Raw genomic sequence first — 56,282 nt, 5'->3', positions numbered from 1 at the left:
GTGTACTGAACATCGACAAAATTTATTTGGATGTCGCTAGTAATTATCAAACGAGTCGGTGGAATTTCTTCTTTAAAATCGCTCTTCCCGGAGCACTTCCTGTCATGCTCGAAGGAATTCAGATGGGGCAGGCGATTGCGTTATTGACAATTGTGGCGGCAGAGATGATGGGAGCAACTTCTGGGATCGGTTATTTGATATGGACGTCCTATAAAGCCTTCTTATTGCCTGAAATGTATGTGGGATTAATACTCATCTCCTTTTTCGGTTATTTATTCTCGCTTATACTGCGTGCGCTTCAAAATAAATTATTGCCATGGAGGTGAAAGAAATGGAGGGGAAGCCTAAGATTACGGTGGATGGACTAATGAAAGCATTTTATAAGAAACAGGGAAGTGTCATTGCGCTCGAAGATATTTCCCTAACGGTAGCGGAAGGTGAATTTGTTTGTCTCGTTGGGCCGAGCGGATGTGGCAAGACGACACTGTTGCGTATCTTGGCGGGACTTGAACAGCCGAGTGTCGGCAGCTTTACAATTGCGTCTGAAACGAATAACCGGCCGTTACAATCGATGGTGTTTCAAGAACGTGGTGTCATTCCGTGGCTTACGGTTCGTGAAAATGTAGCCTTCGGGTTGAAGATGCGCAACTTGCCAAAAGCATTTATAAATGAACGAACGGACTTTTATTTGAAGAAGACTGGGTTGGAACGGTTTGCTTCGCTGTACCCAAAAGAGTTGTCTGGCGGTATGAAGCAGCGCGTAAGTATTGCGAGGGCTTTTGCGAATGATCCCGAGATTTTATTGATGGATGAACCGTTCGGTGCGCTCGATGAACAGAATCGTTTTATTTTGCAGGAAGAGTTATTGAGTATTTGGGCAGAGACGAAGAAGACCGTATTGTTCATTACCCATAGTATTGATGAAGCGTTGTTGCTGAGTGACCGAATTCTGTTGATGGGCGCTCAACCGGGGAAAATCATTGAAGAAATCATTATTGATGTGCCAAGGCCGAGAAAGATGGAAGATGTTCGGAAAGATCCGGAAATGGCGACGAAATTCATCGAGATATGGCGTCACTTGCAGGAGGAAGTACAGAAATCGAGAGAATAAGGGATAAAAGGAGAGATGATGTGGGGAAATGGGTGAAGAAGGCGGGTTTGTTTGGCGTATTGTCGGTCGTATTAATGATGGGGGCATGTTCTCCGAAAGAAGTTACGAAGCCTGTAACGAATGACGAAAAGCCGGCATCGGGTGATTTGGCTCCGCTTGAGAAACAGGCGAAAGTATTTATAGCGGAAGATGGTGCTGCTTCCGGCGCCGGTTTCTACATTGCGAAAGAAAAGGGGTATTTTGAAGACTATAATATACGTGTAGATTTTGCGGATTTTGCAAACAGCGATGATATGTTGCCCGCACTAGCCGCTGGAGAAGTGGATATCGCGGGTGGTGTTTCCACTGCATCATTCTTTAATGCGATCGCTCAAGGCATTGATGTACGAATCATCGCGGATAAAGGTCATAATATGCCCGGCAAATCGTACTTCAGTTTTGTCATCGGTAATCATATGGTCGATGAAATCAAAGAGTACAGCGACTTTAAAGGAAAGAAAATCGCGGTATCGTCCCGCAACTCCATTGATGGCTATATCTATGAAGAGATGTTAAAGCATGCAGGTTTGACGGAAGACGATGTAGAGTATGTGCACATCGCAGACTTCGGTGCAATGCTTGGAGCAATTGATTCAGGAACGATTGATGCCGCATTGAATATCGAACCGCTTATCGCGCAAGGTATCAATAAAGGTTTTCACGTTCGCTTTGGAGATGCCACCGATTATGCGCCTGAATCACAAATCGCCATGGTATTGGCTTCACCGAAGTTCATGGCCAATGAAGATTTGTCGCTACGCTTCATGGCAGCCTATTTAAAAGGAGTGCGTGACTATAACGACGCATTCTTTAAAGATCAAGGTAAAGAAGAGATCATAGACATTATGGTCAAACATACGGCATTGAAAGATCCTGAGTTATGGGAGAGGGTATTCGTAACGGGGCTCGATCCGAACGGCAAGATGTTTGTAGACGATATTAAGAAACAGTATGAGATGTATAAGGCGAATGGGGCTATACGTGGTGAGATCGACTTCGATAAGTCTGTTGATCCGTCACTTGTTGAGCGTGCTATTAAGGAAATAGGGGTGTACGAAGATTGATAGGTAGTGGAGTTGTCCTAGAAGTCATGACGTTGGTGACTTCTGGTGATGGCTCTTTTTTTTGCTATGTAGGGGATGCTAGGATAGGTATTTGCTTTCCGGAAGCTGTCCCCGGCTGGAGCTTTAATCCATTGTGGATGCTATTTCATTTACAGAGTCAACATGTATTACGAACGCTTTTCTGCTAATAGAAAAAGGGAGTATCCGTTATAAATTCAGCTATAATCAGACCGGAAATCATGCTAGAATAATAGGACTGACTATTCGGAAGTTTGGTGAAGGACATGAGGAAATACATAGGTGAGATCGGGTTGACGATCACTGCTATTATCTGGGGAAGCGGCTTTGTGATGAGTGCGCTCGCTTTGGAATATTATACACCGTATCAAATTTTGGCCGTACGTTTTGTCATAGGAGCGCTGCTTCTTAGTATCGTCTTCCATAAACGTCTGCTTCGGATGGAGCAGTCGATTTTATGGAAAGGTGCATTGCTTGGTGTTTTGCTGTATGGGGCATTTGCTTTGCAGACGGTAGGTTTACAGTTTACAACGCCTTCAAAGAATGCATTTTTAACCGGTGTAAATGTCGTGCTGGTCCCGTTGATCGCATTCATTTTGTATAAGCGGAAGCTCGATACATTTGAATGGGTTGGTGCAGTACTGGCACTAATCGGAGTGGCGGTTTTATCGTTGCAGTGGTCTACTACTATTAACATTGGCGATGTACTGACACTTGGTTGTGCTGTGATGTTCGCTTTTCATATTTTGTACACGGCACGATTTGTCCGCACGGAAGACGCCATTTTGCTCACGCTATTACAAATGGTTGTCGCGGCCGTGATCAGCTCCGTGACCGTTATCGCAATGGGCGAAACGTCATTCTCCGTGGAACCAAAGGGTGTAAGTTCGGTGCTGTACTTAGCTGTGTTCTCCACGACTCTTGCATTCTTGATGCAAACAGTTGGACAGAAACACTTATCAGAGACAAAAGCAGCCATTATATTATCGACAGAATCAGTTTGGGGCATGATTTTCTCAGTGGCCCTCGCCTATGAATTGTTGACGTTCCGCATGTTCCTAGGTGCACTGATTATCTTCATTGCGATTTTATTGTCAGAAGTTAGACCGCAACTATTGAAAAAACGAATCCCGACGCAAGTAGAAGAGCGTAACATTTGAAAAAGGGTTGTCCAGCAAGTCATCAACCGACTCTGGGACAACCCTTTTCTATATTTTCTTTGCTGCCAATGAAGTTTGATAACTATGCAACGACATGCCCCCGATAATCACGAGCACGCCGACCAATGAAAGGGCACCCGGTAAGGGCATGCTTAGCAATAGCATCTCGCCAAGCATGGCAAAAATTAATCCGACAGACTGTGTAGCTTCGACAGCAGCCAGTTTCCCTTGATCATGTTGTACCATATCCGTCGCCATGAAGAATAGTGAAGTAGCGATCACACCTGAACTGACTGCAACAATCAATGACTGCACAACTTGACCCATAGAAGGCAAGCCGACAGTTGCTGTTGCATAAACCGCTAGCAGTAACCAAATCGGTATCGTCATCCATGTCATAGCCAGTACACGCTGGAACGTATCAAGCCTTCCACCTACTAGATTCATCATTTTTCGGTTGCCAAGTGGGTAAGAGACCGCAGCAATGACAAGTGGCAATGTACCAAGCAGAATCGTTTTCGTCGATACGCTCGCTGCATGTGGAATCTGGATTAGCACAACACCTACTAAGATGACCAATGAAATTACCAATGAGACCGCTGGAATTCGGTGACGGATTGTGCGTATTTCACCAGTTTCCGTCTTGGATTGAAACGTAAAGAAAGGGGCTAGCAACACGCCGGCGACGATTGTCATCTGCCATGTTCCAGCAACGAGCCATCCCGGACTATAGCCGGCTGAAAATGTTAGTGGACCATAAAACAGAACGAAAGCTACGAAACTCCAGATGAAAAAAGGCCAAGGTGCCGCGGCCATCTCCCGTTTTACACCTGGTAGACCACCGCGCATAGCCACGATGATCATTAGGAAGGGCACCATGAAGAAATAACGCAAAGACGCACTCCACATCCAACTACCGCCATCTAGTTCCATCGATCGGTTCAACACAAAAGTCACCGCAAAAAACAGGGCGGATAGTATACCAATTCCAATTGCCCTCATACACTTACCCCCGCTGTTCCAGAAGTTGTAGCGCTTCAATAATGACTTGTGTAGCTTTCACCATATTATCTGCTGAGATGTATTCATATTTACCGTGGTAATTTTCACCGCCTGTGAAGATGTTTGGCGTTGGCATGCCCATATAAGATAGTTGTGACCCATCCGTACCACCACGAATGGGTGCGATGTTGGGTTCGATATCGAGACTACGATAGACGTCCGCCATTACGTCGACAATTTCCATGACAGGTGCAATTTTCTCCCCCATATTGAAGTACTGATCGGTTACTGTCAGCTCTATCGCATGTTCACCGTGCTTCTCTTGAAGACGTGTAGCGGTATCTTGCAAGAGCTGTTTGCGAGCTTCAAAAGAATTCCTGTCAAAGTCACGAATAATATATTGATAGGTTGTTTTTTCTACAGAACCATCTACGTGCATCAGGTGAATGAAGCCTTCATAGTTTTCTGTTTCTTGCGGGATTTCATGTTCCGGCATGGCTTGATGGAACTCTGCCGCGATCAATAGGGAATTGACCATTTTACCTTTTGCAGTTCCCGGATGGACATTCGTTCCGTGAAATGTTACGTCCGCGCCTGCAGCATTGAAGCTTTCATACTGAAGTTCTCCAAGTGGTCCGCCATCCATTGTATAGGCGAAATCTGCACCGAATCGTTCTACGTCAAACTTAAGCGGGCCACGCCCGATTTCTTCGTCAGGTGTGAAGCCAACGCGAACTTTGCCATGTTTAATTTCCGGATGTTCCACTAAATACTGCATAGCTGTCATAATTTCTGCGATACCGGCTTTATCGTCAGCACCTAGTAAAGTCGTGCCATCCGTTGTGATCAGTGTATGACCGACATAGTTGTGGAGTTCGGGAAATGCTTGTACGGACATGACTGTTGTTTCATTCAATGAAATATCTTTGCCGTCATAGTTGTCGATGCGCTGAGGGTTGACGTTTGTCCCCGTGTAGTCCGTTGCTGTATCGACATGTGCTAGAAAGCCGACTGTAGGCAGTTGTTTGTCGGTGTTAGCCGGTAGTGTACCGAAGAGATAGCCGTTTTCGTCCACCGAGATTTCGTCGAGACCGATGTCGGCCATTTCTTTTTCAAGCACACGTAGCAAATCCCATTGTTTTGCGGTAGACGGTGTCGTGTCCGAAGTAGCATCGGATTGAGTGTCAATTTTAGCGTAGCGGATGAGTCGTTCAATCAGTTCTTCTTTCATGTAGCAAGCTCCTCTCCAAGATACGAATTAATGTTTTCATTCTAACAGAGGTGTGTGAATATTTCGCTTAAAATGAAAAAAGAACCGAGAGTTTCGGTTCATGGGAAAAGGTGTAGGGTTAATTGGTGTTGGGGTTGGGATTGGCGCTGCGGAGGGGACGCTTTCTTAGAGGGCTCGCGGTGAGCCAACCAGTCGCAAGCTCCCTTGGTTGTCTCGCCTGTCGAGCTGATCCTCTTGGAGTCGCCCCTCCTACGCACCAATCCCCACGCACACACTAATTAGCATTCATGTTTTAAGCATTTGGCTTACGAAAATCAAGCAAATATATTAATCGTCGTAATGATGATCGGCATCGAGACGACGTCTATGAGGAAGGCGCCTACGATAGGGACGATCAAGAAGGCTTTACGTGACGGGCCGTAGCGTCCCGTAACAGCTGCCATGTTTGCCATTGCGTTTGGTGTCGCACCTAGACTATGACCCGCGAAACCAGCGATCATAACTGCTGCGTCGTAATCCTTACCAAGCAAACGGAACAGGATGAAGATTGCAAACAATATGACGAAGATCACTTGTACAAAGACAATCAGTAACAATGGAAGCGCCAAGTCTGCGATTTCCCACAGCTTGATGCTCATTAACGCCATCGATAGAAATATACCGAGTGATACGTCGCCGATCAAGTTGATGCTCGTCATATGCACCGCGTCTTCTTTCACGCGATCCACAATGTTTCGTACGATAACCGCGACGAACATTGCACCTACGTAGCCAGGCATTACGAAGCCAGTAGCGTTTGAGAAAAGATCTCCTATTAGCGTACCGCCAGCAATACAAAGTGTAATCAATAGAGTCTGTGTTAGGAAGTTGTCGGTATTGATTGGTTTTTCCAATGACTCCACGGAGTATGCTTCTCCATGCTCGACTTCTGTAGATTTCAAATCATGTTTATTGATCAAGTATTTAACGATTGGACCACCGACTAGACCACCTGCTACGAGGCCAAAAGTAGCCGCTGCGATACCAATGGATAGTGCTGAATCAATGCCGAGACTTTCTAATGTTTCACCGTAAGCAGTAGCGCCACCGTGCCCGCCTTCCATGGAGACAGCGCCAGCCATCATACCGATCAACGGATGTAGACCAAATATATAGGACATGGAGACACCTATAACGTTTTGAGCTAGGGCTAAGAAGCCACAAGCTGCCCAGTAGATCAGCAATAATTTTCCGCCAAGACGGATAAGACGAAAACTAGCACCGAGACCGACTGTGGTGAAAAATGTCAGCATGAATAAACTTTGTAGTGATGTGTCCAATGAAAAACTTAGTAAATCGAAGTACTTCAAAATAGTCGCTACAAACGCGAATAGTAAACCACCGACAACAGGGGCAGGGATACAGAACTTCTGTAAAAAGCCGATTTTACGGACTAACACCGTACCCAGTGTGAGGAGGGCTAACGCTAAAAATAGCGTAGTGATTTGATTTAGCTCAATTGTCATGTGATTCGACCTCCCAGCAATGCAAAGATTGCTTCATTTGTTAGATAAGCTCCCAGCTTAACCGTTTGATTAGTATGATCAAGTGACGGATTTATTTCGGAAATGTCGAATGAAAGGGTTTTCTCATGCGATGCAATGGTCTGAATGAAAGAGCGTACAATCAACGGATTCAATCCGAAGGGAGAGGGCGCACTTACACCTGGAGCAAATGCAGAGTTCAGGACATCCGAGCACAATGTTAACAAAACAGCGTCCTGTTTTTCAATGAATAACTGTACTTTTTGCAATATCTTGTCTAAAGGACTCGTTATTATCTCTTGTTCCATGACATATGTCACGCCTTTTGCATCGGCTTCTGCAAACAATGCTTCCGTGTTGCCGAACTCCTGTATACCTAGCACAAGGTAGTCAACATGCGGATCAGCATCTAGCATCTGCTTGAACATCGTGCCTGAAGATGGTTGTTCTTCGTAGCTGCGAAGATCGAAATGGGCATCAATATTGATGACACCAAGTTTTGCATCTGGACCAAGAAAGTTTCGAACTCCTGTATAATGACCGTAAGCGGTTTCATGTCCACCGCCTAAAATGACAGGCTTTGTATGATTTTGAAGGCTCTTTTGAACGACTGCCCCTAGTTCGGCTTGCGCTTTTTCTAACTGATCATCTTCACATACTACGGTACCTACATCAATTAGCTGACAGTCGGCCGGTAAGCGCCAAGGTAGTTTTGCTAGTTCGCTTCGGAGTGCATTCGGTCCTTCTGCAGCACCAAGTCTGCCATTATTTCGACGTACGCCTTCTTCAGAAGAAAATCCGATTAGGGTACAAGTTTTGTTGGTAGCGCTTTCTTTTAATTCGGAAAATTGGATGATTTGGTGCACTCGGAATGCAGCTCTGTCGGTCTCGCTATCGGTGCGACCTGACCAGTATTTTTCATTTGATGGGATTAACAATATACTTCACCCTTTCCAACGTGATATTCTTACTATACTGGCTTGTACTTATTAATTCTAATACATGTTTTTCATATATTCATGCATACAGGCTATAAGTGGAGGCGAGATGAATGGAATTGAAGCAATTGCAGTATTTTGTCATGGTGGTGCAGCAATCGAGTTTTTCCGAGGCGGCAAAAAAACTTCATCTAACGCAGCCTTCGCTCAGTAAGACGATCAAGAACTTGGAATTTGAAGTAGGCTTTCAGTTACTTGAACGTACGACCAAACGTGTCCAACTGACAGAATCGGGCAATGTGGTTTACGAGCGTGCATTGAAGATTCTGCATGAAACAGACATTCTACAGCAAGAAATTAAAGAAGTGAAGTGGATAGGTAGTGGAAGTGTAAAAATCGGTATGATTGAATCAGTAAAAAACTGGATTCCTTCTATATTACATGCGTATCGTCAGGAGTTTCCATCCATGCATGTGAAGTTAATTGAGGTATTAGGCCGTGGAGATGTTGAGCGAGCGCTTCGTCAATATGCGGTCCACGTCTGTTTGACAAATCAATTTATAGAGGAATCGGATATCGCAACAATTCCTTTGTATCAAGAGCAATTAGCAGTTGTCATGCATCCTGAACATCGACTGGCTAGCAAGGAATCCATTACGCTAGCTGACCTAGAAGATGAGGCATTCATTGTCACGAGTGTTGGATTGCAAACTAGACAGGATATTTTTGCTGCATTTGCTGAAGAAGGAGTACGAATGAATATATGTTATGAAGTAGAGCGTTTTGAAACGATTGTGGAGCTGGTACGAATGAATATTGGCATCTCAATTATTCCACAAGAATATTTTGCACATGAACCCGATCCAACACTTGTAATTAAAACAACCAATTCGAAGACGCTGACACGTACAGTCTATCTCACGTATTTGAAAAAACGGTATATGCCACCAGCTATTGAGATGTTGGTGAGTAGGATGCAAATGCAGCGTGACTCCTATGTGAAGTGGAAAGAAGGGGGAGGGCTGGGTGAATAAGTTATTATTCGGTGTTTTAGTTGTCATTACGACTGCTTTAATGGGGTCGTCGTTTGCTATTGGAAAAATCGGATTGGAATACTCTTCACCGTTGTTGCTAGTAGCATTACGCTTTACGATTGCAGGAGCGATCATGGCGGTAATTGTGAAAGTAATGAAAAAACCCCATCCTAAAACAGTTGGAGAGTGGAAGTGGCTTGTACTGATCGGTTCATTGCAGACCGCTGCAGTCATGGGTTGTATTTTTATAGCACTTCGCACCATTACATCAGGTGAAACATCTATTTTAACGTTTACGAACCCATTGCTTGTCGTGGTTCTCGGGACGTTAGTATTGAAGATTCATTACCGCTTGCAACAGTGGATTGGTGTCATTTGCGGATTGTTTGGGGTATTTATTACAATGGGCGGTCATTTGAATTTGAAGATTGGTACGGTATTAGGATTTTTATCTGCAGTAGCATGGGCTTGCGCAACTTTGCTCGTCAAAGTACATGGTCACCGTTTTGATACGTGGGTGATGACAGCATATCAAATGTTATTTGGTGGATTGATCCTATTCGTGGCAAGTTATCTACTTGAAGAACCATTTTTCCTAGCGAATCCATTATCATTGGCAATTTTAGGGTGGCTTGCGATTGCCGCATCTATTGTGCAATTTTCCATTTGGTTTTATTTATTGCAGACAGGAAATCCCGAAAGAACGAGTGCGTTTCTGTTCTTGGCACCGTTCTTTGGGACGTTGTCGGGATGGGTTCTGTTGGATGAGAAGTTGTCTATGTCATTGGTTTTAGGAGGAATGCTCATTAATTTGGGAATATTCCTCGTGAATTGGCGCAGCAAACGAGAGTTGAGTAGTGACTTATTGCCATAGACGGCAATAGGCTTGGAGTTCGCTGAGGAATGCTTGTACTTCCTTCGTGTTGGAATGGGTTCCTGTATAAAGAGTACGTTTGATTGGAGCTACTTTATAATCGAGTACTGTTAGTTCACCTTTTGCAAGTTCGTGTTTGCAACTATGACGCGACAAAATAGCGATGCCTAGTCCACTTAGAACAGCTTGTTTGATGCTTTCTGGCGAGCCCATGATAGTGGGCTGTACTTGTACTCCATATTGTTGAAGCGATTGATCAATTAATGGACGGCTAGGATCTTTCGTGTCAGGCAGGATCCAATGTGTATTTTGCAAATCTAGGATGGATGGGCTTTTTTTATGTGCAAGCGGATGATGAATGGAAGCAAAGAGCAATAGTTCGTCTTGCATAAATGCTTTAGACGTTGGTAAATTGTCTAGTTCACTACAACCGATATCGGCTTTCTTGCTTTTTAGTAATTGCATAATTTCAGAGGAAGGTGCGGTCGTCAGTTCCAGTCGCATGTCGGGATATTTTGCGTGTAGCCGAGTAAGGACGTCCGGTAAAATGGCTTGTGAAATAACCGGCGAAGCGGCAATACGTAAGATTCCTTTACGTGCCGTTGATTGCGTTAAATCTACATTTGTACGATCAGTCAAATCAATCATCTCCCATGTGCGTTTATATAGTAATCATCCTGCGGGTTTCACGATATCCAATAAAAGGGCTAATTTTGTATGAAAAAATAGCCTTGCATTATTCTGCAAGGCATCGAGCGTACAATTATTGAACTGTGTAATTTTTGTGTGCGACGACAGTCATGTTGGAAGCTGCTCCAATGTTTTCCGCGTCTTCTTCAGAAATTTTCACAATGACGGAGTTTTCGAGAATCTTGTGTATAGTTCCGGAAACTTCATGTTCATTACGGTTGAAAGATATGACTTCGTCTACATACCGTGATGCTACAAAATCAGAAACTGGACGATCTTTTCGTGGGAATGCCAATCGAATCAACTCCTTCAGTAGTATGGATTCTAGTTTGTCGTAATTTGTCATGAAAATCAGACAAAAAGTACATACAATAGCTTACTAGAACTAGTATAACACATTTTGAGAAATTATTCATCATACTAGAATTATGTCGAATGGGCAAGTTTTGCGTAGAATCATTTCTTGAATGTGACTAGTTCCACTGCCAAAGGTAGAGAGTATGGATTACGTACAAATTAATTCGTTGACATTATACCTCCGGGGGTATAATATAAAATTAACAGTAAGGAGGTCGAGCGATATGGAATACGATGATAAAGTCAAAAATCGGTTAAAGCGTCTAGAGGGTCAAATCAAAGGTGTCTTGCGTATGATGGAAGAAGGCAAGGACTGTAAAGAAGTAATTACGCAATTATCAGCCAGTCGTTCTGCTATTGATCGTACAATTGGCGTAATTGTCAGTTCGAATTTGATTGCCTGTATAGAGAATCTAGATGAAGCAGATGAACGCACGCATGAATCCATCATTAATGAAGCGGTGGATCTTCTAGTAAAGAGTCGATAAGCAACATCGCTTGACTCTTTTTTTTACAACGTATAATATACCCCTATAGGTATTTAATAAAGTGATTTTAAAATAGAAGGGAACGAGAACATGACGGAGCAAAAGAAAACGACGATCGTATTATTTAGTGGAGATTATGATAAAGCGATGGCGGCTTATATTATCGCGAACGGCGCAGCGGCGTATGATCATGAGGTAACCATTTTTCATACATTCTGGGGATTGAACGCCTTGCGAAAAGATGAACCTATTAAAAATACTAAAAATTTTATTGAAAAGGCGTTTGGGAAAATGATGCCACGTGGAGCGGATAAACTGGGATTATCTCAAATGAACTTTGCAGGAATGGGTCCAAAGATGATTAAGCACGTGATGAAAAAGCATAACGCGATGACATTACCACAACTAATCGATATGGCAGTGGAGCAAGACGTGAAGTTGATCGCATGTACGATGACAATGGATTTACTAGGCCTAGGTGAGAAAGAACTCTTGGAAGAAGTTGAGTATGGCGGTGTAGCGGCTTACTTAGGAGAAGCACAAGACGGTCACGTGAACTTATTTATTTAATTTTTTTGCGAAAATAAATACCCTAGGGTGTATAGGAGGAATACAATGATTCAGTCAGATAACGTGTTGGATGCAAAAGGTCTTGCCTGTCCGATGCCCATTGTGAAGACAAGAAAGATGATGAAAGATATGGAAGATGGTCAAGTGCTCGAAGTACAATCTACAGATTCAGGTACAACAGCAGATTTGCAGGCATGGACGGAAAGTGTGGGACATCAATACGTTGGTCATGTGAAGGAGGCAGATGTCTGGCGCCACTTCGTACGAAAATCGGGCCAGGAAGATCAGTCACAAAAAGAATATCCGGTTACAGTTGACAACAGCCAGTTGATGGACCGACTGCAACAACCTGACGCGGTGTTACTAGATGTCCGAGAAGAAGCCGAATATGCATTTGCTCATATTCCCGGCGCCCTATCTATACCGCTTGGTCAGTTGGAGGAACGTATGGCGTACTGGGATAAGGACAAGAAGTTTTACGTTGTATGCCGAACAGGCAACCGCAGTGATATGGCGTGTCAAAAACTAGTCGCAAATGGATTTGAAAGTGTCACGAATGTCATTCCTGGCATGTCGGAGTGGAATGGCGAGACGGAAAATACAGTAGGGGGTATTAATCAATGAGAATCATTCAATCAAGTGAAGTAGCAAAGAGTGTAATTACGAAAGAATCATTATTTATTTTAGATGTACGAAATACAGATGCATTCGAGGATTGGAAAATCGAAGGAGAGCGAGTACGCCATTTAAACGTGCCATACTTTGATTTATTGGATGGCATTGAAGAAATTGAAGATCAATTGCCAAAAGATGAAGAAATCTTGGTTGTCTGTGCAAAAGAAGGTTCGTCCATCATGGTGGCAGAAATTCTTGAAGAAGCAGGTTTCTCAGTAGGTTATCTTTCAGGTGGAATGAAAGCATGGAGCGAGTATCTTGAGCCTGTAAAAATTGCCGATTTGAAATCGGGCGGCGAGCTATATCAATTCGTTCGTCTTGGTAAAGGATGTCTTTCCTACATGGTCATGTCGGGTGGAGAAGCAGCAATCATTGATGCTACACGTATGACAAATGTGTTCACGGACTTTGCTGAGCAACGCGGTGTGAAGATTACAAACGTATTCGATACTCACTTGCATGCGGATCATATTTCAGGTGGTCGGCAGATCGCAAAAACTACGGGTGCAACGTATTGGCTGCCACCGAAAGATGCCGAAGAGGTAGTATTTGAATATGCTGCATTAGAAGGCGATATGTCCATTCAGATAGGTGATACGAGAATCGATATTCAAGCGCTTTATTCGCCAGGACACACCATTGGTTCGACTTCATTTATCGTAGACGACAGTTATTTGATGACAGGTGATATTTTGTTCATTGATTCGATTGGACGTCCTGATTTAGCAGGTTTAGCAGAAGATTGGGTAGGCGACTTGCGTGAGTCATTGTATAGCCGCTATAAAGAATTGTCGAAGGATTTAACTGTCTTACCAGCTCACTTCATGATTATAGACGAGTTGAATGAAGACGGTAGCGTGTCGGAGAAGCTCGGCGTATTGTATGAGCAAAATCACGGCTTGAACATTGAGGATGAAAAAGAGTTTAGAGAGTTAGTCACGGGGAACTTGCCTCCACAGCCTAACGCGTATCAGGAAATCCGCGAGACGAACATGGGGAAAATCCAGCCTGACGAGGAAACGCAACGCGAGATGGAGATTGGCCCGAATCGCTGTGCGGTACGGTAAATAGGTATTTTAATTTATATAAAAAAACTAAAGGAGAAGATATATATGAATACAACAACATTTTTAGATGCAAAAGGCCTGGCATGTCCAATGCCAATCGTACGGGCAAAGAAAGCAATGAAGGATATGCAAACAGGAGAAGTTCTTGAGATTCATACGACAGATAAAGGATCAGTATCCGACCTGACAGCATGGGCTGCTTCTGGCAATCATGAAATAAAAGAGCAGCAACAAGAGTCTGATGTCTTTAAATTCTGGATCCAAAAAGGTTAAACTAAGGATAGAGGGAATGGCTGTCTCCCTCTTAAGTCGGGAAGAAGGGAGGACATCATGACAATTCCATTTATTATCACAATCTTCCTCATTGGATTCGTCGGCTCATTCCTTTCCGGTATGATTGGAATCGGTGGCGCAATTGTCAAATATCCAATGTTGCTATTTATTCCTGCATTACTTGGTTTTGCTGCATTTACACCACATGAAGTAGCCGGAATTACTGCAATGGAAGTTTTCTTTGCATCACTTTCAGGCGTTATAGCGTATAGAAAGAGTAATCTGATCTTGAAGCCACTCGTTCTTTATATGGGAATCAGTGTATTAGTCGGCAGTGTACTTGGCGGTGCTGGGTCTAGTATGCTTTCAGAAGCTACCGTCAACGTAATCTACGGTATTCTAGCCGTCATGGCGGCTATTATGATGTTTATACCAAAAAAAGGACTCGACAATCAGCCGATCGATGAGATTACATTCAATCGCTTCATTGCTTCAAGTGCAGCCTTTATCGTCGGCTTGGCGGCTGGAATCGTCGGAGCTGGCGGCGCATTTATCGTGGTACCGATTATGCTCGTGATACTAAAAATCCCCACACGCGTCACGATTGCTACTTCCCTAGCAATTACGCTGTTGTCATCGGTGGGCTCGGCATCAGGCAAGCTCTTAACAGGCCAAGTACCCTATGGACCAGCTGTTGTTCTGATTATCGCTAGCATCATTGCCGCTCCGATCGGTGTAAAAGTGAGCCGGAAAGTAAACACCAAAGTACTACAAAGCATTCTAGCCGTACTCATCATGGCTTCCGCTGTGAAAATATGGTGGGACATATTCTAACCAATCAAAATCGCCAGCACATCGTTCAATGAACTTGTGCTGGCGGTTTTTTTGGTGAAGTCATAAGTGGAACATCATTAAACGCACTTCGCCTCTTGCAGGTAGCTCCCGTTTAGTAAATGTGTAAGTCATTATAAGTCAAAATAATCAAGGACGTAAACTAGTTGATCGTAAGTGGAAGGCGGCGAGTGCAAAAGCCGTTCTTCGTTACGGCTCTTCCCGCAGGATCAGCGTGCGTCTTGAGATCCCGCAGAAGCGAAGCGCACGAGGAAGTTCAAGCCACGCCCTCGGGAAAGCGTCCGCCTGGAACGTCGATCAACGGTGCTTTCACGTTTATTACTTTCATTGCAAGGTATTAAAATTAATATTGACTTCAAAACATTCAATTAAATTACCTTGCAATAGACTAGGAATAGCCGTATACTATTTTTCAACGATGGAAAACGAATAGACATACTCTTATCAAGAGAGGCGGAGGGATTAGGCCCTGTGATGCCCGGCAACCGGCGAAAGCAAAGGTGCTACTTCCTACAAACTTTCAATAGTTTGGAAGATAAGGGAGGAATGAGCGAAAGCAGAGCCCTCTTCTTATTATGGAAGATGGCTTTTTCTGTACTTAGCGAACCGTCCTCTTATGCTTTTCTTGTCTAGTTCTAGGAGGAAGTTGTCCGAGGAGTTTCGGTGTTCCATCAATACATAAAAAAGGGGAATGGTTATGACGAATTTACAGCCAGAAACGATATTATTACACGGAGGGCAAAAGCCGGATCCAGAAACAGGCTCACGTGCCTTACCGATTCATCGTACGACTTCTTATGTATTCAGAGACACGGAGCACGCACAAAACTTATTTGCCTTGAAAGAAGCCGGCAATATTTATACAAGAATTACGAACCCGACAGTAGCTGTCTTTGAAGAGCGTGTCGCGCAGTTAGAAGGTGGAACAGCTGCAGTGGCATTGTCTTCTGGAATGGCGGCGATTGCTTTTTCTATTATGAACATCGCTGAAGCGGGCGATGAAATCGTTGCAGCCAGCAATCTCTACGGTGGCACATATAACTTATTCGCCGTGACATTACCACGCTATGGCATCAACGTGAAGTTTGTTGACGCGTCCAATCCAAAGAACTTTGAAGCAGCTATTACGGATAAAACGAAAGCATTGTTTGCAGAAACAATCGGTAACCCGAGTTTGCAAGTTCTTGACGTGGAAGCTGTTGCGAACATCGCACATGACAATGGAATTCCATTGCTAATAGATAATACATTCCCGTCTCCTTATGGATCAAATCCTATCGAGTACGGTGCAGATGTAGTGATCCACTCAGCGACGAAATGGATTGGCGGACACGGTACGACCATCGGTGGTGTAGCCGTGGATGCAGGGAGATTCGATTGGACGCAAGGGAGATTCCCAGGCTTTACAGAGCCGGACGAATCCTATCATGGCTTACGTTACGGAATCGATACAGCCGCTGCAGCTTTTGCAACGAAACTGCGCGTACAATTGTTGAGAGACTTCGGCCCTTGTCTATCACCGGATAGTGCATTCAACTTGTTACAAGGTTTGGAAACCCTTCATTTACGCGTACCACGCCACAATGAAAATGCACAAAAAGTCGCGGCATTCTTGCAAGAACACCCAGCAGTAGAATGGGTGACCTATACTGGCCTAGAAGATCATCCAACAGCGGAACTAGCAAATAAATATTTGAAAAACGGCTATGGTTCAATTATCGTATTCGGTATCAAAGGTGGACGCGATGCAGGAAGACAAGTAATCGACAATGTAGAAATTTGGTCTCACGTTGCGAATGTGGGGGATGCAAAGTCATTAATCATTCATCCGGCATCCACAACTCATCAGCAGTTGTCTGTGGAAGATTTGAAAGACTCTGGCGTTAGCGAAGAACTAATCCGCTTATCTGTAGGGTTGGAGTCTGCAGAGGATATTATTGCAGATTTGAAACAAGCCATCGAAAAAGTGGTAAACTAATATATATAAAGAACACCGTCGCATTTGCGACGGTGTTCTTTTCTTTACTATCGTTGTATTCGATTTTTCTCGTCTTTAAGTGATTTGAACAGCGAAACGACCATCATAATGAGTATGATTGAGAATGGCAAAGCGGCAATAATGATGACGTTTTGCAGTGCATCCAATCCTCCAACATATAATAGAATAATGGCGATGGCAGATTGAATGACACCCCATATCACTTTCAAATTATTCGGTGGAGTCAATGAACCGTATGACGACTGCATGCCGAGTACAAATGTAGCCGAATCTGCTGATGTGATAAAGAACGATGTAATCAATAAGATTGCAATGATCGATATGATGAATGATAAAGGTAACTCGCTGAACATTTCAAAGATCGTCAATTCAGTTGCACTCGCAGCCAAGTCGATGATGCCAGCTTTTTGCGTTTCGATTGCTGTCGTCCCAAATGCTGTGAACCAGATCATACTGAGCACAGTAGGAACAACTAGTACGCCAATCATAAACTCGCGAATCGTTCTACCTTTTGATACGCGGGCAATGAACATCCCGACAAATGGTGCCCAAGCTATCCACCAAGACCAGTAGAATAGAGTCCACCCATTGAGCCAAGCACGATTTTCCGGGGTAAGTGGTGCGGTTCGGAAACTCATACGAATGAGATTCTCCAAATAGCCACCGATGGAATCAGTGAACATGTTGAAAATCAATAATGTGGGTCCGAGCGCAATAATGAAAACTAACAATGCCAATGCCAAAACCATATTGGCATTAGATAAAATTTTAATCCCTTTACCAAGTCCACTCCATGCGGATGCAAGGAATAAAACCGTTACCACTGCAATGATAAAGAACTGGGACCAGAAGCCGATTGATATACCAAATAAGTAGTTGAGTCCGGCGTTGATTTGGACAGCTCCAAATCCAAGTGATGTCGCCACACCGAAAACAGTGGCAAAAATAGCGAAGACGTCAATGACTGTCCCGAGCTTTCCGTCTACGCGATCACCAAAAATTGGACGAAGTGTAACGGAGATTAATCCGGGTTGTCTTTTGCGGAACTGGAAATATGCCAATACTAAAGCGGTCATGCCATATACAGACCAAGCATGGAAACCCCAGTGGAAGAAGGTCGACTGCATTGCTTCTTTATAAGCAGCTTTTGTTTCAGGAGCCTCTGTTGCAGGACTTACTGCGTAATGCGAAAGAGGTTCGGCCGCACCGTAGAACACGAGTCCAATTCCCATACCAGCGGAAAATAGCATCGCCAGCCAGGAAAACATGGAAAACTGCGGTCTGTCATTATCTTTTCCTAATCGGATTTTACCGGTCGGACTGAATATCAAGTATACCGAAATGAAGAATAACATGGAGACGGTTAGTAAGTAATACCAGCCGAATGAATCCGAAATATAGACTTGGATAGTGGACGTGATTTCTTCAAAGTGCTTGGGGGCAATGACGCCGTATCCCACAGCCAATATGACAGCCGCTAATGTAATGTAAAATGTTGTAGATATTTTTTTCATAGGTCCTCCTATTTAGAATGTAGTCTGAGAAAAGAGCATAGTACATAACCGAAACAGTAAAATAAAATTGCATATATACAGTTGATAGTACCCGTTTAACCGCCCAGATAAACGTTAAATAAACGACAGTCTATTGCCAAATGCATCACAAATACAAATAAAATTGACGAAAAAATTTGCTTCTCGTCGCATATGTAAGTTGTTTCCGTAGTACCATTCATGTGCTTGCTCAAAAAAGTCGCCTTGCGCTTGTGACAGTATACATGAAACGCATGGGTGATTTCTACCTTAACAAACAATCTCCTTTCACACAACAGGAACAGTGGCCATGTTATACTATTGAAACAAAGGTAATGAGGAGGAAATTTTCATGCAATATTCACAGCCTAAGATGCTTCAGCTCGTAAAGCGTAGCCCAGAGCTAAACAGAAAATTGAAAGCGATTATGAAAGAGCATGAGCTAGAGAAAAGCTTTGCATTGAAAGCACTTTATCATGCAGAAGTTAAAGACGGCGGAGTCTATCAGCGGGATTATCAGGAGCTGTAAGTAGACGCACGCGTATATAGCGGGCGTTGTACTAGATATTATTCACAAAAAGACCGATGAGAGATTCTTTTCATCGGCTCTTTACACTACGGGTTGCTGTATGAGTAGCCACGTTAACTGATGTACATACTACAAAAAAGAGCAGCCAGAATTGGCTGCTCTTTTTTGTGATGAATGAAAAGCGAATGATTATATTCGATCACGATGCTTTCTCCTTTAAAAATCATGAAGGATTAAACGGTTGATTACCTTCCGTCTGCTTGTTCTTCTTCGAGTTCGCATTTTTATTCTTAGCCGCATCGTTCTGTCCAATGACATCAAAATCGTCAGGACTCAAATCATATCCAAAACCATATTCCTCGCGCATGTTCTCATTTTTCTTCTTATTGTTCTTTTTGTTAGACATGTTCGTCACCTCCATTATAGAAGTGTGGCATTCTTATTGGAGATTATACATCTGCTAGGAGCGGTTGTGACGTTGTATAGAGCGGTTGAAGCGATTTAAATAAACGCAAAAGAATTCATTCGAAACGATCTTAAGATTTTCTTCATATTTATCCTCAGTCTTTGTTAAGAGTGGGGTGGTAGAATGAAGGTATTAGTGAGACGGGGTGATGTACATGGCAGAGTTTACAGTGCTTGTAGCAGATGACGATAAAGAAATTCGTGAGGGAATTGAGATTTATTTGAAAAATGAAGGATATCGTGTACTGAAAGCGAAAGATGGGCAAGAAGCGTTAGAGTTGCTTTCATTGAATGAAATCCATTTATTGATTTTAGATATTATGATGCCGAATATGGATGGGATCACAGCAACGTTCAAGATACGAGAAGCACAGAATATCCCGATTATTATGTTGAGTGCGAAAGTGGAAGACTCGGATAAAATCCACGGGTTATCAGTAGGTGCAGATGATTATGTCACAAAGCCATTCCATCCGCTTGAATTGATGGCTCGTGTGAAATCGCAACTTCGCCGGTATGTACAGTTAGGGACGTATGAAGGACAAAAAGTCATTGAAGTAAACGGACTGGTCCTGAACGAAGAGGAGAAGGAGCTGACGGTGGACGGGACACACGTTCGGCTGACTCCGATTGAATTCAAAATTACGGAACTACTGATGAAACACCCAGGACGCGTATTTTCAATTAATGAAATATATGAACGTGTGTGGAATGAGCAAGCGTATAATGCAGAAAATATCGTAGCGGTGCATATCCGAAAGATTCGGGAGAAAATCGAAGCGGATCCTAAAAATCCGCGGTATGTGAAGGTGGTGTGGGGCGTTGGCTATAAGATCGAAAAATAGAAATGGCTTGGTTGGGTCACTCATTGCGATTACGCTAGCTCTAGGAAGCCTAATGTACTGCGCCTCATTTACGGTTGATCTTTTCCTCGACGGATGGGAACGATTAAACCTGGCAGCCAATTACTTTGGCCGAATTATTAGAGGAGGAACCGTGTGATGAACAATAGTATAAAATTGGCTATCTGGTCTGCACTCGTGACACTAGTATTGATCGCATTGCCGTCCATCATTCATTATGCACCGCAGCTTGTTGGCAAATCGTTTACCGATCAAGAAGACTTTACCTATAGAATGGAACAAGTATACGATAATTTGTCGGCTACTGTACTCAATCCAATCGACTTGAAAAAAGCGGAGAAGGAATTAACGGTTTCACAGGATGAAATTGAAGAATACCGACAGCGATACGGTACACTTTCTGAACAGCTTGATACTATCCAGCAACAATATACAGAACGAATTGCGGAAGCGAAAAGCGAGAAAAATGAAACGTTGCTATTGGCTCTAGTTAAAGAGCGAAATACGAAACTAGAAGAGATCCAAAAGAATTTTGATAGCGATAGTTATGTAGAAGACAAAATCCGTTCGGAAAAGGTAAAAGCTTTAGCTAGTCAAATTAGGGAGACAGAAAATAATCGAGAAATGAATATTCCCATTTCCTATGATCTCGTGAATGTTGAAACGGGTGAGCGATTTACGCGTGGAGATGTCGAGGTCACGTCACTCTTCCAACAACAATTTATTGAAGCAACAGGATATTTCAGAGCGAACTCAGCTGTGTATGACAATGGCTACTCTGATTATTCAATGGAACAAGGGTCGACGTTCACAGATGACAATGCGTTGGAAATTAGTAATCCCGCGCAATATTTCAAAGGAACAGTGATTATTCCATTAGATGCTACAGTGTCGGGGCAATTGGCTAAGGAAAACGATCAATTCATCCGTGGAAAATATATGATGTATGCCTTGTGGGTTCTCGGTGTGCTTGCGCTCGTGGCATTGTGTACAGTGATGAAGTTTCAGAAAGAATGGGTGCGGCATTCAAGATTGGCCGCAACGTATTCACGCTGGAAAATAGATGTGAAAGTAGTTCTTTTGCTACTGACCGCATTTATTCTGGCTCTTTATTTCGAATCGACTATATTCAATATCTTTAATCAGTTTATGTACCTAGACTTGGGTATCATTGGTAATGCGGCGGTCAGTTTCTTGCTGATTGGCGTACTATTTACCGCATTATTGGCGTTTCAGGCTGTTCATGTATTTATGCTATACCGCGAGCCTGGGCGGCTGATAAAAGATTGGCAAGAAAGCTTCACGATGCAATTTGCGAAAGATAGTAGAGACACATTCAACAATCGTACGATGGGTGTACAGTTCTCGTTGGTACTGATGATCTTTTTCCTCGCCGGCGTAGGCTTGGTTGGGGGAGTTATGCACCCATCGCTTCTGATCATTTACGTTTTCTGTGTACTGTTTGTCGCACTGCCGGCATTATACATTTTCGTGAAAAAAGCAGCCTATTTGAATCGTATAGTGGCAGCAACGAATGATATGGCGGCGGGTCATCTGACGCAGGCGATACCGGTCAAAGGTACATCACAGCTTGCGAAACATGCAGCAAATTTGAATAATCTCCGCGAAGGTGTTCGCGTATCGATCAATGAACAAGCGAAAAGTGAGCGGTTAAAAACGGAGTTAATTACAAATGTCAGCCATGATTTGCGGACACCGCTTACTTCTATTATAACGTATACGGATTTACTGAAAGATGAGACGTTAACTGCAGAAGAACGTGCAAAATACATTGGCATTCTAGATCAGAAGTCACAGCGCTTGAAAACACTTATAGAAGATTTATTCGAAGTATCCAAAATGGCAAGCGGTAATTTAGAAATGGTGAAGCAACGTGTGGATTTGAATCAGCTAATCCAACAAGCATTGGCAGAGCATGCGGAAGAATTCATTGAGCAAGATTTGCATATTCGAACTACTTTACCTGAAGAACCCGTCTTTGCGATGGTAGACGGACAAAAGTGGTGGAGAGTACTTGATAATCTGTTCATCAATGTATGGAAGTACTCGTTGCCAGGTACGAGGGTGTATGTCAATCTTCAACAAGTGGGATCGAATGCGCGTATCGTGTTGAAAAACGTTGCACAATATGAACTTGGTGACACGACAGATGAATTATTCGAACGCTTTAAGCGGGGGGACACGTCTAGGCAAACGGAAGGTTCGGGTCTAGGATTGGCTATTGCACAATCTATTGTCGAGCTGCATGGCGGCCGGATGGAAGTGGAGGTCGATGGAGATTTATTTAAAGTGACGATTGATGTCATAGGGGGGTAAATTGGCGTGGAGTGGGGTGGGAGAAAACTCCCATCTTACTCTTTTTTTTAATGTTAAGAGGAATCAGTTTAGTTTATGGCGAATACGGGTATGTATAGAGAGTGCGGTCTATTGATTAGGGGCAGCATGAAAGGGAGGAATGGTTATATGACAATCGTTGACGGAAAGTATCCAAACAAAAAAGATCTTACGCCGAGAGTGGAAGAGATCAATGAGGAGAAGTGTGTGGTAGAAGGCGTAGTAGTACCAGATGAACTACCTCTTGCCGATCCAGCAGATTCTGATTCAAGTGTAGCATTTAGAGAAAATGCACAGGATGAAACGGGAGAACATAAACCTTCCGCTTATAGTCAAAATAAATCCCCAAGCCAAAACTATCATGATCTGACACCCGGTGAAAAATTCCCGTATGGAGATCAGGAAGAATATAATCGTGAATACAACCATGAAGCGCATGACCAGTGGAATGAGCATAAGAACATTAAAAAGCAAGAAGAGAATCCTTCATAATGTCAGCCTGCCTACGTGCAAGGCTGTTTTTTAGATTACAAGAGAGGGTGGAATGAATGGGTGCATTGCAACAATTCTCCATGGCGAGAGGTTATACATTAAGTCTTTGTAAACGAACGGACGAATCCGCGTGGGATTTTCAACCTAAGGGTTTTTCAAATACTGTGCGGTGGAATGTAGGACATATCTATTCATTGACTGAAGACTTTCTTCACCGCGCAATGAATGACTATCCAGTCGATAAGTTGGAATGGGCAGAATTCTTCGCGACGGGAACGAGTCCATCTACTTGGCCGAGTAGCGCTCCAACTGAAGAGGAATTGATCGCAGCGATGAAAGACCAAGGTAAGCGTATTTCGAAACTAACTGAACAACAGCTGACGCATCGATTGAGTACACCCCTTTCTATTGGTACGTTTATTACGATGGAAACTGTCGATGAAGTTCTGCAGTTTCTTACTTGGCACGAAGGTTTGCATGCCGGTGTGATTGATGGGCTACTTAGAGCGAATAAATAATATCGGATATAGCCGTTTGGGAGATCGTAATTGATTTCTTGAGCGGCTTTTTTGTGTTACTGGCCTCCGTTGGTAAGGGAGTAAGCCTTTTAGATTTTTATACTGAAGAACACAGATCAACGGCACCTTCTAAATCGAGATTTACTCACACTCAGCCTTAAGTCTGAGTCAGAAATCCGCTATGGGACCGTCGGAGAAAGCGGGGATTCATTATAAACTAAGGGTACAAATGAAGGGAGGACATCCACATGAAGACACTTGGATTAGTTTTATTAGGCATTGTAGCAGGTTTGGCATTTGTGCTAAACGTAGGTCCAATCATTGCTTTAGCCATAACAGGAGCGATCGCGCTTGTTAGTTATCACTATTGGAGAAAGAGCCAGTCGATGTTCGCGAAAGTATTCTGGATGGCGATTTTGATCGTCAGTGTAATCGGTTCAATTTCTAATATTGGTGCATTCATCGGGATCATCGCATTGATTGGAGTCTATTACGTATACCGCAAATGGAAAGAACGCAAGGCAAACCCGAACGTTCTATCCAATGACCCGTTCACAAACTTTGAACGTCAATGGAATGAACTGACAAAATAAAAGGAGAGATGTAATATGAACGCATTTTGGCATAAACTAAAATATACGCTACAAGAAGATTTGAATAGTTTGATGGATAAGTCGCAAAAGAAAGAAAATCCACTTGAATTACTGAATCAGTATTTCTTAGAAGCACAAAAGCAAACAGCGGAAATCGGGAAGTTGCTTGAACGCCAAGGAAGATTGAAGGAAGAATTGGAAGCCGAATGTCAAGAAGCGAATTCGATGGCGATAAAACGTCGTCGTCAACTGGAACTTGCTGAAATAACAGGAGACGCAGAGTTGATTGCGTTCGCGCAAGAGGAAGTAGAGGCATATGAAGGACGAGTTGCCCGTTTGTCTGCGAGCATCCAAGACGCTACGCAAGAATTGCTGTCATTGGAACGGAAATTTGAAGAGATGAAGCATCGTGTGAAAGATATGCGTGTTCGTCAGTTGCAATTGATGGGCAAAGAGAATGTAACGCGTGCGCAGGAAAAAATGAATCGATTCGTCAAGCCTGATAGTTCGTTTTCAACACTGGACGACTTGCATTCGTACATCGAAAATCTTGGCGGTGGAACGAGATCGACGCAATCACACTCGTCAATGGAGCAACGTTTGGATTCATTGGAGAAATCTAACGCAAAATCTCAAGATATTGTGTAAACTATAAGAGGGAGCATCACGCTTCCTCTATCGAGAAGGGAGAGAATGAAATGGGTAAGAGGGATTCCACTAAAGTTTCAGTATATTTACTTGCTCTTTTGGCGATTGCTTTCGTCGAATCCATAGTGTTTTCAAACGGCAATTTCATCTTCCTCCTTCTCGGTTGGGGATTCCTCGATTATGGTTATCGAAAACGTGGAAAATGGACAGCGATCACAGGAATCGTCTTTATAGTGATTGCGCTTCTGACATTATGGAGTGTACGTCTGCTGATTTTAGCCATTGTTTTGTATATTATCATGAAATTATGGAAAGGTACGCCGGCCAATGAAGTCTTTGGCGATTTGCAAAAGCCTCGTGTTAGACGATCGCAAGGTATGTGGAGGAACCGCTTGTTTTCGGTCCAATCTACTCCATTCTCGACGTATGAGTGGGAAGATATTCATATGCAAGGGTTTTTCGGTGACGTGCATGTCGATGTGACGGATACGGTATTACCTAAAGGTGCTTCCTTTATTTCGATTCGGCAAATCTTCGGTAAAGTGCGTATTGAACTGCCGTACGATATTCCGGTACGCATTCATTATGCCACGTTATATGGCGAAGCGAATATGTTAGGCAAAGTTCCACAGCAACTATTTAATGAAACTATACAAGAACATGACGGCTATGAAACGAAACGACCGAATGATCCTGAATTGATTATTTCAGTATTTACTTGGATCGGCGATGTGGAGGTGCGTAGAAAATGAAGGTAATCATTGGTCGCACCATTCTGTTGACGTTGACGTTTAGTATGATCGTCGCGGTCTTTTTCTATTTGTTCATTGATGTATCTATCGCTGACTATCAGAGGTTGCTACTCGATACGGAAGCTGCGGATATGCCGTTGTTGGTCTGGTTGTTCACGACGATTTTCGTCATGAGTTTAGGAATTGCTAGCTGGATCAGCCTACACAGTAGGATGAAAGAGAATATCATTATCGGAAAACTACAGGATTTGTATGCTAAACAGCAGTTTACAAGCTCGAATAAAATGAAAAAACAAACGAATCGTTCCATTGAACAGTTATATGAAGTACTTGAAGCACAAAGAAACAGTTTGCGTAAAATTACCGACGAGCGTGTCGAGACACAAGATAAAATCATTCAGGAACGTATCGTTCAAGAACGCCAAAGGTTGGCGAGAGAACTGCATGATTCTGTGTCCCAACAATTGTTCGCGGCCTCCATGCTGTTGTCAGCACTAGCGGAACAAGCGGAAGAAGGACCAATCCGTAAGCCGTTACTGCAAGTGGAACGAATGGTTCAGCAGGCGCAATTAGAAATGCGGGCATTGCTTCTTCATTTACGTCCGGCGGCACTGCATAACCAGACGCTTGCCAAAGGCCTTGAAGAATTATTGAGTGAATTACAGGAAAAAGTGATGTTCGATATTACGCATCGTTTGGAAGATATCGAGCTATCTAAAGGTGCGGAAGATCATTTATTCCGGATTGCGCAAGAAACGTTGTCAAATACACTGCGTCACGCAAAGGCAACAGAAGTGGAAATTTTATTAATCGAACGGGATGGATTGGCGATTTTACGTGTGCAAGACAATGGCGTTGGATTTAAGCAGCATGACGGCAAAGGCGGTTCGTATGGTCTGCAGAATGTGAAGGAACGGGCGATTGAGATCGGTGGCAGTTGCAAGATTGTCTCGGTACCGTCTCAAGGAACGATCGTAGAAGTGAAATTACCGATTTTGAAAGGGGAGCTGGGGGATGATTCGAGTGCTGTTGGTAGATGATCATGAAATGGTGCGCATTGGCGTATCGACATATTTGCAGATGCAACCCGATATCGAAGTAATTGCGGAGGCGGAAAATGGTCAGATGGGCGTCGTGAAAGCACTGGATTTACGTCCGGATATTATTCTCATGGACATGGTCATGCCTGTTATGAATGGTGCCGAGGCGACGGCTGCGATTATCGCCAAATGGCCGGAAGCGAAGGTAATTATCGTCACTAGTTTCCTCGATGATGATAAATTATACCCTGCACTTGAAGCGGGAGCTGTCAGTTATATTTTGAAAACGTCCAACGCAAAGCGCGTGGCGGATGCGATTAGAGAAACTATGCAGGGACAAACCGTGCTTGAGCCGGAAGTGACATCTAAAATGATGATAAAAATGCGCAGTGGCCAGACGCATGCCTTGCATGAAGACTTAACCGATCGCGAGCTCGAAGTCTTATTACTATTGGCTAAGGGTAAATCTAATCAGGAAATTGCGGATGAACTATTCATTGCGTTAAAAACTGTGAAAACTCACGTCAGTAATCTATTATCCAAATTAGAAGTCCAAGACCGCACTCAAGCGGTTATTTATGCGTTTCAAAATAAATTAACGGATTACTAGTCTACAAGTATAAGCCGCGGCATATCAATAGATCAATGATAAAACTGTGGATAAACAACGATAAAAATTAGAATAGTCTGAAGTTATGAACTTCTCCACAATCTATCCACGTACTATGTGCATAAGTATTCCGTTATATGTGAAAACAAAATGTATGCACATGTGGATAAAAATATTCTGCCAGAAACTTATCCACTGTTTGTTACGTCATGGTAGACTGGATAAAAGAAAATAGAATAGCAGAAGGGGAGCCTTCGCGGAAAGAGAGTCATATGGAATTATTTGATTTAATTAAAGCGCTAATTTTAGGATTCGTAGAAGGAATGACGGAATTCGCACCCGTTTCTTCGACAGGTCATTTGATTATTGTCGATGATATGTGGCTGAAGACGGAAGAATTCCTTGGGAAATATCCTGCGATTACATTTAAGATAGTGATTCAACTCGGTTCAATTTTGGCTGTTGTCGTAGTATTTTGGAAGCGGTTATTTAGTTTAGTCGGTTTGTATAAAGTAGATAGCGGAGTCAAGATGAGCGAGCGTTTCAATTTATTACACGTAATCGTTGGGATGTTACCCGCTGTTATTTTCGGTTTTGCATTTAAAGACTTGATTGATGATTACTTATTCGGCGTGGAAACCGTTATTTTTGCGTTAGTTGCAGGAGCGGTGTTGATGATTGCTGCGGATAAGTTTGGGCCAAAAAATCCACGTGTACAGACGCTGGATCAAATTACATATAAACAGGCGTTTACAGTTGGACTGGTTCAGTGTTTGTCGTTGTGGCCTGGATTTTCACGATCGGGTGCGACGATTTCAGGTGGTGTATTGTTCGGGATGAATCACCGGACGGCTGCTGATTTTACGTTCATCATGGCGGTTCCGATTATGATGGGTGCGAGTCTGGTGTCGGTGTTGAAGAACTGGGAGTACATGTCGATGGATGACTTAGGATTTTACGTGGTTGGTTTCTTGAGTGCGTTTGTGTTTGCGCTGATTTCAATTCGTTTCTTTTTGACGTTGATTTCGAAAGTCAAGTTGATGCCATTTGCGATTTATCGTCTCGTGTTGGCAGCGATCTTGGCCATAATTGTGTTTTTATAAGAAGTGAGACGACCTTTGCAAGATGTGCAGAGGTCGTTTTTTACGTGAAATAAAATGGAAAGACTGGCAGTGGTTACGGTAGGGGATTTGCGCTACAGAGGGGACGCTTTCTGAGGGCCCGCGGTGAGCCAACCAGTTCGCAAGCTCTCTTTGGTTGTCTCACCTGTCGAGCTGATCCTCTGGGAGTCGCCCCTCCTACACTCCAATCCAATCCCTTGCAATCCCTTGCAATCCCTTCATACTCACCAGTCTACTGTTCCGGCTTTAAATTACTGTATACCTTTTTCCTACTTCTGCAATTTCCACCAAACCACTGAACGTTTTCCTCGCTTCATTCAATATCTCATTAATATCACCATGGTGTGGCAGATGGGTGAGGACGAGTTGACCCACTTCTGCTTGCTGCGCAAGTGTTCCTGCTTGGCTACCTGCCATGTGACCCGGAGACTTGCCGAGGTGCTCTTCGTATAGATTGGCCTCGCAAAATACGATATCTGCGTGTTGCGAGAACGTAACAAGCTTGTCCGACCATTCCGTATCGGCAGTGAAAACCACGGACGTGCCTTCTACCGTAAACTTCATTGCAAGGCAGTAGACGGGATGGATCGTTGGACAAAATGTTACGGTAAATGGACCGATTTGAACGGATTGGTCTTCCTGAATTTCGATACCTTGTGTTTGATTTTTATACGACAGTTTCTCAAATTGTTCTTTGTCTTGTGCGTGGCTGTAAATCGGCAAGACAGGTGACGGTTGATCGAGGTAATACTGAATCAAGCGGCTGTATTGCAGACTGCCGATGTCCGCGATGTGATCTGCGTGATAGTGGCTGATGACGACTGCGTCGAGCTGGTCAAGTGTAATGTAATTTTGCAAGGAAGATAGAACGCCACTGCCACAGTCGAACAGGCAATGGAATCCTTCGTGCTCAATGAGAAATGAAGAGGTGGCGCTGTTCGCTTTCGGGTAGCCTCCCCAGATGCCTAAAGGGATGATGTTCATTTGAATTCCTCCTGTTTGGGTATTTTAGTACTTTCATTGTAAGTGAAAGGTTAGTAAAAGTCGTAAAAAAAGATTTTTTGAGTTGCCGACTCTAAGCGCCACCTTTCACTTTTGGTTCATCTAGTTCAAGCGGCTAGGATCTCGGGTCATAAGCCGTGCTGGTCGTGAGGCAAAGAGCGCCTCAAGTCCAGCCCGTCTTATGCCTGTCGATCCTGACGAGCCACTTTCACTTTTGGTTCATCCAGTTGCAGGTGGCAGAGTCTCGGGTCATAAGTCAAAGCTGCTATGCGGCAAAGAGCGCCGCTTCGCATCTTCGTCTTATGCCTGCCGACTCTAAACGCCACCTTTCACTTTTGGTTCATCCATGCGATAATAGAGAAAATACACTTTGAGGATGACGATATGAGTAAATTAGTTGAAATACAGTTAAATGCACAGGGCACGGTGGCTTTGAAGAAGGGATATCCTTTGATTTTGAAGGATGCTGTGATGACTAGCGAGATTCAGGCGAAGGAAGGTAGTTTGATTCGTTTGACGGATCGCTACCATAAATATTTGGCTACGGGTTATTATGGAATACAAAATAAAGGAATCGGCTGGGTGCTGACTTCGAATGAAAAAGAAGAGATTGACTTTGATTTCTTCGATCAAAAAATGGCGACTGCCTTTGAGCGTCGTGCGTCGTATGCTAATGATCCAGATACAACGGCTTACCGTTTATTTAATGGGGAAGGCGATGGAATCGGTGGGTTGACGATCGATTATTTCGATGGCTATTATATGGTCAGCTGGTACAGTGAAGGTATTTATGCGTTCCGTCACCACGTCTATAATGTTCTGGATAAGCGTGGGGAATATAAAGCGGTGTATGAAAAGAAACGTTTTGATTCGAAGGGGCAGTATGTCGAGCAGGATGATTTTGTCAAAGGAACGCCTGGTGATTTTCCGATTATTGTTAAGGAGAACGGCATGAACTTTGCAATTGATTTGAATGATGGCGCGATGACTGGAGTTTTCCTTGATCAGCGCGATGTACGTGAGGCGATTCGGGACAAGTATTCAGAAGGTCGCGAAGTGTTGAATACGTTTTCGTATACAGGAGCGTTTTCGGTTGCAGCTGTTTTAGGTGGAGCGAAGAAAACGACGAATGTGGATTTGGCGAAGCGTAGTGTCGCAAAGACAATCGAGCAATTCAGTGTCAACGGTATCGATTATGAGCAACAAGATATTAAAGTGATGGATGTCTTTGACTATTTCCGTTACGCGAAGCGTCATGACATGAAATTCGGACTAGTCGTGCTGGATCCACCGAGCTTTGCGCGTTCGAAGAAGTATACATTTAGTACAGCGAAGGATTATCCTATGTTGATGAAAGAAGCGATTGCGGTTACGGAGAAAAACGGCATTATCGTCGCTTCTACAAATAATGCGAGCTTCAGTATGAAGAAGTTCAAAGGCTTTATTGAGCAAGCTTTCAAAGAGACAGATATGCGTTATAAAGTACTGGAAGAATCCACATTACCTAGGGACTTCCGTACGCCACGGGACTATCCTGAATTTAACTATTTAAAAGTAGTGATTGTGCAGAAGTTACGTTAATTCGTCACAAAAAGTAGGGTGACAATGTCAATATTTCCTAGTACGATGGATTCAATTAAGTCGTGAAACGGGAGGTAAACATATGAAGCAAGTACTTGCTTTGATGGCCGTGGTGTCTGCTTTGGTACTAACTGGATGTTCCAATGCATATAGTCAAGAAGACGGCTACCGCATGGCCATCATCAATCAAGGATTCCCTGTTCCGAAAGAAGCGTATGAAGTAAAAGCAGAAGATTGCATAGGGGAGATTTCTAAATCAGCGAAATATAAGTTGAAGGGAATCGGTGACTCGGAAGGCAATCCGCCAGATCATTATTTGCGTACTATTGAAGAATGGGGCTGGACGGAAATGGTGGAAGACCGCAGAGGATCTATCCATTTCTATGAGAAGCAAGGCAAGATCATGTCGCTCAATATTCAAGAGAACGTTTTTGATGTATTTGAAATAACGAGTGCAACGGAATCATAAATAAGGTGGCGAGAGTATGGAGACGAAAAAACCGAAGCTAGACATTGAGAAGCCTGCTGTTGCAAAAGCGTTCGATGTGTTGGTGATCGCTTTATTCGCTGCTGCTCTCGTCTATTTACTATTGCAGTGGAATCAATTGCCTGATCGTATTCCTGCGCATTTTGGAGCGAATGGGGAAGTGGACCGTTATGGTTCGAAAATAGAATTACTGCTGTTGTCAGTCATTGGCGCCGTTATGTGGGTAGGTTTATGGATAGTGGAGAAGTATCCGTATATGTTTAACTACATGAATTTGCGTCCTGACAACGTAGAAATCCAGTACCGATATGGCGTGCTATTCATGAATGTCATCAAAAACCTTTCTACATTAGTAGTGATCTTTCTACTATGGCAGTCTGTCGATATCGCTTTGGCTCGAATCGGTTCATTGAATGCGCCTATCCTCATCACGCTACTTGTACTACTCTTCAGTGCGATAGGTGTTTATTTTTATAAAGTACTGAAATTATAGCCATGCCTGAATTGTATTTCTAAAATTCTGCCAATAAATGAATCTATTGATCACCTCCTATCGTATACTCATGATAAGAGGTGATTTTTTGTGAAATGGAAACTGTTACTTGTCACTTTACTAGCTTTCCTTGTTCTGCCGACGACAGTAGGGGCTGTAGATTTCAGCATTTCGGATGTAAAAATCAAAGCACAATTGGAAACGGATGGCACCGTCCGGGTAACGGAACAGCATACCTATAATTTTGACAGCGAATTTAACGGGATTATTCGAGAAATTCAACCGAAACGAGGAGCTTCGATTGAGGAGTTTAAAGCCTCTGAAAAGGGTAAAGAGTTAAGGATTGAGAAGCGTAACTCGGAATATCGTGTACATCGCAAAGGAGACAGCGAGGTCATTGTCTTCGATTTGCAGTACACCATTAGAAATGGAATGGAAAAGTATGCAGATGGCGCGCAGTTTTACTGGCCATTTTTCGATCGCCGTAATGAAACCGATTATGGCAATATGACGATTACGATCGTGCCTCCTAGTATAGAGTCCTGAACTGGACGCGTATTATAAGGATTTCGCCAGTGTCCAGAAGCAGCTTGATCAAAATCGCACTCGTTATGATGAAAGACATCGACAGGATACGGCAGACGCACAGTACGGAAATTCCTATTATGGCGGCGTTGTCTACAATCCTATATTCCTCGCCGGTTCTTCCAATCAAGCGTCGACCAATGTATCGAACAACGCTCCAAGAGTGACAGTAGCAGTAGCAGTGGAGGCGGTGGATCAGGTGCGTTTTAAGATAAGTAAAAGGAGTGAATAGAGTGGGTAAGACAATAGTTTGGTTCCGAAAAGATTTGCGTTTGCATGATCATCCAGCATTGGTGGAGGCGGCAGCACATGGTGAAGTATTGCCCGTCTTCATTTTGCCGGAAGCACGCCACGCAGCATCTGATTGGTGGTTGCATCACAGTTTGCTGGAAATAATCGAGCGCTTTGCGGAGCAGCAAATTCAGTTCGTGATCAGACAAGGACATTCTGTTGAACAGCTGATGAAGTTGCTAGATGAAAGCGGAGCCGATCAACTTGTGTTCAATGAATTATATGATCCGAAAAGTCGGGAAGTGGAACGTGGAGTAGCAGAGGCTTGTGAGAAAAGGCGTGTTCAAATGCGTTCATTCCAAGGGTCGCTACTCGTTGCACCGGATGCGATTTTCAATAAAACCAATCAGCCATATAAAGTATTTACGCCGTTTTGGAAGCGGCTCCGCCAAGAACGAATTGCGACACCACTCGCAACTCCTGAACTCGTACCGTCTACTGGTAAACTACAATCATTGTCTTCAGAAGAATGGGGACTATTATCGGATGAACCTTGGTATAACAAGTTTGCAACTTATTGGCGACCTGGGGAAAAAGCTGCGATGGACTGTTGGGAAACGTTTCGTGACGGTGGGTTGTGCGATTATTTAGTGGGACGAGATCTCCCTGCGCAATCTAGTGTTTCGCGCATGTCGCCTTACTTGGCTTGGGGGAATGTTAGCGTACGTTCGCTATGGCATGGTGCATTAGCTGCGGCGGAAGACGTCGGTGATCGGCAAGTGGAAGCTTTTATTCGGCAATTGGCGTGGCGGGATTTCGATAATTACCAGCTACTGTACTTTCCAGAAATGTTGACGAAACCCGTGCGACCGGAGTTTGAAAAGTTCCCGTGGCAACCTGCCGACGCTCAGCTGGAAGCTTGGAAAACAGGGCGTACCGGTTATCCGTTAGTCGATGCCGGAATGCGTGAATTATGGGAAACAGGCTATATGCATAACCGTGTGCGAATGGTCGTAGCTTCTTTTTTGATTAAACATTTATTGATTGACTGGCGAGAGGGCATGGCGTGGTTTGAAGAGACGTTGCTCGACTTGGATCTAGCGAACAATGCGATGGGATGGCAATGGGTGGCGGGCAGTGGTTTTGATGCGTCGCCGTACTTTAGAGTGTTTAATCCCATTCTTCAGGCAAAAAAATTCGATGAAGATGCTCGCTATATAAAAAAATGGCTGCCCGAGTTGGCGGACATGCCAGTAAACTATGTATTTCAACCAGCAGACGCACCGGTTGATGTGCTGGAATCAGCAGGCGTTACGATTGGTACATCCTATCCGGCTCCGATTGTTGACCATCAAGCTGCCCGTGCACGCGCATTGGCAGCGTATGATACATGCAAAAATTCTTAAATGTCATCAATAGATTCAAGTAGATGAATATGTTGTAGCTGTAACCGATCCGCCCAAATGAACGATCCGTATCCACCTAGATAAAATTCGGTATGAGGGTGTTGGCCTGCAAACTCGTCCAATTCTTGTATCATCTGTGGACTCTCTTCAAACGGAAACGTAGTCGACGCCGACAATAACACTTTGCCCGGCTTGATTTTTTCTATAAGAGACTGAATAGCGCCAGGAGCAGGTAATGATCCAATCATCGCCGTACGCCAGCCTTTTAGCATCAGTTGCAGTAAAAAAATATGCACCGGAATTTCATGTGATTCATTCGGGAGACATGCGCCGAGCAATAGGGGCGAGTCTTCCCGGTATTGGAAGTTGCGCCGTAGTTGGACAAGTTGATCTCGTACGACCAGACTTGACAAGGCTTCCTGATATTCATCCCACTCTCCAGTTGCCCAGTGATCACCTATTTCCTTCAAAAATGGAATGACGATTTGCTGGAGATAGTGTTCAAGTCCTAACCGATGATAGGCGGCTTGCAAGGAAAAGTTTAATTCTAATTCATCACAATTTTTACCGTGGCGCAATAAGTCGCTCAATATATCTTCTATATAGGTATTTTCGGGATTCGATGGGAAAATGGAGTTTTTCTGGGATTTCGCCATCTCGGCTGCTTGTAAGAGCGCAAAACCATCCTCTGCATAACGTTTCATCAGCAAAAATAACCGAATATCTTCATCGTGATATACCCGATAGCCATTATCTAGTCGCTGTGGAATCACGATATCATAGCGTTCTTCCCACTTCCTCAAGACTTGCCTCGACAAACCTGTTTGCTCCGCAACTTGTTTAATTGTATACGTAGGGGTTTCAGATGACGGCTTCAAAATAATCAACCTTTCATTTTACTATAATTAGCGATCATACTTCGCCCAGTTCTATATGTTTAACATTATACATAGGTTTGACAATGTAAGTCAAACCTGCTATTTTTACATAGTAGGAAGGTGTCTAAATGAAAACGACATATATAGTACAAGGTACATGGATTGGTATCATAACGGGTGTTTTTCTCGCTATTTTCTTCAAAATCATACAGTCGATTACAGGTCACAAGGTCTATACTTTGTTATTGAATGTGGATTACATACCCATCGTAAGAGAATATGTATTTCCAGAAGTAATAGAAGTGTTTTTCCATCTGATTGTTTCAGTTATTCTTTGTATCATACTGGTGATTCTGTATGACAAGAGTAGTGGTTTCATTCGTCATCATGCGGTATTGTTCCCCTTTCTAGTGAATAGTATTATCGGGTTATTACTGTATCCGACGACTTCATTTTCTGATCGTACGCCAAGTGTCACAAATATCATTTCTTTGTCCTGGTGGCTCGTCGGACACGCTGTATATGGTTTCTTCGTAGGGATTTTGATTAGCAGGAAATCAAAAAATATAAAATAGGTCTATTCCGATCAATTATTCTAGTATATATGGATAGACTACTGTATAATCAACTAACCATAACATTGTACAAAGCATGGACATTGGAGAAAGCGAAAATTTGTTCGTGTCAGTTAAAGATAAAGGAGAATTTCAATATGTGGATCACTAAAAAACGCAAGGCCCAATCATTAGTCCGCCCTATTTCCACTACCCCTGTCAAATTGCAGGTTCCTACCAAAGAAATTCAATTACAGTTAGATGCTATTCAGTTAAGGGAGCGGGATTTACAACTTTTACGCGCGTTAAAAGATCCAATGAATGACCGGATTGATGAAATTGTAGAAGCCTTTTATTCTAGTGTCACAGCAGTTCCTAAATTGTCTCAGATGATTAAAACGTACACTACGACCGATTATTTACGCAAGACGCTAACTGTACATCTCGCGGGATTATTCGATGGTGTGATTGATGAAGCCTATTTACTCAATCGCAGTAAAGTAGCGGGTGCTCATGTGCGCATAGGCTTGGAACCTAAATGGTATATCGCAGCTTTTCAAAACTTGCATGCAACGATGCTCGATATATTATTTGATTTAGAATTGGACCGTGCAGAAGAACGTGAAATGATCGTAGCGTTAAGTAAAATTTTGAATTTCGAAAAGCAATTGGTTCTTGAAGCGTTCGAGAAGAGTACGAATGATGCAATTCATGCAAATCAGCAAGAAATAAAAGATAGCGTCAAGCAACAAATTGGAAGTATTGCGCTTGAGATTGAAGAGAAGTCCGAGTCCACATATGCGGTAGTCAATGATTTAATCGAGCAATCTACTACACTCGAAGGAAAAATTCAGGAGAGTATTGTCCGTTCCGAAACGTCAGTCCATCAAGCACAGTCTGGAATTAAACAGATGTCACAGATGGTGATCACTTCGGAGACGATTGTAAAGGAAACGAAAGGCATGGCGGCATTGATCGAAGAATTGAACCGCGCATCCATTCAAATTGAAGAAGTCGTTCAACTAGTGAAAAATATTGCAGACCAGACCAATCTTTTGGCATTGAACTCTGCAATTGAAGCGGCACGTGCGGGTGTTCACGGAAAAGGTTTCGCGGTTGTTGCGGATGAAGTCCGAAACCTAGCTGATCAAACGAAACGGTCGACAGATAATATTGCACAACTCGTCGCGCAGTCGAAGGCGAAGACGCGAGCTGTTCATGATGCGATAGACACTGTCACGAAGTATGCCGATATGGGCATGAAAGAAACGGAAACAACTAGAGAGACATTCCAGAACATAACTGAGACGGTTCATTTGACCATAGACGATATCCAGCATTTTTCAGACCATATGAAAAATTTGCAAAGCGTCATCACATCAATTGGCGGCGTATCGAAGGAAGTCGTATCCACTTCTTATGAGTTGGAAGAAGCGATAAATGTCCTATAAAAGGAAGTGAGAATGAATGTTTTTAGCGTGGAGCGAAATCAAAAAGAATAAATTACGATTTTTACTCATCACATCGATTTTACTATTGGTGTCATTCCTTGTGTTCTTCCTATCCGGACTGGCAAATGGATTAGCCAGCATGAACAGAGAAGCGATCGACTCGTGGAAAGTCGATGCAGTCCTTCTGACAGAGGAATCCGATAAGAGTTTGTATGAGTCGGCACTTGACAGGAAAATAGCCGATGAACTGGATGCGAAAGAAACGGCTGTTATTAGCCAAATGGGCGCCATCGCAAACAATGGTGATACCAAGCAAAATGTTATGCTCTTCGGTATTGATAGAGAAGAGTTCATCAAGCCAGAAGTTAGTGAAGGGGACCCGACATTTTACGTTCAAAACGGTGTCGTGGCATCTGATGTACTAAAAGATGAAGGCTTTAAAATAGGGGATACGCTCGAGTTATCCTCAACAGACACGAAACTGACGATTGTCGGCTTCACAGAAAAGGCTCGTTTTAATGCATCGCCTATTCTCTATATGAAGTTAAATGATATGCAGAAAATTAAATATGGTGACGCCTATACAATGAATAAAGACTTGGTTAACGCAATTGTCATCAGAGACAAAGACTGGGCTACACTTTCCTTGCCAGATAATACGGAAATCATTGAAACGGAAACATTTATCGAGAGTCTGCCGGGTTATACGGAGCAGAATTTAACGTTAACGTATATGATTTACTTCCTGTTTGTCATTTCAGCGGCAATCGTTGCCATTTTCTTATACGTATTGACTGTACAGAAAATCAGCATGTTCGGTCTGATGAAAGCGCAAGGGATTTCCAGCGCTTATTTGGCAAGATCCGTTATCGCACAGACATTCATTCTCGCGTTGATCGGGGTAGTCCTAGCATTTGGACTGACGTTGCTTGCGGGAAGCTTCCTGCCAAATGGAGTTCCTATCATGTTTGATATACCTACCATGATCATTTATGGGGTGGTCTTAATAGTAGTGGCAATTCTCGGAGCAGTCATTTCGGTTTGGACGATTATCCGAATTGATCCGCTCGAAGCGATAGGAGGGTAAACGATGGTACTGGAACTACGAAATGCGAAAAAGACGTTCGGTGAAGGCAATACGCTCGTTGAAGCGATGAAGGAAACCAATTTCTTAGTCGAACGTGGAGAATTGGTCGCGGTTATCGGTCCGTCAGGTTCAGGTAAAAGTACGTTCCTGACGGTGGCTGGCGCTCTGCAAACACCAAGCGAAGGCGAAGTCATCATTAACGGTAAAGAATTATCGCAGCTAAATGAAAAGCAACGTTCAAAAATCCGTTTGCAGGAAATCGGGTTTATATTGCAAGCTTCCAACCTTGTGCCGTTCCTAACTGTTGATCAGCAGCTTGAATTGCTAAATAAAGTGAAGAAAGACAATATGACCAAAGATGAGCAACGTAAGTTATATGAAGACTTAGGTATTACCAAGTTGCGTAAGAATTATCCATCTGATTTATCGGGCGGTGAGCGACAACGTGTGGCGATTGCGAAAGCATTGTTCAGCAAGCCAGCGATTCTTTTGGCGGATGAGCCTACCGCTTCACTCGATTCGGATCGGGCGTTTGAGGTGATGGAGTTGTTGCGTAATGAAACGAAGTCGAATCAGACAGCGACCATTGTCGTGACACATGATATACGATTGATTCAATACGTGGATAAGGTGTACAAGATGACGGATGGTGTGTTGAAGTTAGAGAGTTCGGCTGAGATGGCATTGGATTCGACGGAATGAGCGAGGGTTGAATAAATAATGAAATAAACGCTTCGGAAAGCTGTTTTATGGCTTTCTGAAGCGTTTTTTTATTGGGTATGCTCATAAAATTGGGTGAGCGCTCTATCCAACGTGTTACCCGATCATGGTCCAGGGGCGAGCACTCTATCAAACGCATGAAGCGCTCAATCGAACGTGTTATTCGCTCATAGCCCACGCCCAAGCGCTCTAAGCACAAGCATCATCCCAATAAACCAGCGACGATCTTCCGTGCAACCATAATATCCTTCGTTCCATGTACCAACATCCGGCCATCGCAGAATAACACGAGTCGATGAGCGTTGTATTCACAGGAAACCAAATATGGGTTTTGTTTTAAATTAGAAACAATACCGCGAATGGATTCGGCAAATGGTAGTAGTTCCACTTGTCGGTTCCTTGGCCATGTCAGTTGCACGGTGTCGCGTCCGCACAGCACGGCAGTCCGAATGACTTCATTGGCAGATAGGTAAGGATAGGTTGGAGTGTCTGAGCAACTCGGACAACTAGATTTCTTCATACTGTGCACGTCCATTGCAGCACGTTCGCCTGTCCATAGATCGACGGATTCCAGGCGCGGTTCCATCTGTGCACCCGTTATACACTTCAGCAATTCGGCGGTTTGACGGGCAGCCGTTGTAACGACGATTGGTGAGATGACGCCGACTGTATCGCATGTTAAAGACTGTGGTGGTAACGCTTCAAGTAGACAATGCAAGCAGGGTGAGCCTTCTTTTACACCAATAGGAAACGTCAGTCCGTAGCTACCGACGCAAGCACCCATAAAGAAAGGGATGCCGAGTTGTAACGCTGCGTCATTTGCTAGTAATCGTGTTTCGATATTATCTGTGCCGTCGAGAATGAATTGATGTCCCTCGAATAGGTCGAGAACATTTTCAGGTGTCACATCCGCCACAATCCCACGAACTTTCACATCGCTGTTGATCGCGCGCAAACGGCTTTCCGCAGCGATCGCTTTCGGCAATTGATCAATGACATCTTGCTCTGTGTATAATTGCTGTCTATGAAGATTGGTCCACTCCAAAATATCACGATCAACAATCGTTAGTTCGCCGACCCCTGCACGGACAAGCATTTCTGCTCCGGAAGAACCGAGTGCACCCGCTCCTAAGACGAAAACTTTTGCCTCGCGGATACGCTGTTGTCCAACTGGTCCGATAGGTGCAAATAGCTCTTGCCGAGAATATTTTCCGGTCAATTCGTCACAAGCCCTTCAGTTGGACTGCTTGCTACGCCGTAATCGCGGACTGGCATACGTCCTGCCTTATAACCGAGACGTCCTGCTTCAATCGCGAGTTTCATTGCTTCTGCCATCATGACAGGATTTGCGGCTTCTGATACTGCCGTATTCAGCAATACACCGTCTGCTCCGAGTTCCATCGCGAATGCCGCGTCTTTTGGAGAGCCGACGCCGGCGTCAATGATAACGGGGACATTCGATTGCTCAATGATCAATGACAGATTCAGCGGGTTCAGAATGCCTCTGCCTGAACCGATTGGCGCAGCGCCCGGCATGATGGCATGAACGCCTAATTCGCATAGTCTTCTTGCGAGCACTACATCGTCTGACGTATAAGGCAATACAATAAAGCCTTCCTCTAGCAGCATTTCAGTAGCGCGTAATGTCTCTACAGGATCTGGAAGCAATGAACGACTGCATCCGATAATTTCCACTTTCACCATGTCACAAAGTCCTGATGCCTTTGCAAGACGTGCGATATGTACGGCTTCTTCTGCTGTACTTGCACCTGCAGTATTTGGAAGTAAGGTATAGCGAGTTAAATCCAATTGCTCTAGAAAATTGGGCTGCGACGCTTCGAAAATATCCATGCGTCGTACTGCGAACGTGAGGATTTCTGCTTCTGATACTGCAACTGCCTGCTTTTGTATTTCAAATGAAGGATATTTCCCTGTGCCTAGTAATAACCGTGAAGAGAATTCTTTATCTGCAATTTTTAACATCTTCATCCGCCTCCTACAAAATGTATAATTTCAATTTGGTCTCGATCCTTAATCGGTGTGTCATAGTGATCTTTTTGCAAAATCTCTTTGTTTTTCTCCACAATCAAAATACGATCACCTAATCCCAAATGCTCAAGTAACTGCTGAATCGTCGCTACTTCTGGAACGACCGAATAGGTTTTTCCGTTCAGATCAATCATTTTCTTCATTAGACACGACTCCTATTCTATAATTTTGTAAGGCTTTTAGTGAACGCATAGGGGATAATACAGCCACGCCTGCTACGCCATTTCGTTGTAAGTCAGGCAAGTGTTGCGGCTGAATTCCGCCGATTGCATACACAGGGATCGAACTATACTTTGCAATAGAAAACAATTCTTCCGTGCCGCGCGCTGGAAGGCCGGGCTTTGATTTCGTCTCGAAAACATGCCCGTACAAGAGCCAATCCGCGCCTTCCGTCGTAGCTTCCTTTGCTTCTTCCATTGAATGAATCGAGCACCCGAATTGTAGCTCGGGAAATTTCCGAAGTGCATCCCGTAAAGACATGCCATAGCCAGTCAACTGCACTTTTCTAAGGTTCAGCTCGCTAGCCACGTAAGGTCTGGCATGTATAATGAGCTTGTCGAGTGAAAATCCGCTATTCACAAGACGCGTAATCAAGTCTATCAATTGTTCGTCTGTCTTGGACTTTTCCCGCAAAATAATAGCATCTAGAAACGGCGCTGTCTGCTGCAAGTGTAAAGTCAGTTCGTCAACCGAGAGACAGTCATCAGTCACGCCAAGTAACTTCATTCATTCCCCTCCAATAGAAAAAACCACTTCCCGAATCGGAAAGTGGTGGATGTGTCGACAGAAATATATACGGAACGACTCGCCACTTCCCTCCGCAGATGCTAATCTGTTCAGGTAATAAGGGTTTCAGAGCCACACTCTTTTCTCAGTCCTTGTGAAGGATTCCCCCAATGGTCAAAATATTTAGTTTTCAGAACTAGCGTATCATGTACGTAGTGGAATGAAAAGAGTTTCTTTTATAAAAGTAATAAAGCATCCAAATCGTGAATATCCACCGTTTTCATGCTGGGCTGCCGAATCCAGTCCGACTCCTCGAATGCGCTTAATTTGCGACTAATTGTTTCAGGTGTCGTCCCGAGGTGGGAGGCGAGATCTTTGCGACTCATCGGTAATTCGACTGTCAATTGTTGTTGTTCTTCAGATAAATCGGCTAGATATAGGGCGATACGCGTTTCTGTTGCTTCCATACCGATCCGCCCTGCCCGTTGTTCTGTCCGGGCGAGGCGAGAGGAGAATTCCTCTAACATCTTTAATGAGATCGCAGGATGTTTTTGTAGAAGTTGTTGCATTTGATCACGTTGAATAATACATAATTCCACGTGTACAAGTGTTTCTGCGTAGGCGTCATGAGGTTTGGCATTGAATAATGACAGCTCACCTGTGAAATCTCCCAGTTCTAAAATTCACACGAGTTGCTCTTTTCCGTTTTCCGACAGGCGGTATACTTTGATTCGTCCTTTATGCAAAATATATAAACCTTCGGAGCAGTCGCCTTCATTGTAAATAATTTTTCCACGTGGATGCGAAGTGTTTCGCGTGAGTCCTACTACGTGTTTCATCTGTTCAGTTTCCAAATAATTGAACAGCGGAACGAGCGATACACACATATTTTGATCCGTCGTATTATTGTGGGGCTGTTGACTCATTCACTTTCACCTCGCTTATATTTCGATTGGCTGGTTTGTCACTAGTATAGCGTATTAATCGAATGGCGTTCAATATAACCAAAAGTACACTTGCTTCATTTATGGAAGCACTGCCTGTAACAATCGGTCCGTCAACTGGAACTTGTTCTCCTGAGCGAACGATTACTCGGTCACCGACTACTACCTCGTCAACAGCAATTGTCATTATTTTACCATCTCGAAAGACACTTGCTTCTAGTGGGGCCAGATCAATAAGTGCCTTGAGGGACGAGCGGGTTTTCTCCATTGTACGAATTTCAAGTAGCGCTCCGAATAAAAATAAAAAGGTAACTGCAGCGGATTCTACATACTCACCAATAAATAGCGCACCGATGACCGCGATGGTCACGAGAAGTTCAATACTAAAAGCTTTCATGCGGATAGCTTTCCACGCCTTGATTGCAATTGGAGTACCCGCGATTAAAGTGGCCGCGATTAATGTAATCTGACGCGCGTCATAAAGGCTTGCGAAGTGCAAGATGATCGCTGCTCCGAGCAAAATCGCGGATAGGGAAGTGATGCGTACGGTTTGCTTTGCGTTCATTTGAATGCCTCCTCTCTATGAAACTATTTTATTGAGAACTGGATAGCCGAGTTTACTAATTAATTCCTGTAATTTATTGGCTTCTACGATAGATTCATCAAACACGACTCGAACTTTACTTGAATGGAATAATACTTTTACTCGCTGTACACCTCATGCTCGAGATAGTGCCCCTTCGATTTTCTTAACACATGACGGGCAACTGAATGGTTCCATTAAAAATACGACTTTTTTCATTGATCTCATCCTCTTCTTTTGTATTTGTTAACTTAAGTATAAGAGTATTTTGTGAAAACGACCTTGACGCCCATCAACTTTTGTCAAACAATACTTTTTCTTCTCGTCAAAGTGCTTTATACTGAATAAGCAGTATACATTTATGAATAGAGGAGAATCGTACGGATGAAATTAACCTATTCTGGTAAAACGAAAGACGTCTACCGCTTGGAAGATGGCCACGTGCTATTGAAATTCAAGGATGATGTAACAGGGGAAGATGGTGTATTTGATCCAGGTGCCAATACAGTAGGCCTGACGATTGATGGTGCCGGGAAGTCTGGACTTCGCATGACGAAATACTTTTTCGAGAAATTGGAGGAGCAAAACGTTCCGACGCATTACATCGATGCCGATCTGGATGAAGTGACGATGACGGTGAAGCCTGCTACGGTCTTTGGTAAAGGATTAGAAGTGATTTGTCGATACCGTGCGGTCGGAAGTTTCTTGCGCAGATTCGGTGCGTATGCCGAAGAAGGACAAGTATTGGATGCATTCGTGGAAGTGACGCTAAAAGATGATGAACGTCAAGATCCACCCATTTCAGAAGATGCTTTGGCACAACTTCACATTTTGACGCATGAGGAATATGCGGTACTTAAAGAATTAACCCAGCAAATTTCTGAAGTAGTGCGATCAGAGATGGCGGAAAAAGGTTTAGAACTTTATGATATCAAATTGGAGTTCGGTCGCGATCCTGAGCGAAACATCATGTTGATCGATGAAATTTCAGGAGGCAATATGCGCGTTTATCGAGGCGATACATATATTGAACCAATGGAATTAGAAAAGATATTATTTTCATAAAACTCAACCGGAAACGAAAAATGTTTCCGGTTTTTTATATTGTCACTTACGCTATGCGCTGACTGACCTAGTATCAGGAGTGTTTTTTATTGTATAAGGGAGGGAGGGGGGAGTGGACGCTCATTCAAGTGGCTAGAGCGCTCTATTGTGCTGCATATTCGCTCCTAGTTTGTTGATAAGCGCTCTATAAGTCCTTGTAACCGCTCAATGTCGCGAGTTAACTGATCTACTTAGCCTACCATCCGCTCTTAGAACTCTAGCAGCATGTTAGAAAGCTGTAAAAGTGGGTACACTACATATTGTGGGTTCATTATCCAAATAGTAATGAACATCAAAGTACATAACTTACACGAGGAGGAATGCATTTATGTGGAAATTACCTAGTATTGTATTGGGATCCGCGTTAATGATGGCGGCTTGCGGTAGCGCAGCGGATGAAGAAAAAGAAAAAGAACCGGTGAACGGCAGCAGTGATCCCGTCGTGGAAGAAGAGGGGACAACGGAGCCTGAAGTGATGGCGCCAGTGATAAATGTGGATGGGGAAGAAATCGGTTCCGTAACGCTAACACAAGGACCGTCTGGCGTAGCAATGGATGTTGACGTATCGGGCCTTGAGCCAGGGGAACACGGCATGCACTTCCATGAAACCGGTGTCTGTACAGCACCGGACTTTAAAGCATCTGCTGGCGGTCATTTCAACCCAACAAATAAAAAGCACGGATTGGATAATCCAGAAGGACACCACGCAGGTGACTTGGAGAATCTTGTGGCGGATGAAGATGGAAACGCAAAAGTTACGGTGACGACTGATGAAGTTACACTTGAGTCTGGAAAAGACAATTCATTACTCGATGAAGACGGAACGGCGTTGGTGATTCACGAGGGTCCGGATGATAACATCACAGATCCAGCAGGTAATTCAGGCGCGCCATTTGCTTGTGCAGAGATTACATCTGAGAATATGAAGTAATAAGTAGAACAGGATGTCCCGAGGTGTGGGGCATCTTTTTTGTGTGTTGAAGTTTTAAGTCAAAGTATATGAGAAATGGATAGTTAGTTAATATCTACGAAAAAATTAAAGCAGAAGGACGCAAATCTCCTTACGTATCTCACAGCCAGTCTCTTCATTCCTATAGACGAAAAAAAGAACGCCCTCCCGGAAAGGGGCGTCCTGTTGATTACCGAACTATCGCGATAATCCCTTCTTCATCATCCAGCTTTAGCTGAATGCCTGCTGCCATCGGATCTTGATCGAGATACTGCTCAATCCAAAGGCGAAGCGCTTCGACAAGACGGGAGGTATTCAAATGATGCATCTTGCCGTTAAGCTCGGCATCTGCTGAAAACCCAGTGTCCTCATCGTAAGCAAGTTCGACTTCCACGTCGTCTGGCATAGCACGTGACTCTTTTGCAATCAATACACAAACTGCATTTACTACGTCCTGTTCGTAGATTATCTGTTGTTCCATTGATTCATATCCTCATTGCGTTTGCGCTCTTTCTCTTTGAAGATCGCGAAAATCTTCCGAACCATGTAAATGATGAAGACAATCGCTAACACGTTAATTAACAAGCCCATAATGGACCCAAGCATACCCATATTCGCAAACAAGCTGCCGAATAATAGACCCGCAAGTCCACCAACTAATAGACCTTTCATCAAGCCGCCACCCATACCGCCTGGCTTCTTCGCTGTGTTACCTGCTGTTGCTCTATCATTACTTTGATTGGTATCTTGTTTCTTTTCGGCTTTATTCGGTTGCACACGATTAGGTGTACTGAAACTCTTCTTACCAGACTTATAACCACGTGCTTCAGCAGTAATTTCATCTTGGAAGATGATGTTCCCGATTGGCGACAAAATCAATGTCGCAGCGAGGAAAAATGCAGCAAATTTTTTCAATTGATAATCTCCTTTAATGCTGTAATGAAGGTCTTGGATTTACCAAAGCCCTTGTCTTTATTTTACTGGATATCTTACCGTAATGAAAGGAAATTCCCTTACTTCGCGAAGAAGTTTTCAGTATAAAATGGCTGTTCTTTGTCATTGAAGTCTACACCGATCCCAATGAACTGGTAGTCACGGATTAATATGTTTTCTCTGTGGCCTTTTGAATTCATTAGACCTTCATGTGCAAAAATACTGCTTGACTGACCGTAGGCTAGGTTTTCACCCGCACTGACGAACGCCACCCCTTGCTTTTTCATCCGGTCGAAAGGGGACTCGCCTTGCAAGTTTTTATGACTGAAGTAATCTTGTACTGCCATATCCGTACTGTGCAGACGTGCTGTTTCTGCCGCAAGTTCATCCCATGTTAAAATGGAGCGACCGTGTCGAACTCTTGCTGCGTTCGTCAAGTCAAATAGTTGCATCTCAAAGCCTTTACGCATCGCATCGTTTTTGGGGGCATAGAGGGCGGACTTTTTTTGCTCTAGCGAATCCGAGATTAATTGGACTGCGGTTACGGTATTGTCAGTATGCAGATCATAAAAGACATAGATATACAGACCATCCGAATGAAAGATGTCCATGCCTTCATCGTTTTGCAGCTTATAAATGTTTGTCCCTTTACGTATTTCAGAAATTGGTTCGCCAAGGCCTTTACGTATTTCCGCTTTCGGCACACCGTACTCGATGCCGATCGATGAAGCGATGAGGCGATCATTTGTATAGAGCGCATTGACGCGACGTTTGATATCGTATGACAACATGACGAAGTTCTGATAATTGTCATGGAATGTCAGCCATTCCGTTCCATATTCATTGACGGATTTCCGCATAGGTTCACCGAGCTTTTCCTTCACTTGCGCTTCGGTTGTACCAATTTCGATATTGTGGATAGAAATAATGCCTGTTGCCGGTGCATCGAGCACGGGTTGGGCGACTTCCTCTGGGGGACTGTTTCCGGCAGCTTTATTGGAAACGAATGTAATTAAATCGACAATCGATTCTTTTGTATAGTCAAGCGCAGATCTAACTACTTCCTCGTTCAGCACGGTTTCTACTTTGGCATCAAGCGGGTCAAGAAACGATAAGTCCACGTATTCTGATACTGGACCTTCCCAGAAGGGCTTGAAGGCGTAGATGAGTACTGCGAGAAAGAGTAACTGAAACAGGCGTTTTATCATATGAAACCCACTCCTCATTCACATTATACTCTGTTTCACCCTCAGCAATACAGTGGGAACTATGAATTGTTGAAAATATTCCTCCAGAGTAGCAGGAAAAAGGGTATACTAAAAAAAGAATGGAAGTTTGGAAGGAGTGGATGGCATGTTCGGTGGCGTGAGCAGTGTACCTTCCTGGTTTTATATAGTCGCATTTGTAGTCATCATATTGCTTGTCCTGATTACGGAATGGCGAACGAGATGAAGACTGAATTTCAGTAGAAAGAAGGAAAAAACATGTTAACATTTGAAGAAAAACAACAGATTATAGAAGAGTTCCCGGAGTTAGTGAAGAAAGAAGTGTCTATGAAGCGCTTGAACTATCATTATGAAGAGTCTTTGTATGATAAGACGGTTGTCGTGCAACATTTGCACCCGAACGGCAATGCATTTGTCTACGTGGCAGATGTCAAAGGCTATGAAGCAGATGAACGCGGTCTAGTCAATGTACGCGAATACTCTGCAGATGAACTCCGTACAGTTATCCGCGCGGCAATTGAAGGACTGGCGACAGAGGTCCAGGCGCCTGAAACTATCGCGGAAACGTGGCAGAATTCCAATGGTCAGATGCTGACACTCCTTGAAGAAGATGGCTTCTTTAATATTTATCATGAAGTCAACTTGGAAGAGGGCTTCGGAGATTACCAAGAGGCGGCAAGTTATTTGAAAGAAGAAGGCTTTTCCGTCAAAACGAAATAACAGCAACAGAGGTGATAGTAAATGAAGGGCAAAACAGTTGCGATTTGGCTTATCGTAGTGCTGATTGTGGCGGTAGTGGGCGTCGTGTTAATGGTTCAGGCTACTTTCAAAAATAATCCTACACAAAAAAATCATCAATCCATGGACAACCAGTCGTACACCGAAATCGGAACGTTTGGCTGGCAATAAGCTATGAATGACTGTCGGGTATTTACTATTCCCGGCAGTTTTTTATAGTTTGGCGTTGGTGGTTGTGTAGGGTTGCATCACAACCGCGCCAAAGTTGACTACGACCGCGCTATTGTCGACCATTACCGCGCTATTCCTACCTATCATCGCGCTAAACTTTCAGTAGATCGCGCAATACTATGTGTTAACCGCGCCAAAGCTACCTCACACCGCGCCATAGCAAGGGAAAGAATTGTACAAAAAAACCACTTCCTAAAAAGGAAGTGGTTTGTATAGGTTAATTAGTTTTTAGTAACGTTAGTTGCTTGAAGTCCGCGTTGTCCTTGTTCGATCTCGAAAGACACGTCTTGACCTTCTTCAAGAGTTTTGAAGCCATCACCTTGGATAGCTGAGAAGTGTACGAATACATCGTCGCCATCTTCACGTTCGATGAAGCCATAACCTTTTTCTGCGTTAAACCATTTTACTTTACCTTGTTCCATGTTTGTTTCCTCCTCGTGCACACTCGTGTACACATTGTATTACTATCCTTGCTCAATTTCTAAAAAACGGTCGAGATAAATCGTAGACCAACGTCGAACAAAAATAATTCTTCTTTATCATAACAAGAAAAGCCAGAAATGGCAAGTGGAAAGATTGGTTCAAAGGATTGAACGACTAGATTCCTGCGTCGTTATAGGAAAAGTGCGAATATTTTATAGATGACTGCAGCCATTAATGCAGAGATTGGCATCGTGATAATCCACGTCAAAACAATCTTCTGAGCAACTCCCCATTTCACGCCTTTCAAGCGCTGTGCTGAACCGACACCCATAATGGAAGAAGAGATTACGTGTGTCGTACTGACAGGTAAATGAAGAAGGGTAGCACCGAAAATAATGACTGCGGAGTTCAAGTCTGACGCAATCCCGTGAATCGGCCGGATTTTCATAATCTTGCCGCCGACGGTCTTGATGATCTTATAACCGCCGATCGACGTACCGATTCCCATTGCAGTAGCCGCTGCAACCCGTACCCATAATTGGATATCATCAGTTGTCTGTAATTCTGCTGCTATCAAAGCCATCGTAATAATCCCCATCGCTTTTTGCGCGTCATTCGTACCGTGCGTGAACGATTGAATCGCAGCCGTACCGATTTGCATATACCGAATACGGCGGTTCGCTTTGAATAAATTACGGTTCTTTAAGACCACACGTAATATGGTCATGACAAGAAATCCACCAACTAGTGCAATGATAGGAGATAGCAACAGTGCTTGAAGTATTTTGATGAAGCCGCTGTAATTCAGAATGCCGAAACCCGCTGCTGCAATCGCTGCGCCGGCAATGGAGCCGATCAGTGTATGGGAAGAGCTAGAGGGGATTCCGAAATACCACGTGACCAAGTTCCAAGTAATTGCAGAAACGAGTGCTGCCAAAATGACGAGCGATCCGTTTTCCAATACGAACGGATCGACGATGTCTTTCGTAATGGTTTTCGCTACGCCTGTGAATGTCAGCGCACCGACGAAGTTCATCGTAGCGGCAAGCATGATCGCCGTCCGCGGTTTCAATGCGCGTGTCGATACTGACGTAGCGATCGCGTTGGCTGTATCATGGAAACCATTGATGAAGTCGAAAGCTAAAGCAAATATTACGACGAGAATGGTTAGTATGAGAATGGTATCCATCGGTCAGGACTCCTTATGCGTTGCGCATGATGATGGTTTCAATATTATTTGCTACGTCTTGACAAAAGTCTGCCGTATCCTCAAGTAGTTCATACAGATCTTTTAGTTGAATAATGCGGATCGGATCTTTTTCGCGAAGGAACATTTGCTTAATGGAAGTTCGCAAAACTTCATCACAAATACGTTCGTACTCTTTGATTTGCACAGCATGTGGACGCATTTCGACCAACTTTTTCTTCGTCAGCAATTCCATCGCAAGAACGATTTCATCGGTACTTTTCATAATGTTGCTGACGAACTTCTGCATGTATTCATCGATTTCAATGAGAGAGAACATCTCAAGGTTCGCAAGAAAATGTTCCATGCCATCCAAGATATCATCCATAGCAATCGCGATGTTCAGAATATCTTCCCGTTCAATAGGTGTCATGAACGACGTATTTAGTTTTGTAATCAATTCATGAATCAGCGTGTCGCCTGCTGTTTCATATTCTTTCATTCGAATGCTGATTTCTTTCAAATCTGAAACGGAATTGACTTTAGAATCGTTCGCATAGTGCATAGATGCCTGCACATGTTTCGCGATGTCTAATAATGCTGTGAAAAATGGATCGGGTTTACGTGGACCTAGCATTTGAATTCCTCCATTTATTGATGACATCGATAGTTATTACATCATACAAAAAACATGTGTAAAAAGATAGCGAATAGTGTAGAAATTACGCGGAACTTAGGTGAGTTTCCGTTAATAAAAGTTGGTAAACATAATCAGGGCTTTATTTGGTGGAATATTGTTAAGTTATTGTAAAGATGTATCAGAATCATTGAAAATAACTGTGGACATGAGATGATCGGCAGTAAAGGATTATATAAACGAAAAGGAGATTGAAAAGGAGCATACTATGACCTCTTCTATAAAAAGACTAGTAGAACTATTTATCGTATCACTAAAACTAGGACTGACCTCTTTTGGCGGCCCAACTGCACATTTAGGTTATTTCCATGAAGAGTATGTGCGAAAGCGCAAGTGGATGGACGAAAAAAGTTATGCGGATTTAGTGGCGTTGGCACAATTTCTTCCGGGTCCGGCAAGCAGTCAGGTAGGGATTGGCATCGGCGTGGCACGAGCAGGGGTGTTAGGCGGACTGGTTTCCTTTCTAGGCTTCACCATGCCATCCGTAGTAGCGTTGATCTTGTTTGCTACGCTTCTAGCAGGCTCAGATATTAGTGAGGCTGGTTGGTTGCATGGATTGAAGATCGTGGCTGTGGCAATAGTTGCGCATGCGATACTAGGAATGGCGAAGAATTTAACACCGGACGTCAAGCGAAAGGCCATTGCATTACTTGCGCTCGTCGTCACAGTGTTATGGCAAGCCACTTTTACGCAAGTCAGTGTGATTGTCATAGCTGGACTTGTGGGATTATGGCTATTCAACGTGCATGATACGTCTGAAGCTGTTTCAATGAAATTTCTTGTATCAAAGAAAATGGGAGTTATTTGCTTAACACTGTTTTTCACTTTGCTCGGTATATTACCGTTACTTCGGGAACTAACAGGGTCTTACTGGGTTGCATTATTCGATAGTTTTTATCGATCGGGTGCACTCGTATTCGGAGGTGGACACGTCGTCTTACCTTTATTGGAACAGGAATTGGTACCGGTGGGGTGGATTGGAAGCGAGTCGTTTCTAGCCGGTTACGGTGCGACGCAAGCGGTTCCGGGACCGTTGTTTACGTTTGCTGCCTATCTCGGTGCAGTGATGAACGGTTGGCAAGGCGGATTATTCGCGACCGTTGCGATTTTCCTGCCCGCATTTCTTTTGATCGTCGGTGCTCTGCCTTTTTGGGATGCCTTACGCAATCATCCGAAAATCAAAGGAGCTGTTATGGGTGTCAATGCTGCGGTCATCGGAATTTTACTCTCGGCGCTATACAATCCAATTTGGACAAGCACCATTTTACAGGCGGAAGATTTCGCATTGGCAGCGATTTTATTTAGTATGCTGACCATTTGGAAGATGCCTCCGTGGCTCGTCGTGCTAGCCGGGGCGCTAGGCGGAACTTTACTCTCCATATGGTAGAAAAGCAACCAAATGCGGTTGCTTTTTTGTTATACTGAATGAATTCTATAAAAGAAAAGAGTTTTGTACATATGAATACTTCATTACAAAAAAGAATTCCATTGCCAACGGTTTGGCTTGTGCTATTACTCGGTTCGTTGTCAGCATTCGGTCCGCTATCGATGGATATGTATTTGCCGGGATTGCCCATTGTGGCGGATGATCTAAACGCTTCGACATCGCTCGTCCAATTAAGTCTGACGGCCTGTTTAATCGGTTTAGGCGCAGGCCAGCTCATTTTCGGTCCGTTAAGTGATATTTACGGCCGACGCAAGCCGCTCGTCATTACGCTCATAGTGTACGCAATCGCTTCTGTATTATGTGCGTTTAGTCCAAACATCTGGATTTTTGTGGCATTGCGTTTCGTTCAAGGTATGACAGGCGCTGCGGGAATTGTGATCGCGAGAGCCTGCGCACGTGACTTATATGTAGGAAATGAATTAACGAAATTCATGGCGATGTTGTCGATTGTCAGTGGAGCAGCACCGATTCTTGCGCCCATTGTAGGAGGTGTCGTGCTGAACTATGCGTCGTGGCAAGCGGTGTTCTTTTTACTCGGTGTCATCGGTTTATTGATGTTTGTATCTACAGCCTGTTTCTTGCCGGATACGTTGCCGGTTGAAGGACGTGCAGACAGCGGAATGCTTGCGGTCGTCAAGACATTTAGTGGTCTACTGAAGGATAAGTGGTTCATAGGCATTGCGTTGACGCAAGGTTTGATCATGTCGAGCATGTTCGCGTACATTGCGGGCTCTCCGTTCGTTTTACAAAATATGTACGGTGTGACAGCGCAACAGTTTTCCTTGTTCTTTGCGCTAAATGGTGTCGGAATTATCACAGCGGCGCAATTGACAGGTCGACTTTCGGGTAGGATTCACGAGTTGAAGTTCTTGCGCGCGGGCGTGTTGATGTCGTTCGCAGCCAGTATTTTACTAATGTTGACTGTCTGGAATGAATGGCCACTTGCAGTGATTGCGACGGCGTTGTTCTTTATGGTGTCAAGCGTTGGTTTAGTATCCCCAGCGGCATTTTCGCTCGCCATGCAGAGTCAGGGGAAGTCAGCAGGAAGCGCAGCGGCATTTCTCGGGCTGGTGCCTTTCATTGGCGGTGCAACGGTTTCGCCACTAGTAGGTCTAGCGGGAGACAGTTCAGCTTGGCCGCTTAGTATTGTGGTGTTGACATGCAGTACGGGTGCTTTGGTGATGTTCTTTACAGTGGTTCGGAAAGCGTTTCAATTGCAAGAGGTTTGAGTTTGTGAGGCGTGTCTGTGCCATCTGCCGCCACAATCCTTTGCAATCCCAGTGGATGATAATTAGTTTTGTACATCGAAGTTAGGATCGTAATCATTTTTATATGTGAATTAAGTGAAACCCTTGAACTTAAACCAGGTTCAAGGGTTTCACTAATTTACATACTATCGACAGAATGTGATCTACGTCCTCCTACTAACCACGTAGGATTGAAGCGGAAGCTGGCGGCGACTCCCAATGGATCAGCGAGAGCCTTGAGACCCCGCAGTGAGCAAAGCGGACGAGGAGGCTCAAGCCGAGCCCATGGGAAAGCGTCCCCAGCTGGAGCTTCAATCCCTTAGTACTCACACTCCCAACCCTTTTTAATTCAAATCTGCTCGAAAATAAGGCATGATAGAGATAGAGAGTCTGATTATTACTTTGAAAGGTGGATGTAAAGATGGAATATCGTATTGAGCATGACACGTTCGGAGAAATACAAGTACCAGCAGATAAGTTATGGGGAGCGCAGACGCAGCGCAGTAAGCACAACTTTAAAATCGGCGGGGAACGCATTCCGCTTGGTGTAATCCAAGCCTTTGCCCATTTGAAGAAATCAGCAGCGATCGCAAGCCATTCATTCGGCAATCTGTCCGAGGTTAAAATGAAAGCCATTAAAGCAGCAGCAGAAGAGGTCATCGAAGGCAAATGGGACGAGCACTTCCCATTGGTAGTGTGGCAAACAGGAAGCGGTACGCAGTCGAACATGAATATGAACGAAGTACTCGCTAACCGTGGTAACCAGTTGCTTGAGGAGTGGGGCGAGGAAGAACGCCTGCATCCGAATGATGATGTCAATAAATCACAAAGCTCCAACGATACATTCCCGACAGCCCTACACGTAGCGGGAGTTATTGCGGTAGAGCGCGAAGTATTGCCAGCAATCGATAAATTAGCTGCAACACTTCAGAAAAAATCCGAAGACTTCGCAGATATTATTAAAATTGGACGTACGCACTTGCAGGACGCGACGCCATTGACATTGGGACAAGAAATCAGCGGCTGGCACAAAATGCTAGAGAAAACGCATAGCATGCTAGAAACAAGTGTCCAGACGATGAAAGAGCTCGCAATCGGCGGTACAGCAGTTGGAACGGGACTTAACGCGCCAGCTGGATTCGGCGAAAAAGTGGCGGAAGAAATTTCGAAGTCCGTGGGCATCGAATTTACATCTGCGGAGAATAAGTTCCATGCCTTGACGAGCTACGATGAAGTCGTCTACACACATGGCGCACTGAAAGCATTGGCTGCAGACTTGATGAAAGTAGCGAATGACGTACGTTGGTTGGCAAGCGGTCCACGTTCAGGTATCGGTGAAATTACGATTCCGGAAAACGAACCAGGCAGCTCGATTATGCCAGGTAAAGTGAACCCGACACAAAGTGAAGCGTTGACAATGGTTGTGGCGCAAGTAATGGGGAATGACGCAACAATCGGTTTTTCAGCGAGCCAGGGGAACTTTGAATTGAACGTCTTCAAACCAGTTATTATTTACAACTTCCTACAATCAGCGAAATTACTTGCTGACGGTATGATTAGCTTTAACGATAACTGTGCGGTAGGGATTGAACCGAACCGTGAAGAAATCGATAATAAAGTTAAAAACTCCTTGATGTTAGTCACAGCATTGAATCCACATATCGGCTATGAAAACGCGGCGAAAATTGCGAAGAAAGCTCATACAGAAGGTACAACGCTGAAAGAAGCAGCACTTTCTACTGGTTTATTGACGGAAGCGCAATTTGACGAATATGTAGACCCAAGCAAAATGACGGGCAACTCTTAATTGTCACGAATTTGTACGCTTGTTGTTCCCGCAACTCTTGTATACTAAAGACATAACCTCTATACAAAGGAGTCGGGAATATACATGAAAAAGAAGTTACTTGCAGGACTAGCGGCACTGACATTGGCGCTTGCAGCATGCGGAAACGGCGCTACAGAAAAGCCTGCTGAAGTAAATCCACAAGATTCACAGGCAGAAGCAGGACATGATCACGCAAAGCAACTACCGAACGGCGACTTGCAGGAAGTAACTGCTTCGGCGGATATCTTGCCTTCATTCCTAGACGATAAGCCAGAAGATATGCGCAAGGTCTATCAAGTGGCGGCCAACGCGACGGAGATCTTGGAATATATGCCTTGCTATTGCGGTTGCGGAGATAGTGCCGGACACAAGAGTAATATGAATTGTTTCTTGGATGAAGTGCGCGAAGATGGCTCCGTTGTCTGGGACGATCACGGCACTCGCTGCCTAGTTTGCCTAGAGATCGCAGTGAAATCTGTACAAATGAAGCAAGACGGAAAGTCTATGAAAGAAATCCGCGACGCAATTGATGCGGAATACGGTAACGCAAATTATGCGAAACCGACAGATACTCCAATGCCTGCTTAATTGATTCATTTAGGCTGCAGATTCACTCTTTTAATGAGAGTGGGTTTGCAGTTTTTTGTGTTTTGTTCAATGCCCGCGGCCCTACACTTTACACCCATGCAATCTATCGCCGCGCCATCTAGTTCTTGGCATTCGCAGCGGCGCGCTCAATGAATCACGTTACCCGCTCTATCAGGTCCCGCAAGCGCTCTATGCGTAGTGTAATCCGCTCAATCACGATTCGCATCCGCTCATAGTTTTCCGTTACCCGCTCAATGAGGCCTTGCATCCGCTCAATGCCCGCGGCCCTACACCTTACACCCATGCAATCTATCGCCGCGCCATCTAGTTCTTGGCATTCGAAGAGAAGTTGCATGCATCCAGAAATTATTTACTGGATATCTATGAATCTGCCACTATTACAGAACTTCGCTGTAAATCACTAA

Annotated in this window: 63 protein-coding genes, 2 pseudogenes and 2 riboswitches (1 of these 67 running past the window's edge); of the genes and pseudogenes, 41 read left to right on the top strand and 24 right to left on the bottom strand. The window is 43.9% G+C overall.

Annotated elements, in window-relative coordinates; translation table 11 throughout:
- The 4 genes from CSV67_RS12870 to CSV67_RS12850 form a co-directional block, all read left to right on the top strand.
- Positions 1–326 carry the 3' end of an ABC transporter permease gene (locus tag CSV67_RS12870; protein ID WP_099631999.1) on the top strand. The gene continues 493 nt to the left of window position 1, outside the view, so the window shows 326 of its 819 coding nt (coding positions 494–819); the start codon falls outside the window, past its left edge; it ends in the stop codon at positions 324–326.
- A 5-nt stretch (positions 327–331) separates the two neighbouring features.
- Positions 332–1,111: an ABC transporter ATP-binding protein gene (locus tag CSV67_RS12865; protein ID WP_099631998.1), complete on the top strand. Its 780-nt coding sequence runs from the start codon at positions 332–334 to the stop codon at positions 1,109–1,111.
- Positions 1,112–1,185: 74 nt separating this feature from the next.
- The gene (locus tag CSV67_RS12860) at positions 1,186–2,214 is read left to right on the top strand and encodes an ABC transporter substrate-binding protein (RefSeq protein WP_483315697.1); all 1,029 of its coding nucleotides are present in this window, start codon (positions 1,186–1,188) and stop codon (positions 2,212–2,214) included.
- 284 nt (positions 2,215–2,498) lie between these two features.
- Positions 2,499–3,392: a DMT family transporter gene (locus CSV67_RS12850; protein ID WP_099631996.1), complete on the top strand. Its 894-nt coding sequence runs from the start codon at positions 2,499–2,501 to the stop codon at positions 3,390–3,392.
- 48 nt (positions 3,393–3,440) lie between these two features.
- On the opposite strand, the gene CSV67_RS12845 is transcribed toward CSV67_RS12850, so the two are convergent.
- The 4 genes from CSV67_RS12845 to hutG all read right to left on the bottom strand — a co-directional run bounded on the left by CSV67_RS12845 (position 3,441) and on the right by hutG (position 8,086).
- A complete protein-coding gene (locus tag CSV67_RS12845; protein ID WP_099631995.1) occupies positions 3,441–4,394 on the bottom strand; it encodes a DMT family transporter in 954 nt (317 codons plus the stop codon).
- A gap of 4 nt (positions 4,395–4,398) precedes the next feature.
- A complete protein-coding gene (pepT, locus tag CSV67_RS12840) occupies positions 4,399–5,625 on the bottom strand; it encodes a peptidase T (protein WP_099631994.1) in 1,227 nt (408 codons plus the stop codon).
- 314 nt (positions 5,626–5,939) lie between these two features.
- Positions 5,940–7,130, bottom strand: a complete 1,191-nt coding sequence (gene gltS / locus CSV67_RS12835; RefSeq protein WP_099631993.1) for a sodium/glutamate symporter — start codon at positions 7,128–7,130, stop codon at positions 5,940–5,942.
- Complete coding sequence (gene hutG / locus CSV67_RS12830; protein WP_099631992.1) at positions 7,127–8,086, bottom strand: formimidoylglutamase; 960 nt, start codon at positions 8,084–8,086, stop codon at positions 7,127–7,129. The genes gltS and hutG overlap by 4 nt, the downstream gene beginning before the upstream one ends.
- Positions 8,087–8,199: 113 nt before the next feature.
- On the opposite strand from hutG, the gene CSV67_RS12825 reads away from it, so the two are divergent.
- Complete coding sequence (locus CSV67_RS12825) at positions 8,200–9,120, top strand: LysR family transcriptional regulator (protein WP_099631991.1); 921 nt, start codon at positions 8,200–8,202, stop codon at positions 9,118–9,120.
- A complete protein-coding gene (locus CSV67_RS12820; RefSeq protein WP_099631990.1) occupies positions 9,113–9,994 on the top strand; it encodes a DMT family transporter in 882 nt (293 codons plus the stop codon). The genes CSV67_RS12825 and CSV67_RS12820 overlap by 8 nt, the downstream gene beginning before the upstream one ends.
- Here the strand turns inward: CSV67_RS12820 and CSV67_RS12815 are convergent.
- Positions 9,983–10,633, bottom strand: coding sequence for a LysR substrate-binding domain-containing protein (locus CSV67_RS12815; protein ID WP_158232941.1), 651 nt, complete (start codon positions 10,631–10,633; stop codon positions 9,983–9,985). The genes CSV67_RS12820 and CSV67_RS12815 overlap by 12 nt on opposite strands.
- A gap of 124 nt (positions 10,634–10,757) precedes the next feature.
- Positions 10,758–11,030, bottom strand: coding sequence for a DUF2187 family protein (locus CSV67_RS12810; protein ID WP_233192617.1), 273 nt, complete (start codon positions 11,028–11,030; stop codon positions 10,758–10,760).
- Between the two features lie 235 nt (positions 11,031–11,265).
- Here CSV67_RS12810 and CSV67_RS12805 point away from each other — a divergent pair, with 235 nt between their 5' ends.
- The 7 genes from CSV67_RS12805 to CSV67_RS12775 all read left to right on the top strand — a co-directional run bounded on the left by CSV67_RS12805 (position 11,266) and on the right by CSV67_RS12775 (position 16,944).
- Positions 11,266–11,529 carry a metal-sensitive transcriptional regulator gene (locus CSV67_RS12805; protein ID WP_099631987.1) on the top strand — a complete coding sequence of 88 codons (264 nt, stop codon included), beginning with the start codon at positions 11,266–11,268 and terminating at the stop codon, positions 11,527–11,529.
- Between the two features lie 90 nt (positions 11,530–11,619).
- The gene (locus tag CSV67_RS12800) at positions 11,620–12,099 is read left to right on the top strand and encodes a DsrE/DsrF/DrsH-like family protein (RefSeq protein ID WP_099631986.1); all 480 of its coding nucleotides are present in this window, start codon (positions 11,620–11,622) and stop codon (positions 12,097–12,099) included.
- A gap of 45 nt (positions 12,100–12,144) precedes the next feature.
- A complete protein-coding gene (locus CSV67_RS12795) occupies positions 12,145–12,723 on the top strand; it encodes a sulfurtransferase TusA family protein (RefSeq protein WP_099631985.1) in 579 nt (192 codons plus the stop codon).
- Complete coding sequence (locus CSV67_RS12790) at positions 12,720–13,841, top strand: MBL fold metallo-hydrolase (protein ID WP_099631984.1); 1,122 nt, start codon at positions 12,720–12,722, stop codon at positions 13,839–13,841. The genes CSV67_RS12795 and CSV67_RS12790 overlap by 4 nt, the downstream gene beginning before the upstream one ends.
- 45 nt (positions 13,842–13,886) lie before the next feature.
- Positions 13,887–14,114: a sulfurtransferase TusA family protein gene (locus tag CSV67_RS12785; protein ID WP_099631983.1), complete on the top strand. Its 228-nt coding sequence runs from the start codon at positions 13,887–13,889 to the stop codon at positions 14,112–14,114.
- Between the two features lie 57 nt (positions 14,115–14,171).
- Entirely contained in the window at positions 14,172–14,948 is a 777-nt protein-coding gene (locus tag CSV67_RS12780; RefSeq protein WP_099631982.1) for a sulfite exporter TauE/SafE family protein, read from the top strand.
- Between the two features lie 456 nt (positions 14,949–15,404).
- Positions 15,405–15,508, top strand: a riboswitch (SAM riboswitch).
- Positions 15,509–15,663: 155 nt separating this feature from the next.
- Positions 15,664–16,944: an O-acetylhomoserine aminocarboxypropyltransferase/cysteine synthase family protein gene (locus CSV67_RS12775; protein WP_099631981.1), complete on the top strand. Its 1,281-nt coding sequence runs from the start codon at positions 15,664–15,666 to the stop codon at positions 16,942–16,944.
- A 47-nt stretch (positions 16,945–16,991) separates the two neighbouring features.
- On the opposite strand, the gene CSV67_RS12770 is transcribed toward CSV67_RS12775, so the two are convergent.
- The gene (locus CSV67_RS12770) at positions 16,992–18,479 is read right to left on the bottom strand and encodes a glycine betaine uptake BCCT transporter (RefSeq protein ID WP_099631980.1); all 1,488 of its coding nucleotides are present in this window, start codon (positions 18,477–18,479) and stop codon (positions 16,992–16,994) included.
- A 370-nt stretch (positions 18,480–18,849) separates the two neighbouring features.
- On the opposite strand from CSV67_RS12770, the gene CSV67_RS16845 reads away from it, so the two are divergent.
- Entirely contained in the window at positions 18,850–19,026 is a 177-nt protein-coding gene (locus tag CSV67_RS16845) for a hypothetical protein (protein WP_099631979.1), read from the top strand.
- 223 nt (positions 19,027–19,249) lie between these two features.
- On the opposite strand, the gene CSV67_RS12760 is transcribed toward CSV67_RS16845, so the two are convergent.
- Positions 19,250–19,432, bottom strand: coding sequence for a hypothetical protein (locus CSV67_RS12760; protein ID WP_099631978.1), 183 nt, complete (start codon positions 19,430–19,432; stop codon positions 19,250–19,252).
- Positions 19,433–19,646: 214 nt separating this feature from the next.
- Between CSV67_RS12760 and CSV67_RS12755 the strand changes: the two genes are divergently transcribed.
- From CSV67_RS12755 to CSV67_RS12705, 10 genes are all read left to right on the top strand, one after another.
- Positions 19,647–20,336 carry a response regulator transcription factor gene (locus CSV67_RS12755; protein WP_099631977.1) on the top strand — a complete coding sequence of 230 codons (690 nt, stop codon included), beginning with the start codon at positions 19,647–19,649 and terminating at the stop codon, positions 20,334–20,336.
- Positions 20,337–20,492: 156 nt separating this feature from the next.
- Entirely contained in the window at positions 20,493–22,691 is a 2,199-nt protein-coding gene (locus tag CSV67_RS12745; RefSeq protein ID WP_099631975.1) for a histidine kinase dimerization/phospho-acceptor domain-containing protein, read from the top strand.
- A gap of 147 nt (positions 22,692–22,838) precedes the next feature.
- Positions 22,839–23,201 (top strand): hypothetical protein, encoded by a 363-nt coding sequence (locus tag CSV67_RS12740; protein ID WP_099631974.1) that lies wholly within the window; start codon positions 22,839–22,841, stop codon positions 23,199–23,201.
- A gap of 80 nt (positions 23,202–23,281) precedes the next feature.
- Positions 23,282–23,719 (top strand): DinB family protein, encoded by a 438-nt coding sequence (locus CSV67_RS12735; protein WP_158232940.1) that lies wholly within the window; start codon positions 23,282–23,284, stop codon positions 23,717–23,719.
- 248 nt (positions 23,720–23,967) lie between these two features.
- Positions 23,968–24,312, top strand: a complete 345-nt coding sequence (locus CSV67_RS12730) for a lmo0954 family membrane protein (protein WP_099631972.1) — start codon at positions 23,968–23,970, stop codon at positions 24,310–24,312.
- A 15-nt stretch (positions 24,313–24,327) separates the two neighbouring features.
- Positions 24,328–24,960 carry a PspA/IM30 family protein gene (locus tag CSV67_RS12725; RefSeq protein ID WP_099631971.1) on the top strand — a complete coding sequence of 211 codons (633 nt, stop codon included), beginning with the start codon at positions 24,328–24,330 and terminating at the stop codon, positions 24,958–24,960.
- Positions 24,961–25,010: 50 nt separating this feature from the next.
- A complete protein-coding gene (liaF, locus tag CSV67_RS12720) occupies positions 25,011–25,712 on the top strand; it encodes a cell wall-active antibiotics response protein LiaF (RefSeq protein WP_099631970.1) in 702 nt (233 codons plus the stop codon).
- Positions 25,709–26,752, top strand: a complete 1,044-nt coding sequence (locus CSV67_RS12715) for a sensor histidine kinase (protein WP_099631969.1) — start codon at positions 25,709–25,711, stop codon at positions 26,750–26,752. The genes liaF and CSV67_RS12715 overlap by 4 nt, the downstream gene beginning before the upstream one ends.
- Positions 26,727–27,362, top strand: coding sequence for a response regulator (locus CSV67_RS12710; protein WP_099631968.1), 636 nt, complete (start codon positions 26,727–26,729; stop codon positions 27,360–27,362). The genes CSV67_RS12715 and CSV67_RS12710 overlap by 26 nt, the downstream gene beginning before the upstream one ends.
- 272 nt (positions 27,363–27,634) lie before the next feature.
- Entirely contained in the window at positions 27,635–28,465 is an 831-nt protein-coding gene (locus tag CSV67_RS12705; protein WP_099631967.1) for an undecaprenyl-diphosphate phosphatase, read from the top strand.
- 264 nt (positions 28,466–28,729) lie between these two features.
- Here the strand turns inward: CSV67_RS12705 and CSV67_RS12700 are convergent, their stop codons facing one another.
- Positions 28,730–29,467: an MBL fold metallo-hydrolase gene (locus CSV67_RS12700; RefSeq protein WP_099631966.1), complete on the bottom strand. Its 738-nt coding sequence runs from the start codon at positions 29,465–29,467 to the stop codon at positions 28,730–28,732.
- A 402-nt stretch (positions 29,468–29,869) separates the two neighbouring features.
- Here CSV67_RS12700 and CSV67_RS12695 point away from each other — a divergent pair, with 402 nt between their 5' ends.
- From CSV67_RS12695 to CSV67_RS12675, 5 genes are all read left to right on the top strand, one after another.
- On the top strand, positions 29,870–31,066 hold the full coding sequence (locus tag CSV67_RS12695) for a class I SAM-dependent rRNA methyltransferase (protein WP_099631965.1): 1,197 nt from the start codon (positions 29,870–29,872) through the stop codon (positions 31,064–31,066).
- A gap of 82 nt (positions 31,067–31,148) precedes the next feature.
- Positions 31,149–31,535, top strand: a complete 387-nt coding sequence (locus CSV67_RS12690) for a hypothetical protein (RefSeq protein WP_099631964.1) — start codon at positions 31,149–31,151, stop codon at positions 31,533–31,535.
- A gap of 16 nt (positions 31,536–31,551) precedes the next feature.
- On the top strand, positions 31,552–32,046 hold the full coding sequence (locus tag CSV67_RS12685) for a DUF1648 domain-containing protein (protein WP_099631963.1): 495 nt from the start codon (positions 31,552–31,554) through the stop codon (positions 32,044–32,046).
- 90 nt (positions 32,047–32,136) lie between these two features.
- Complete coding sequence (locus CSV67_RS12680) at positions 32,137–32,592, top strand: DUF2207 domain-containing protein (RefSeq protein ID WP_099631962.1); 456 nt, start codon at positions 32,137–32,139, stop codon at positions 32,590–32,592.
- Between the two features lie 272 nt (positions 32,593–32,864).
- Complete coding sequence (locus tag CSV67_RS12675; protein WP_158232939.1) at positions 32,865–34,268, top strand: cryptochrome/photolyase family protein; 1,404 nt, start codon at positions 32,865–32,867, stop codon at positions 34,266–34,268.
- On the opposite strand, the gene CSV67_RS12670 is transcribed toward CSV67_RS12675, so the two are convergent.
- Positions 34,265–35,146, bottom strand: a complete 882-nt coding sequence (locus CSV67_RS12670) for a MerR family transcriptional regulator (protein WP_158232938.1) — start codon at positions 35,144–35,146, stop codon at positions 34,265–34,267. The two genes, CSV67_RS12675 and CSV67_RS12670, sit on opposite strands and share 4 nt — an antisense overlap.
- Positions 35,147–35,274: 128 nt before the next feature.
- On the opposite strand from CSV67_RS12670, the gene CSV67_RS12665 reads away from it, so the two are divergent.
- The 4 genes from CSV67_RS12665 to CSV67_RS12650 all read left to right on the top strand — a co-directional run bounded on the left by CSV67_RS12665 (position 35,275) and on the right by CSV67_RS12650 (position 38,940).
- The gene (locus CSV67_RS12665) at positions 35,275–35,721 is read left to right on the top strand and encodes a hypothetical protein (protein WP_099631959.1); all 447 of its coding nucleotides are present in this window, start codon (positions 35,275–35,277) and stop codon (positions 35,719–35,721) included.
- A 137-nt stretch (positions 35,722–35,858) separates the two neighbouring features.
- Positions 35,859–37,151, top strand: a complete 1,293-nt coding sequence (locus CSV67_RS16555) for a globin-coupled sensor protein (RefSeq protein ID WP_233192616.1) — start codon at positions 35,859–35,861, stop codon at positions 37,149–37,151.
- A gap of 16 nt (positions 37,152–37,167) precedes the next feature.
- On the top strand, positions 37,168–38,238 hold the full coding sequence (locus tag CSV67_RS12655; protein WP_099631957.1) for an ABC transporter permease: 1,071 nt from the start codon (positions 37,168–37,170) through the stop codon (positions 38,236–38,238).
- Positions 38,239–38,241: 3 nt separating this feature from the next.
- Positions 38,242–38,940 (top strand): ABC transporter ATP-binding protein, encoded by a 699-nt coding sequence (locus tag CSV67_RS12650; protein WP_099631956.1) that lies wholly within the window; start codon positions 38,242–38,244, stop codon positions 38,938–38,940.
- A gap of 220 nt (positions 38,941–39,160) precedes the next feature.
- Here CSV67_RS12650 and CSV67_RS12645 read toward each other — a convergent pair whose 3' ends face one another.
- From CSV67_RS12645 to CSV67_RS17180, 8 genes and pseudogenes are all read right to left on the bottom strand, one after another.
- On the bottom strand, positions 39,161–40,177 hold the full coding sequence (locus tag CSV67_RS12645) for a ThiF family adenylyltransferase (protein ID WP_099631955.1): 1,017 nt from the start codon (positions 40,175–40,177) through the stop codon (positions 39,161–39,163).
- Positions 40,174–40,947: a thiazole synthase gene (locus CSV67_RS12640; protein ID WP_099631954.1), complete on the bottom strand. Its 774-nt coding sequence runs from the start codon at positions 40,945–40,947 to the stop codon at positions 40,174–40,176. Before CSV67_RS12640 ends, CSV67_RS12645 begins: the two co-directional genes overlap by 4 nt.
- Positions 40,944–41,141, bottom strand: coding sequence for a sulfur carrier protein ThiS (gene thiS / locus CSV67_RS12635; RefSeq protein ID WP_199173181.1), 198 nt, complete (start codon positions 41,139–41,141; stop codon positions 40,944–40,946). The genes CSV67_RS12640 and thiS overlap by 4 nt, the downstream gene beginning before the upstream one ends.
- Positions 41,134–41,733, bottom strand: coding sequence for a thiamine phosphate synthase (locus tag CSV67_RS12630; RefSeq protein ID WP_099631952.1), 600 nt, complete (start codon positions 41,731–41,733; stop codon positions 41,134–41,136). Before CSV67_RS12630 ends, thiS begins: the two co-directional genes overlap by 8 nt.
- A 70-nt stretch (positions 41,734–41,803) precedes the next feature.
- Positions 41,804–41,912, bottom strand: a riboswitch (TPP riboswitch).
- A 57-nt stretch (positions 41,913–41,969) separates the two neighbouring features.
- On the bottom strand, positions 41,970–42,200 hold the full coding sequence (locus CSV67_RS17140) for a helix-turn-helix domain-containing protein (RefSeq protein WP_369803182.1): 231 nt from the start codon (positions 42,198–42,200) through the stop codon (positions 41,970–41,972).
- 90 nt (positions 42,201–42,290) lie between these two features.
- Positions 42,291–42,572, bottom strand: a pseudogene (locus CSV67_RS17135) (Crp/Fnr family transcriptional regulator); the annotation flags it as partial.
- Between the two features lie 64 nt (positions 42,573–42,636).
- Complete coding sequence (locus tag CSV67_RS12620) at positions 42,637–43,242, bottom strand: P-type ATPase actuator domain-containing protein (RefSeq protein ID WP_099631951.1); 606 nt, start codon at positions 43,240–43,242, stop codon at positions 42,637–42,639.
- A 15-nt stretch (positions 43,243–43,257) separates the two neighbouring features.
- Positions 43,258–43,383, bottom strand: a pseudogene (locus CSV67_RS17180) (heavy-metal-associated domain-containing protein); the annotation flags it as partial.
- A gap of 261 nt (positions 43,384–43,644) precedes the next feature.
- Here CSV67_RS17180 and CSV67_RS12610 point away from each other — a divergent pair.
- Both CSV67_RS12610 and CSV67_RS12605 read left to right on the top strand, forming a co-directional pair.
- Positions 43,645–44,325, top strand: a complete 681-nt coding sequence (locus CSV67_RS12610; protein ID WP_099631950.1) for a phosphoribosylaminoimidazolesuccinocarboxamide synthase — start codon at positions 43,645–43,647, stop codon at positions 44,323–44,325.
- 367 nt (positions 44,326–44,692) lie between these two features.
- Positions 44,693–45,295, top strand: coding sequence for a superoxide dismutase family protein (locus tag CSV67_RS12605; RefSeq protein WP_099631949.1), 603 nt, complete (start codon positions 44,693–44,695; stop codon positions 45,293–45,295).
- Positions 45,296–45,503: 208 nt separating this feature from the next.
- On the opposite strand, the gene CSV67_RS12600 is transcribed toward CSV67_RS12605, so the two are convergent.
- The 3 genes from CSV67_RS12600 to CSV67_RS12590 all read right to left on the bottom strand — a co-directional run bounded on the left by CSV67_RS12600 (position 45,504) and on the right by CSV67_RS12590 (position 47,454).
- The gene (locus CSV67_RS12600; RefSeq protein ID WP_099631948.1) at positions 45,504–45,794 is read right to left on the bottom strand and encodes a DUF2653 family protein; all 291 of its coding nucleotides are present in this window, start codon (positions 45,792–45,794) and stop codon (positions 45,504–45,506) included.
- Complete coding sequence (locus CSV67_RS12595) at positions 45,779–46,228, bottom strand: hypothetical protein (protein WP_099631947.1); 450 nt, start codon at positions 46,226–46,228, stop codon at positions 45,779–45,781. The genes CSV67_RS12600 and CSV67_RS12595 overlap by 16 nt, the downstream gene beginning before the upstream one ends.
- A gap of 98 nt (positions 46,229–46,326) precedes the next feature.
- Positions 46,327–47,454 (bottom strand): CAP domain-containing protein, encoded by a 1,128-nt coding sequence (locus tag CSV67_RS12590; protein WP_099631946.1) that lies wholly within the window; start codon positions 47,452–47,454, stop codon positions 46,327–46,329.
- 276 nt (positions 47,455–47,730) lie between these two features.
- On the opposite strand from CSV67_RS12590, the gene CSV67_RS12585 reads away from it, so the two are divergent.
- On the top strand, positions 47,731–48,192 hold the full coding sequence (locus tag CSV67_RS12585; RefSeq protein ID WP_099631945.1) for a hypothetical protein: 462 nt from the start codon (positions 47,731–47,733) through the stop codon (positions 48,190–48,192).
- A gap of 21 nt (positions 48,193–48,213) precedes the next feature.
- Positions 48,214–48,381 carry a hypothetical protein gene (locus tag CSV67_RS16695; protein ID WP_158232937.1) on the top strand — a complete coding sequence of 56 codons (168 nt, stop codon included), beginning with the start codon at positions 48,214–48,216 and terminating at the stop codon, positions 48,379–48,381.
- Between the two features lie 281 nt (positions 48,382–48,662).
- Here CSV67_RS16695 and CSV67_RS12580 read toward each other — a convergent pair whose 3' ends face one another.
- From CSV67_RS12580 to CSV67_RS12570, 3 genes are all read right to left on the bottom strand, one after another.
- Positions 48,663–48,863, bottom strand: coding sequence for a cold-shock protein (locus tag CSV67_RS12580; protein ID WP_009766462.1), 201 nt, complete (start codon positions 48,861–48,863; stop codon positions 48,663–48,665).
- A gap of 191 nt (positions 48,864–49,054) precedes the next feature.
- On the bottom strand, positions 49,055–50,053 hold the full coding sequence (locus tag CSV67_RS12575; RefSeq protein ID WP_099631944.1) for an inorganic phosphate transporter: 999 nt from the start codon (positions 50,051–50,053) through the stop codon (positions 49,055–49,057).
- Between the two features lie 13 nt (positions 50,054–50,066).
- A complete protein-coding gene (locus CSV67_RS12570) occupies positions 50,067–50,687 on the bottom strand; it encodes a DUF47 domain-containing protein (protein ID WP_099631943.1) in 621 nt (206 codons plus the stop codon).
- A gap of 268 nt (positions 50,688–50,955) precedes the next feature.
- On the opposite strand from CSV67_RS12570, the gene CSV67_RS12565 reads away from it, so the two are divergent.
- The 4 genes from CSV67_RS12565 (at position 50,956) to CSV67_RS12550 (ending at position 55,857) form a co-directional block, all read left to right on the top strand.
- Entirely contained in the window at positions 50,956–52,134 is a 1,179-nt protein-coding gene (locus CSV67_RS12565) for a chromate transporter (RefSeq protein ID WP_099631942.1), read from the top strand.
- 71 nt (positions 52,135–52,205) lie between these two features.
- The gene (locus tag CSV67_RS12560) at positions 52,206–53,423 is read left to right on the top strand and encodes a multidrug effflux MFS transporter (RefSeq protein WP_099631941.1); all 1,218 of its coding nucleotides are present in this window, start codon (positions 52,206–52,208) and stop codon (positions 53,421–53,423) included.
- Between the two features lie 439 nt (positions 53,424–53,862).
- Entirely contained in the window at positions 53,863–55,248 is a 1,386-nt protein-coding gene (gene fumC / locus CSV67_RS12555; RefSeq protein ID WP_099631940.1) for a class II fumarate hydratase, read from the top strand.
- An 84-nt stretch (positions 55,249–55,332) separates the two neighbouring features.
- A complete protein-coding gene (locus CSV67_RS12550; RefSeq protein ID WP_099631939.1) occupies positions 55,333–55,857 on the top strand; it encodes a PCYCGC motif-containing (lipo)protein in 525 nt (174 codons plus the stop codon).
- Positions 55,858–56,282: the final 425 nt, after the last annotated feature.

This window comes from Sporosarcina sp. P2, from assembly GCF_002743255.1.
Classification (GTDB): domain Bacteria; phylum Bacillota; class Bacilli; order Bacillales_A; family Planococcaceae; genus Sporosarcina.
This window is presented reverse-complemented; position numbering and strand designations above follow the sequence as displayed.

Coding starts and splice junctions, on each gene's coding strand:
- CSV67_RS12650 (WP_099631956.1), top strand. CDS start 38,242: ATGGTACTGGAACTACGAAATGCGAAAAAGACGTTCGGTGAAGGCAAT.
- CSV67_RS12620 (WP_099631951.1), bottom strand. CDS start 43,242: ATGAACGCAAAGCAAACCGTACGCATCACTTCCCTATCCGCGATTTTG.
- CSV67_RS12785 (WP_099631983.1), top strand. CDS start 13,887: ATGAATACAACAACATTTTTAGATGCAAAAGGCCTGGCATGTCCAATG.
- thiS (WP_199173181.1), bottom strand. CDS start 41,141: ATGATTGATCTGAACGGAAAAACCTATTCGGTCGTTCCAGAAGTAGCG.
- CSV67_RS12730 (WP_099631972.1), top strand. CDS start 23,968: ATGAAGACACTTGGATTAGTTTTATTAGGCATTGTAGCAGGTTTGGCA.
- CSV67_RS12605 (WP_099631949.1), top strand. CDS start 44,693: ATGTGGAAATTACCTAGTATTGTATTGGGATCCGCGTTAATGATGGCG.
- CSV67_RS12700 (WP_099631966.1), bottom strand. CDS start 29,467: ATGAACATCATCCCTTTAGGCATCTGGGGAGGCTACCCGAAAGCGAAC.
- CSV67_RS12710 (WP_099631968.1), top strand. CDS start 26,727: ATGATTCGAGTGCTGTTGGTAGATGATCATGAAATGGTGCGCATTGGC.
- fumC (WP_099631940.1), top strand. CDS start 53,863: ATGGAATATCGTATTGAGCATGACACGTTCGGAGAAATACAAGTACCA.
- CSV67_RS12810 (WP_233192617.1), bottom strand. CDS start 11,030: ATGACAAATTACGACAAACTAGAATCCATACTACTGAAGGAGTTGATT.
- CSV67_RS12745 (WP_099631975.1), top strand. CDS start 20,493: ATGAACAATAGTATAAAATTGGCTATCTGGTCTGCACTCGTGACACTA.
- CSV67_RS12845 (WP_099631995.1), bottom strand. CDS start 4,394: ATGAGGGCAATTGGAATTGGTATACTATCCGCCCTGTTTTTTGCGGTG.
- CSV67_RS17140 (WP_369803182.1), bottom strand. CDS start 42,200: ATGGAAGCAACAGAAACGCGTATCGCCCTATATCTAGCCGATTTATCT.
- CSV67_RS12610 (WP_099631950.1), top strand. CDS start 43,645: ATGAAATTAACCTATTCTGGTAAAACGAAAGACGTCTACCGCTTGGAA.
- CSV67_RS12735 (WP_158232940.1), top strand. CDS start 23,282: ATGGCGAGAGGTTATACATTAAGTCTTTGTAAACGAACGGACGAATCC.
- CSV67_RS12715 (WP_099631969.1), top strand. CDS start 25,709: ATGAAGGTAATCATTGGTCGCACCATTCTGTTGACGTTGACGTTTAGT.
- CSV67_RS12655 (WP_099631957.1), top strand. CDS start 37,168: ATGTTTTTAGCGTGGAGCGAAATCAAAAAGAATAAATTACGATTTTTA.
- CSV67_RS12790 (WP_099631984.1), top strand. CDS start 12,720: ATGAGAATCATTCAATCAAGTGAAGTAGCAAAGAGTGTAATTACGAAA.
- CSV67_RS12565 (WP_099631942.1), top strand. CDS start 50,956: ATGACCTCTTCTATAAAAAGACTAGTAGAACTATTTATCGTATCACTA.
- CSV67_RS12550 (WP_099631939.1), top strand. CDS start 55,333: ATGAAAAAGAAGTTACTTGCAGGACTAGCGGCACTGACATTGGCGCTT.
- CSV67_RS16845 (WP_099631979.1), top strand. CDS start 18,850: ATGCAATATTCACAGCCTAAGATGCTTCAGCTCGTAAAGCGTAGCCCA.
- CSV67_RS16555 (WP_233192616.1), top strand. CDS start 35,859: ATGTGGATCACTAAAAAACGCAAGGCCCAATCATTAGTCCGCCCTATT.
- CSV67_RS12640 (WP_099631954.1), bottom strand. CDS start 40,947: ATGAAGATGTTAAAAATTGCAGATAAAGAATTCTCTTCACGGTTATTA.
- CSV67_RS16695 (WP_158232937.1), top strand. CDS start 48,214: ATGAAGGGCAAAACAGTTGCGATTTGGCTTATCGTAGTGCTGATTGTG.
- CSV67_RS12805 (WP_099631987.1), top strand. CDS start 11,266: ATGGAATACGATGATAAAGTCAAAAATCGGTTAAAGCGTCTAGAGGGT.
- CSV67_RS12590 (WP_099631946.1), bottom strand. CDS start 47,454: ATGATAAAACGCCTGTTTCAGTTACTCTTTCTCGCAGTACTCATCTAC.
- CSV67_RS12570 (WP_099631943.1), bottom strand. CDS start 50,687: ATGCTAGGTCCACGTAAACCCGATCCATTTTTCACAGCATTATTAGAC.
- pepT (WP_099631994.1), bottom strand. CDS start 5,625: ATGAAAGAAGAACTGATTGAACGACTCATCCGCTACGCTAAAATTGAC.
- CSV67_RS12760 (WP_099631978.1), bottom strand. CDS start 19,432: ATGTCTAACAAAAAGAACAATAAGAAGAAAAATGAGAACATGCGCGAG.
- CSV67_RS12860 (WP_483315697.1), top strand. CDS start 1,186: ATGATGGGGGCATGTTCTCCGAAAGAAGTTACGAAGCCTGTAACGAAT.
- liaF (WP_099631970.1), top strand. CDS start 25,011: ATGGGTAAGAGGGATTCCACTAAAGTTTCAGTATATTTACTTGCTCTT.
- CSV67_RS12690 (WP_099631964.1), top strand. CDS start 31,149: ATGAAGCAAGTACTTGCTTTGATGGCCGTGGTGTCTGCTTTGGTACTA.
- gltS (WP_099631993.1), bottom strand. CDS start 7,130: ATGACAATTGAGCTAAATCAAATCACTACGCTATTTTTAGCGTTAGCC.
- CSV67_RS12770 (WP_099631980.1), bottom strand. CDS start 18,479: ATGAAAAAAATATCTACAACATTTTACATTACATTAGCGGCTGTCATA.
- CSV67_RS12685 (WP_099631963.1), top strand. CDS start 31,552: ATGGAGACGAAAAAACCGAAGCTAGACATTGAGAAGCCTGCTGTTGCA.
- CSV67_RS12795 (WP_099631985.1), top strand. CDS start 12,145: ATGATTCAGTCAGATAACGTGTTGGATGCAAAAGGTCTTGCCTGTCCG.
- CSV67_RS12725 (WP_099631971.1), top strand. CDS start 24,328: ATGAACGCATTTTGGCATAAACTAAAATATACGCTACAAGAAGATTTG.
- CSV67_RS12600 (WP_099631948.1), bottom strand. CDS start 45,794: ATGGAACAACAGATAATCTACGAACAGGACGTAGTAAATGCAGTTTGT.
- CSV67_RS12825 (WP_099631991.1), top strand. CDS start 8,200: ATGGAATTGAAGCAATTGCAGTATTTTGTCATGGTGGTGCAGCAATCG.
- CSV67_RS12850 (WP_099631996.1), top strand. CDS start 2,499: ATGAGGAAATACATAGGTGAGATCGGGTTGACGATCACTGCTATTATC.
- CSV67_RS12705 (WP_099631967.1), top strand. CDS start 27,635: ATGGAATTATTTGATTTAATTAAAGCGCTAATTTTAGGATTCGTAGAA.
- CSV67_RS12740 (WP_099631974.1), top strand. CDS start 22,839: ATGACAATCGTTGACGGAAAGTATCCAAACAAAAAAGATCTTACGCCG.
- CSV67_RS12800 (WP_099631986.1), top strand. CDS start 11,620: ATGACGGAGCAAAAGAAAACGACGATCGTATTATTTAGTGGAGATTAT.
- CSV67_RS12865 (WP_099631998.1), top strand. CDS start 332: ATGGAGGGGAAGCCTAAGATTACGGTGGATGGACTAATGAAAGCATTT.
- CSV67_RS12630 (WP_099631952.1), bottom strand. CDS start 41,733: ATGAAGTTACTTGGCGTGACTGATGACTGTCTCTCGGTTGACGAACTG.
- CSV67_RS12695 (WP_099631965.1), top strand. CDS start 29,870: ATGAGTAAATTAGTTGAAATACAGTTAAATGCACAGGGCACGGTGGCT.
- CSV67_RS12755 (WP_099631977.1), top strand. CDS start 19,647: ATGGCAGAGTTTACAGTGCTTGTAGCAGATGACGATAAAGAAATTCGT.
- CSV67_RS12580 (WP_009766462.1), bottom strand. CDS start 48,863: ATGGAACAAGGTAAAGTAAAATGGTTTAACGCAGAAAAAGGTTATGGC.
- CSV67_RS12665 (WP_099631959.1), top strand. CDS start 35,275: ATGAAAACGACATATATAGTACAAGGTACATGGATTGGTATCATAACG.
- CSV67_RS12575 (WP_099631944.1), bottom strand. CDS start 50,053: ATGGATACCATTCTCATACTAACCATTCTCGTCGTAATATTTGCTTTA.
- CSV67_RS12585 (WP_099631945.1), top strand. CDS start 47,731: ATGTTAACATTTGAAGAAAAACAACAGATTATAGAAGAGTTCCCGGAG.
- CSV67_RS12775 (WP_099631981.1), top strand. CDS start 15,664: ATGACGAATTTACAGCCAGAAACGATATTATTACACGGAGGGCAAAAG.
- CSV67_RS12560 (WP_099631941.1), top strand. CDS start 52,206: ATGAATACTTCATTACAAAAAAGAATTCCATTGCCAACGGTTTGGCTT.
- CSV67_RS12780 (WP_099631982.1), top strand. CDS start 14,172: ATGACAATTCCATTTATTATCACAATCTTCCTCATTGGATTCGTCGGC.